Raw genomic sequence first — 55,122 nt, 5'->3', positions numbered from 1 at the left:
TGGGGGAGAACACCGCCCCCTACGGCAAAGGCAGTGACGAGTTGATCCCGGAGATCCTCGACGCGCTCGGCGCACGCGTCTGCGCCGCGGGCGTGCACGTCGTGGGCCTGAGCTTCGCAGGGCACCTGGCGCTGTCGTCGGCCCGCCACGACCCTCGCATCTCCAGCATTCACACCGTGGGCGCGCCCGTGTCCGGCGTGTTCGGTGACCCGGCGGCCCTGCCGGCCACCACCACGTCGACGCTGGCACACCTGAGCGGCGGGGCGGACCTGTCCGGAATGGCGCTCACTCGCGACGACCTGGCCAGGGTGCGTGTGCCCGTGCGATACGTGGCGAGCAGACGCGACGAGATCATCCCGCGTCGCGAGTGGGAGCTGCTCGCCGAGCACGTCGCCGACTTCGAGTGGGTCGAGTTCGATGACGTCCACGGCTCACCCGGCCACCTCGCCGACACCCGCCTGTGGTTGCTGCGCAACGTGCTGGCCCGGCTCGGTGACCGCAGGGCCACGGTGCTCGGGCTGTTGCTGGCGCTGCGCGGACGCACCGGCCGCGGCGGTCTGACCCGGGTGGCGCCATGACCGTCAACCTGTTCTGCTTCCACCACGCCGGTGGCACAGCGTCGGTGTTTCGCGCCTGGGAGCACGGCCTGCCCGACGGCTTCACCCTGCGTCCCGTTCAGCTACCCGGCAGGGACAACCCGGCGACCGTCGTCCGGTACCACGACCTGCGCCCGCTGGTCGAGGATCTCGACGAGCTGCTCGACGCCGACCTGGCGGAGCCGTACGCGACTTTCGGCCACAGCATGGGCGCGCTGATCGCGTACTGGCTGGTGCAGCGCCGCATGGCCAGGGGCGCGACCCTGCCGCTGGCCTACCTCGTCGCCGCGTACGCCGCACCGCATCTGACCAGACCTCGGCTGGTCGGCGAGAACGTTCAGGACCTGGACGACGTCACGCTCGCCCACCGGCTGCGCGCCGTCGGCGGGATGCCGGAGGAGCTGCTGAGCCGGCCGGAATGGCTCAGGCTGTTGCTCGGCACCGTGCGCGACGACCTCATCCTGTGCGCCAGCCACCGCTACATCGCCGCCCCCAAGCTGCCGATGCCCGTATACGTGTTCGGAGGCAGGCGAGATCCGCTCGTCGACATCGGTCAGCTGGGCGGCTGGCGCGATCACGCCGCGGACGTCTTCGGCATCGACCTGCTCGACGGCGGCCACTTCCTGGTACAGGACCGCAACAGCGGGCTGTTGCCCGCCGTCCGCGCGCGCCTGGTCGAGGCCGTGCCCACCGTCCCTTCCCATCCGCTGTCGCAGTAGGAGCACAACAATGAACAGCCACACGACCGACGTCTGCGTCGCCGGGGCAGGCCCCGCCGGGCTGTGCCTCGCGCTGTGCCTGGCACGCGCGGGCCACCAGGTCACCGTGCTGGAACAGAGCCCGCGCTTCGACCGCACGTTCCGCGGCGAGTCGATGTCGCCGGACGGCGTCTGGCTGCTCGACCAGCTCGGCGTGCTCGACACCATCGTCGAGCGTGGCGCCCTGAAGATCGAGCGGCTGGAGATCGCCGAGGGCGGCAAGGTCGTCATGCACTCCGAGTTCTCCGAATGGGACTACGCCCAGCGCTACCCGATGGAGATCCCGCAGCCCACCCTGCTGTCCGTGCTGGCCGAGTCCTCCGCCGAGCACAGCGGATTCGACCTGCGCACCGGGGCGAAAGTGACCGAGTTGATCGACGAGGATGGCACGGTCGCCGGCGTGCGCTACCGCGGAGCCGACGGCGAAACACACGAGGTCCGAGCCGCACTCGTCGTCGGCTCGGACGGCCGGTACAGCAAGATCCGTGACCTGTCCGGCCTCGAGTTCGAGAAGACCATGCTCGACCGCGACGTCGTGTGGCTGCGCGTGCCCCGGCCCGAGGGCTGGGAGCGGGGCATCTACCGCATCCGCCTGTCCGGCTCCCGGCACGGGCTGTTCATCCCGACCTACCCCGACGACATCCGCGTCGGTTTCAACATCCCCAAGGGCGGTCTCAAAGAGCTTCGCGCGGGCGGCATCGAGGCGCTGCACGCCCGGATGGACGAGATCGCGCCGGAGCTGACGCCGACGCTGCGGCAACACGTGACGAGCTGGTCGGGCACCACCGTGCTGGACATCTTCACCGTGCTGACCCCGCGGTGGTCCCGCCCCGGCCTGGTGCTGATCGGCGACGCCGCGCACACCCTGACCCCGATACTGGGCCAGGGAGTCAACCACGCCCTGATCGACGGCCACACCCTCGCCGGCCTGCTCGATCCCGCGCTCGACGCGACCGGCGCTCGCCGGGCCGAACTGGTCCAGACGGCGGTGCTGCGATTCCAGGCCGAGCGGGAGAGCCGGATCCGGATCTCCCGCCAGCTCCAGCTGCGGCAGGAGCGCGCGTTCACGTTCGAGCACACGTTGGCCGTGGCCGCCCGGTCCACCCTCTATCGTGTGCTGGGCAGCAGTCGTTTCCTGCAGAAGAAGATGCTCGCCACCGCCTACTTCCAACTACAGCCGGAGCTCGCCACGTGAGTAAGTCCCCTCAGCGATGGAATCCCGGCTGGCTCGTGCTTGCCGGTGCGTGCGCCGCCTTCGCGGCGTTCGAGATCGTCAAGCATCAGGGCTGGACCATTCCGGCGGGCATCGTGGGGGCGGCCCTGCCGTTGGCCGGGCGCCTCGGCAAGCCGGTGCGGGTCGTCGCCGGGCACTGGGCGCCGCCGGTGGTGGTGCTGGCCGCGTTCACGTTCCTGCCCGACACCAACGAGCAGGCCGCACCAGGCTTCACCCTGGGCCTGACCTGGCTGGCGCACGTCGCCATCGCCCGCGCCGCAAGGAAAAGTGCCGCCTAAGCCGGGGCTCAGGCCGCCCCGCGACCGTGGGAGCCGACAGGGACTCGTGCCTGTCGTGCCAACCACTGCGATTGGGGAACCAGCATGGACGCCGAGACCGCGGCCGGCCCTTCGACGAGCGGCTGCCCGAGGCACTATCCGTTCCACCGGCCGTCGGCGATCGAACTGCCGCCGGTCTACGCCGAACTGCGCGAGGACGAGCCGGTCGCGCAGGTAACCCTTCCCAGCGGGGACACCGGTTACATCGTCAGCCGCTACGACGACGCGAAGCTCGTGCTGTCGGATCCGAGGTTCAGCCGGGCGGCGATGATAGCCGAGGGCGCCCCGAAGCTGACGGCGGCGCCGATGCCACCGAACAGCCTGTTCTCCACCGACCCGCCGCAACACAGCCGGCTGCGCAAGCTGGTCACCGCGGAGTTCACCGCCAGGCGCGTCCGCAACCTGGAGCCCCGGATCCAGGAGCTGACCGACGCCCTGCTCGACGAGATGGAAGGCCACCGGGGCGGTCCGGTGGACCTCAACCAGGTGCTGGCGTTCCCGCTGCCCGTGCAGGTGATCTGCGAGCTGCTCGGCGTCCCGTTCGAGGACCGGGAGAAGTTCCGCGACTGGTCCAACGCGATCGTGTCGCTGACCACGCACACGGCCGAGGAGATGATGCAGCAGCGCCTGGAGATGGCGGGCTACATCTACGAGCTGGTCGGCCGTCGCCGCGACAACCCCGGCGACGACCTGCTCAGCGCACTCATCAAGGCCCACGACGAGAAGGACGCGCTGGACCAGGCCGAGCTGGTCGTCATGGCGATGACCATCCTGGTGGCCGGGCACGAGACCACGGTGTCCATGATCGGCGCCTGCGTCCTCACCCTGCTGCGCCATCCCGAGTACCTGTCTCGCGTGGTCGCCGACCCCGACGCGGTCGGCGCCATGGTGCCCGAGCTGCTCCGCGTCAACCCCATCGGCGACGGCGGCCCGATGCGCATCACCACCGAGGACGTCGAGATCGCGGGCACCGTCATTCCCGCGGGCAGCGCCGTCCTGGCCGCGGTGTGCTCGGCGAACCGCGATCCCCGCGTGTTCGAAGGCGGCGACGAGTTCGATCCCGACCGCGAGACCAATCCCCATCTGGCCTTCGGCCACGGCATTCACTACTGCCTGGGCGCGCCCCTCGCGGTCGCCGAGCTGCGGATCACCATCTCCAGCCTGTTCCGCCGGTTCCCGACGCTCCGCCTGGCCACCGATGTCGGCAACCTGGCCATGAAGCAGGGCATGCTCGTCCACGGCCTCAAGGAGCTGCCTGTCGCCTGGTGACGTGCGCACGCTTTCGCGGAAGCCGGGTTGCCGGCTCCCGCGAAAGCGGTTGTGCGTGTCCGGCCTAGCTCACGCTGCGGACCCGCATGACCGCGGCGCCGCCGAGGATCGTGACCGCACCCGTCAGCACGTACAGGCCCGGGTAGCCGGCGACGGCGATGACCGGCACGGCCAGCGCCGGGGCAAGGATCTGCGGTGCTGCCGCCGCCACGGCGAAGAAGCCCAGGTCGCGGCCCGTGTCGGCGGCCGAGGGCAGGACCGACGCGATCACCGCGAGGTCGACGGCGAGGAACGTGCCGAAGCCCAGGCCGACGAGCGCGGCCGCGCCCAGCGCCACCGGCCACATGGGTGCGCTGGCCATCGCCAGCGCACCCATGCCCATCAGCAGGGCTCCGGCCGCGACGAACACGCGGCGGCGCCCGGCGCGATCGGACCAGCGGCCGGTGACCAGGGCGGCGAGCATCGAGCACACGACGGTCATCGCGGTCACCGTCAGCACCGACTCCTGGACGTCTTCCACCCGGAGTTCGTCCTGCAGGTAGTAGAGGAGGTATTGCGTGATCAGCGCGAATCCGAGCATGACGAGGAAACGGCTGAGCCACGCCCACGCCAGGTCCGGCGAGAACGCGACCCGCTGCCGCCTGGCCGCCACCACGGCGACGGTTCCGGTTTCCTTGTGCGCAAACAGGAAGGGCACCATCGAGGCAACTGCGAGTGCCGCACACGCCACGTACCCGGCGGCCAGGTCGACGACGATCCGGTTCACCAGCACGGTACCGAGGAGTGCCCCGAGCATCTGTGTCATGCCCGCCCACCCGGTGACCGCACCCAGCCGAGGGCGCGGCACCCGGTCCGGGATCGTCGACACCAGCGCGGCCTGCACACCCGCCAGGCCCAGCTGAGCCACCAGCCAACCGGCCACCATCGCCGGTGCGGTGGACGCCGTCGCCAGCCACAACAGGCCCGCGGCGGCCACCAGCGCGCCACCGAGCACCCACGGCCTGCGCCTGCCGTAACGCGAGCGGGTGCGGTCGCTGAGCGCGCCGAGCACCGGCACCGCCACGGCCGTCACCGCCGCGCCAAGGCCGGTCGCGAGGCCGAGCAGCGCTGTCTTGCCGCCAGGCGCCAGCACCTCGGACTGGCGGGCCAGCTGCACCTGCGCGGGGGTGAGAACCGCCAGCCACATGCCCGTGCTGGCCACGGCGTACCCTGCGATCCAGCCTCGGCCGAGCGGGGGCCGGACGTCCGGTTCCTGAGTCGTCGTCTGCACCCGACCAGACTTGCGCGTCCCGATGGACATGCCCTTGCGCGCGGCATAGGCGGCGCTGAAGGGTGCCCGGCGATCCTCAGTTTTCTCAGCAAACGTCGGCCATGATTGCCCCGCCGCGCCGTCCCGGCGCGGTCACACCGGATGTCCACCATGACCTGGTTCGGGGGAATAGAAGCCGTGGAACAGATCACGCAAGCCGACAGGACGTTCTCCACCATCAACACCACGATGGCGCTGGCCGTCGCGGGATTGCTGTTCGCGGTCTATCCCGCGCTGCGGCCCTACTCCGACGAGACCACGCTCGAGGGAGCCACCGCGATGGCCTCCTCGGCGTGGACCGCCGCGCACGTCGCCGCCATGATCGGGTTCGTTCTGTTGCCACCCGCGATGCTCGGCCTCCGTGCCGCGGTCTCGGGGACGGCGGGCAGGGGCCCGGCCTCCGCCGCCGTCGTCACCGCGTACCTCGGTGCCGGCCTGACCCTGCCCTACTACGGCGGCGAGACGTTCGGTATCAACGCGCTCAGCGTCGAAGCCCTCGAGCGCCGGGACGCGAGCTTGCTGACCGGGGCCGAGACCATCAGGCTCGATCTGGTCCCCGCGACGTTCTTCGGGGCCGGCATGCTGCTGCTCGCCGCGACCGGTGTGCTGACCGCCATCGCCGTGCGCCGCTCCGGCCGGTTCGCCGCCTGGGCCGGTGTGCCGTTCGCCGTGGCCATGGTGCTGTTCCTGCCGCAGTTCTTCGGCCCGTCGGCCGGACGTATCGGGCACGGCCTGCTGATGGCCGCCGGGTTCGGCGTGCTGGCTTGGGCGCTGCGGCCCAGGCCCGCCACGGCCTGACCGCGGTGCAGGATCGGCGGGTTGCCAAACCCGGTCGACCGCGGCGAACCCGGCCGACTGGAAACGGTGCGCGCGCGGGCCCGGTCAGTTCGGGGCGACGTGCTCCGCGAGCGCGTCGTGAACCAGCCGGGCCGCCTCGGCGGCGAGCGTGTCGCCGTCGTCGAACACGTCGCGCCAGATCGCCAGTGAGGTGGCGACCTGGGTGGTCATCAGTCGCCGGGTGAAGGCCTCGACGCCGATCATGCCCCGGTAGCCCGCGGCCAGGGCGGTGGCGAGCACCTCACGGACCGGAATGTGGCCCCGTGTGAGGTCACCGCGGTGGTTCTGGCCCAGTTCCAGGTAGGCGAGATGGGGGAGTGCCAGCCGCACTGCTGCGCCGAGGTCGGGTTCCTCGATGTTCATGTGGTAGGTGTCCAGGTGCAGGAACAGGTTGTCCGAACCCGCCTCCTCGACGAAGGACACCCCGGCGGCCGCGTGCGTGAGCAGGTTGGTCTCGTAGCGGTTGACGATCTCCAGCACCAGCCGTACGCCCAAGGTCTTCGCCTCCTCGGCGACGATCGCGAGGGACTCGGCCGCGATCCGGCGCGTCTCGCCGGACGGCTGCACCGGTGCGTGGCGTAGCGGTCCGTACAGCACGCCTCCCACATGGTCGGAACCCATGTCGCGGGCCAGTCGCACGGCGAGGCGCAACCGGTTCCGGCCGCGCTCCCGGACTTCCTCGTCCACGCTGGACAGATCCGCATCCGGCAGCTGGCCCGCTGTGTTGACCGGCCGGATTCCGGTGTCGCGCAACGCCTTCTCGAACGCGCCCGCGTCGATGGTCTCCGGTGTGCGTAGCGGGACGATCATGCGGTGGAAGCCGTGCCCGGCCGCGCGCCGCGCGATCGCCGTCGCGTTGTCCGGCGTCAGCTCGGCCGCCCACGCCGCCGGGTGGATGGCGATCTGGTTGTTCATCCCACTTCCTGTCTGTCGTGGACCGGTCCGATGTCCTCGTCGGCGTCGCCGCGCACGCAGTAGCCGCCGTCCACCGGGAACACGCCACCGGTGAGGAAACCCGACGCGGGGAGCGCGAGGAAGGTGATCATGCGGGCGACGTCGGCCGGGTCGCCCCACCGGCCGACGGGTGTTCGTTCCGCGTACCGGTCGTGGTCGAGTGTGCCCGCGGCGAGCCGCGCCCGCAGGCGGCCGGTGAGGATCCAGCCCGGCAGCACGGCGTTCGCGGTGATCCCGTACCGGCCGCCCTCGACGGCGAGCGAGCGCGTGAGCCCGATGACGCCGGTCTTCGCGACCGCGTAGGCTGACCGGCCGGGCAGCCCGAGCGTGCCGAGTACCGATGTCAGGTTCACGATCCGGCCGAAAGCGCCGCGGCGCATCAGCGGCACCGCGAGCCGCGCGCACACGAACGCGCCGCGCAGGTGGACTCGCAGCATCGCGTCGAAGTCGGGCAGCGCGACCTCGTGCACCGGCACCAGGTGCGGCGTCATGATCCCCGCGTTGTTGACCAGCACGTCGACCCGGCCGAACTCGGCGTCCACACGCGCGAACCCGTCCGCCATCGCGGTGTCGTCGGCGACGTCCGCGGTGATCGGTAGCACCGCCCGCGCGTGCCGGTCCGCGAGCGTGGTCGCGATGTCGGGCAGTGCCGGGTCGACGTCGACGAGGACGAGCGTGGCGCCTGCGGCGGCCAGTCGCTCCGCGGTGGCGAGGCCGATGCCGTCGGCTCCGCCGGTCACCACGGCCACCCGCCCTGCCAGAGGTTCGGGAGCGTCGATCACGACCGGTCTCCGTTCGGATCGACCAGTACCTTCAGCAGTTTCCCTGCCGCGAGGTCGGCGAACACGCCGCCCGCCTCGTCGATGCCGACCACGGTCGCGAGGTCCGCCGTCTCGACCGCGCCGGACGCGATCAGCCGCAACGCCACCCGCACGTCGGCGGGCCGGTACACGCAGGTGCCGACGATCCGCAGTTCGCGCCGCATCAGCTCCGGCAGGTCCACCTGGGCGGGCGCGGCGTACATGCCGACGTCGACCAGCGTGCCGCCGGTTTCCACGAGATCGAGGACCTTCGGTGCCACCGACGGGTGCCCGGTGCAGTCGTAGACCACCTCGTACCGTTCTGCCCCGTCGCCGGGCACGACGTCGAACCCCGCCTCCCGCGCCCACTCCGCGCGCACCTGCGCCGGTTCGCTGATCGTCACCGACGCGGCCCCGCAGGCGCGGGCGCAGCGAGCGACCAGCACCCCGATCGGTCCGGCCCCCACCACGTGTACCCGCGCGCCGAGCCGCTGCCCGCTCCGGCGGACCGCCCGCACGCACACCGACATCGGCTCGATGAGCGCGGCTGCCTTCAGGTCCATCCCGCCGGGCAGGGGCACGATCGCGCGTTCCGGCACCGCGACCTGCTCGGCCGCGCCGCCAGGCCGGTCGATGCCCACGAGGCGCAGCACGTCGCACACCCGATCCTCGCCGTCGGTGCACGCGGGGCACCGGCCGCACGGCAGCAGCGGGTTGACGAACACCGGCGAGCCTGCGGCGAGGCCGCCGGCCGGGTCGGCGAGGGTGCCGACGAACTCGTGCCCGATCACCAGGCCGGTCTTCGCGCGGGCGTGGTGCCCGGACCAGATGTGCAGGTCCGTGCCGCAGATGCCGGTGTAGGCGACGTCGACGACCACGTCGCCCTGCGCGGCGGTCGGCGCGGGCACGTCCACGACCCGGATGTCCCGCGGTCCTTCGTAACGCAGCGCCCGCATCAGCGGCTCTCCCGGTGCGCGTCCCGCCAGCGGTCCAGCACGGCCCGGTAGTTGGCCGCGATCCCGGCGACAAGGTCGTCGTCGGAGACCTCACCGGCGAGCCAGCGCACCGAAAGGTCGTGGAAGATCGGGCGGCCGACCGCGAAACCGATCACCAGCGGTTCGGCGGCCGCGGCGGCGAAGCCCGCCTCGATCAGATCCGGCGACGTGGATCCGCCGAGCACGAGAATGCCCCGGCAGTGCGGGTCCTCGTGACGAATCACGTCGGCGACCGCGTGCCACGCGGCGGCGTCCGGCTGGGGCGGCAGCTTCCACCACGCGGGCACGATGTCCTCCGCGTAGAGGTCGCGCACGAGCGTGGGCACCTCACCGGGCGCGTACTGCCTGCCTGGCGACGGCAGGATCTCGACCAGCAGGTCCCGTTGCAGTGACCGGCAGATCCGCGACAGGCCGCGCAGCCGGTCCCGCTGCACCGACGCGACCGCCTCCTCGTCGTCGGCCGAAATGCGCACGAGGACCTTCACGACGGTGTCGACCGGCCAGGTGCGGATCAGCGCGGCCGGGTCGCCGTCGCCGAGGAAGTCCAGCGGTATCCGGCCGTTGATCTCCACGGCCCGCGCGAGCCAGTAGCCGCCGTCGGTGAGCCGCTCCAGCTGGGTCTGGCCGACGAACCTGTCATCGACAAGGACGCCGGTGCCGGGTCGCTCGGCGCTGACGGTGGTGAACGCGCTCAGCAGCAGGTTCTTCAGGGTGCTGATCGACTCCGGTGCGCGGCCCGCGTCGGCGGCGAGCTTCGCGAAGTAGCCGCGGTGGTCCATCGCGAACACCCCGACGCCCGTTCGGGCGCGGTATCGGGTCACCGTGGCCACCTGTTCGCGATCGAGCAGCGGGGACACCTCCCGGACGCCCTCGGTGCGATCGGCCGCCGCGAGGAACGTCTCCAGCTCCGCCATGCTCGGGGTGGCGTCGGAGCAGGCGAGCCGGCTCACCACGATCGCCCCGCACGCGCATCCCCATCGCAGGCAGGTCTCGACCGGTTCGCCACGCAGGTAGCCGCGCAGGAACCCGGCCATGAACGCGTCGCCGGCGCCCACGGAGTTGAGCACCCGCACCGGGAAACCAGGCATGACGACTGGCGCGTCGAGGTCGCCGGGGTAGGCCCGGCAGCCCTCGGCGCCGTCCTTCACCACGAGCAGCGCGCCGGTGCGCCCGCGCACGTCACGCACCGCCTCGTCGAGGTCCCGGGATCCGCCGAGCGCGCGGAATTCCGCGACGGTGCCGACGACCACGTCGCTGTCGGCGAGCACGGCCCGCAGCCCCTCGGTCACCTCGGGCCGGACGCTGTCCTCGTCCTCACCCTTGCTGCGGGACACCACGCCCCAGAACGCGGGCCGATAGTCGATGTCGAACACGACCTTCGTGCCCGCCTCGCGGGCGGCGGCGACCGCGGCGACCGTCGTCTCGCGCAGGTGTGGCCTGCTCAGGTACGTGCCGCCGACGAGCAGGCCGGTCGCCCCGCGCACCAGATCGACGTCCAGCCGCGCGGGCGTCATGGCGAACTCGGCCGGGTCTTCCACCAGGAAGATGCGGGGGAAGCCGCGCCCGGTGTGCGGGGCGAGCGCGATCGTGCCGGTGCCGCGTTCGGGGTCGCGGCGCAGCGCCGAGGTCACCACACCCTCCCGGATCAGCTGCGACTCGACGTAGTCACCGAACGCGTCAGAGCCGACCTGGCTCGCGAGCGCCGCCCGCAGCCCCAGCCGGGCCGCGCCGACGACCGTGTTGCCCGCACTGCCCCCGATGTAGCGGCGGAAGGACTGCGCGGCGGCGAGGTCGGCGCCGACCTGTTCGGAGTACAGGTCGACGCTGACCCGACCAAGGCACACCAGCTCGACCGGATCCTGCTCGCTTCCCGTTGGCATGCCGCTACCCCTCGTCTGCTGTGGTTGGAAATCCGTTGTGGTGAAGGAAAGGCCGTCAGCTTGCGGACTCGCCCACGGCCTGTTCGAGAATCTCGCGGCCGGTGTCGACGGCCTTCGTCACATCCGGCTCGGTGTCGAACGCGCCGAGATCGACGAACACCTTCGTCAGGTCCTCGAGGTCGCTGGACAGCTCACCCTTGGACAGGGCCAGCGCCTCGGCCGCGGATGGCCAGGTGCGGCCGGTCAGCTCCCGCTGCGCCGCCTCCTTGGTGGCGGTGACGCCGTTCTCCTTGTAGTACTGGACGAGCAGATCGGCGGCCTCGTCCGGGTTCGCGGTGATGAACTCGTTGGCCTGGTAGGCGGACTTCACGTACGCGACGGCCTGCTCGGTGCGGTTGTTGGCGAAGGCGGGCGTCAGCGCCAGCATGTTGAAGATCTTCTTCCCGGCCTGCTTGCCGTCGCAGACGTGGACGTACTCGGGGTTGTCGACGAACTCGGCGTCGAACGGCGGCCACGTCATCGCGCCGACGCCCTGGCCTCCGGTGAACGCACCCGCGACCGCGTTCGCCTCGACCGGCAGTGGCTTGGTCTCACCCGCCACGCCGTACTTCTGCATACAGCCGAGGAACGCGTAGTGCTGGGTGGAGTTGACCTTCACCAGCACCTCGCCGCCGCCGAGGACGGTCGCGGGATCCTTGCCCTTGAAGTCGTTCGTCCGGCCCCACAGGATCTGGATCGCGCCCTCCTCCGAGTTCGGCCCGGGCACGACCATGTCCCACTTCTGCGAGCTGGTGAGAGCGGGGGGCGAGCCCATGTTGCCGCCGTCCCAGGCGCCGGTGAGCCCGGCCTCGGACATCGCGGCGCCGCTCGGGTAGTACTTGAGCTCGACCTCGATCCCGTTCTCCTGGAAGTATCCCTTCTGCTCGGCGAGCCAGATGGGGAAGCTCGTCGCGGTGGGCTGCAGGCCGATGGTGACCTTGCTACCCGTGTTCCCGGTCTCTCCCACCTCCTGAGCGCCCGCGCAGGCCGTGACCAGTAGCAGTGCGGAGAGCACGGCCACCGTCATGCGAAAACGAGACTTCATCGGCTTCATTTCGACAACGCCTTTCACAGCAAGGAAGAAGGAGGGTTACTGGACGGAGGTGATCTCCTCGCGCACCGCGTTCCACACGGTGCGCTGGAGGCTGCCGAAGCCTGGTTGGGCCATGGCCTCGTCGACACTGTGGTGAGACCAGTCGTCGTCGACGGTGAACTCGTGCTTGATCGCGCCCGGTCGGGCGGTCAGCACGATGATGCGGTTGCAGAGGTAGACGGCCTCCTCGACGCTGTGGGTCACCAGCAGCACCGTGAGTCCGAGGTCGCGGGCGATGCGCGCGATCTCCTCCTGCATGATGATCCGGGTCTGGGCGTCCAGCGCCCCGAACGGCTCGTCCATGAGCAGCACGTCAGGGCGCATGACGATCGAGCGGGCGAGCGCGGCGCGCTGTTGCATGCCTCCGGACAGCTCGTGCGGGTAGGCGTCGGCGAACGCGCTGAGCCCGACCATGCCGAGGGTCTCGCGCACCCGTTCCCTGCGTTCGGCCTTCGGCACGCCGGTCATGCGCAGGCCGTACTCGACGTTGCCGGTGACGGTTTTCGTCGGGAACAGCGCGAACCGCTGGAAGACCACGCAGCGGTCCGGTCCCGGCTCTCGCATCGGGGCGCCGTCGGCGAGCACCGTCCCTCCGCTGGCCGCTTCGAGGCCCGCGGCGATCATCAACAGCGTCGACTTGCCGCAGCCGGACGGGCCGACCAGCGCGATGAAGTCGCCCTGGTACACCGTGAGGTCGATGGGGGACAAGGCGGTCACCTCGCCGCGGCGGGTGTGGAAGCTCTTGTGCACACCCTCGAACCGCAACTTGGCCTGCCGGTCAGTCATGCCAGTACCTTCGTCGTGTGCGGTCGGGACGGCGGTCTTCTCGTCAAGCGGCACCGGTCTCGACCCCCTTTCGCCATCGGATGAACGGGTTGGCCATGAAGCGGACGCCGCGGTCCATCAGCGCGCCGAGCACGCCGATGGCGACCATGCCGGCGAGGACGGTTGCCGGATCGTTGCTCTGCTGGCCCGAGAGGATCACGTAGCCGAGGCCGGAGCGGCCGACGATGAGCTCCGCGCCCATCAGGGCCATCCAGCCGTTGCCAACGCCGATGCGCAGTCCGGTGAGCGCGGTCGGCAGGCTTGCGGGCACGACCGTGGTGACCAATGTGGACATCCGGCTGGCGCCGAGCACCCTGCTGGCCTTGACCACGTAGTCGTCGACCGAGCGCACACCGAGTTCGGCGTTGAGCACGCACGGCGGCAGCACCGCGATGAACACCACGAACGCCTGTGCGGTGAACCCGGGCCCGAACCAGAGGATGGCGAGCGGGATCCAGGCGAACGGCGGGATGTAGCGGAGCACCTCGAACGCGGGCAACAGCGCGGACCGGAAGCCCGGCCACCACGCGAACGCGAATCCGAGTAGCAGCCCGAGCGCCGCGGCGACGGCGAACCCCGCGCCCCAGCGTTCGAAGGAGGCGAGCGCGTGGCCCGGCAGGGTGAGCCCGGCGAGCGGGTCGTAGGTGAGGGTGACGAGCCGTTCGAGGACCGCGAGAGGTGAGGCGAGGACGCCTTTCTCGGAGAGGTCGAACACGTCGGCCGCGATCCACCAGGCCGCGACGAGGGTGACGATGCCGCTGGACGCGAGCCCGAGCGTGCCGAGAGCGGGCCAGGTCCGGCGCCGTGCCGTGGCTGGCACGGGGCGCCGCGTGGTCGTGGTCATGCCGCGCTCTCCTTCCAGCCGGAGAGCCGCTTTTCGACCAGCCGCAGGCCCTCGGAGAACACGACGCCGAGCAGCCCGATCAACAGCATCGCGACGAGCATGATGTCCGGATCCAATGTGGACCGTGCGTTGAGCGCGACGAATCCGAGCCCGGCGGTGGCACCGAGGAGTTCGGCGGCGACCACGGTCATCCACGCGTTGCCGAGCGCGATGCGCGCGCCCCCGACCAGCGTGGGCACCGCGGCAGGCAGTACCACCTCGACCAGGGTGCGCCTGCTCGGCGCGCCCAGCGAGCGGCTCGCCTTGGCCAGTAGTTTGTCCACCCCGGCGACGGCCTCGTAGGAGTTCAGCACCCAGGGCACGACCGCCGAGATCGTGACCACGAACACGCGCGCCTCGGTGCCCAGCCCGAACCAGAGGATGGCCAGCGGGATCCACGCGATCGGCGGGATGGGCCGGATCAGTTCGAAGACCGGGGAGACGACCGTGCGCACCCGCCGCGACCACCCCATGGCCACGCCGAGCGGCAATCCGATCACTCCGGCTACGAACCACCCGATGGCGACGATCCGCAGGCTCGCGAACAGGTGGCCGATGAGCGTCGCACCTTGATAGTCACGCTGGGTGAACTCGATGAGTCGTTCGAAGACGGCCACGGGGGAGGGGAGAAACAGCGGGGAGACGAGCCCGAGTCCGTCCGTGCTGAGGTACCAGAGCCCGGCCAGCGCGACCGTGCTGGCCGCTCCGACCGAGGTGGCACGTACCCGGCGCCTCCGGCGAGCTCGGCGCCACTCGACGTTGGTCATGCCGCTCCTTCCACTACATCGTGGGTTCCCTGCGCATGGCCGTTCTGCGGTAGCGGTTTCGCAGCGTAACCGCGGGGGTGGTGGAAGCCTCACCTTTGTGCTGACAATAGTCAAGCCTTTATGCTTACAAAGCCAGCTCGACGCGGAACGATGCGCGGGCGGCGTAGTCACTGGAGAGGCGTGTGGCCGAACCGACGGAACTCCTGGTCGCCCTGGACCGCGACGCCAGGGAGCCGCTGTATGCCCAGATCGCGAACCAGATCGAGGTCCGCATCCGCAACGGTGAGCTCCGGGCGGGCGAGCAGCTGGAGAACGAGCTCGACCTGAGCCGGCGGCTAGGGGTCTCCCGCCCGACGCTGCGCCGCGCGTTCGCCGAACTGGTGTCGCGCGGACTCGTGACCCGCAGGCCGAGTATCGGCACGGTGATCCTGCCGACCCCGATCGACCGCCCGCTCACGATCGAAAGCCTCTACGACGACCTGTCGCGGGAGGGTCGGGACCCGACCACCCGCGTGCTGACGCTCGAGCGGGGCCCGTGCCCACCGGAACTGGCAGCCCGGCTCGGCCGCGACCTCGGCACAATGGTGCGGATCGAGCGAGTGCGCAGTGCCGACGGACGCCCGCTCGCCGTGCTGCGCAACTGGTTGCCCCTCGGCGGCCCTCAGCTGACGGCGGAGCGGCTCCAGCGCGAGGGGCTCTATCGGATCCTGCGCGGCCAGGGCGTGCACCCACACCTGGTGGACCAGGTGATCACCTGCCGGTCAGCGGAGCCCCTCGAGGCCGAGCTGCTGGAGGTGGCCCGCCGCAGTCCCGTGCCGATGGTGCGACGCACCGTGTTCGACCGGTCGGGCAACTTCGTCGAGTACGGCGCGCACGTCTACCGGGCCGACCGCTACTCGTTCCACGTCATGCTCGTGGAACGCCCGACCTCGGCGCGCGGTCGTCCGGACCTGGCGGTGCGCCGGGGCTGACCTGCCACCCTGCGAAACCGAGAGTGGTGCACGGCGCCTCCGGGGTCTGTCGGGCGCTGATCTTGTGGAGTGCTGCCTGGTTTCCGGCCAGAGGCACAATGATGCGGTGACTGTTCAGTGTGGACAGTCAGAACTCGTGGTCGGCGTGACACAACTGCTCAAGGAAAGCAAAGCCCTGGCACAACGACCCCGACCGCCAGCAGATCTTGCGTGGGCTGCGCTGTCCTGGCCACGGCCAGTGCGGGCTCGACGATGGCCAGGTGCACTGGATGCCGGTATCGGCGGCTCGCTGGTTGGCCGGGGCGCAGTGCGGGAACCAGGTTCGACCGCCCTTGTCCAGTCAGGTGCGGTGGGCTCCCGCCTTGCCGCTGTCGACTGCGAACGATGCGAGGGTGTGGATCGGTGATGTCGGGGCTTCGACGGTGTCGACGACGCGGTAGTCGGCCACCCACTGGTCGTGCTTGAGTGTGCAGCGGACGTAGCCGTGGTGGTTGTCGCGGAAGAGCAGGTGTGGGTTGTTCGGGTCGATGTCGTAGCGGGTGTTGAGGGTGCGGTCTCCGCCGGAGGTGACCGAGGTGCCGATGAATTCGGTGGCCACCGGTGCGGCGTCGAAGTCGGTGAAGTTCGGGGGGACGTTGCAGACCCGGTTGACATGCACGTCGCCGGTGATCACCACGGGGTTGTCGACCTGGCGCTGGGCGATGAGGTCGAGGATGCGCTGCCGGTCCGCCACATAGCCGTCCCATTTGTCGCCGCCGAACGAGCGCTCGGCGAGGTCGGCGTCCTGGTCCATGGGCGCGAACGGCACTTGCTGGGCCAGTACCTTCCACCGGGCCGGCGAGTTCGCCAGCCCGTCGAGCAGCCACTGCCGCTGCCGGGCACCCAACATGGTGCGGCCCTCGTCGAGGGCCTCGGCGCAGTACCCGCTGGGGTCCCGGGTTTCCGGTGCGCACGCGCGCGGCTGGTCGGAGCGGTACTGGCGGGTGTCGAGCACGTTGAAGTCGACCAGCTCGCCGTAGGAGATGCGCCGGTACAAGGTCATGTCCGGTCCGGTGGGCATCGAGCTGCGCCGCAGCGGCATGTGCTCGTAGTAGGCCTGATAGGCGACCGCGCGGCGAGCGAGGAACTGCGCCGGGGGAGTGTCCGGATCGGATTCCTCGTCGGCGTAGTTGTTCTCGACCTCGTGGTCGTCCCACGTGACCAGCCAGGGGAATGCGGCGTGGGCGGCCTGCAGGTCGGCGTCTGTCTTGTACTGCGCGTGGCGGATGCGATAGTCGGCCAGGCTCCGCACTTCGACCTCCGGCAGGTGTCCCCGGCCGAGGGTGCCCTGCGACGGGCCTTCGTAGATGTAGTCTCCGAGGTGGATCACGAGGTCGAGGTCCTCGTCAACCATGTTGCGGTATGCGGTGTAGTAGCCGGCCGGGAAGTTCTGACAGGACAGGAAACTGAAGGTCACCGCGTCGATCGGCGCGCCCAACGCGGGCGCCGTTTTCGTCCGCCCCACCGGGCTCAGTTCCGATTCGGCGCGGAACCGGTAGAAGTACTCGCGCCGTGGCTGCAGGCCACTCACCTCGACGTGCACCGAGTGTGCGCTCTCCGGGTGCGCGAGAACCGTGCCTTCGCGCACGATCGTGGCGAACCGCTCGTCGGTGGCGACCTGCCACTGCACCGGCACCGGCCGCGTCGGCATGCCGCCGCCGTTGAGTGGGTCGGGCGCCAGCCTGGTCCACAGCACCACGCCGTCGGGCAGCGGATCGCCGGAGGCCACTCCCAGCGTGAATGGGTCGACGACCTTCGGCGGCGAAGAACTCGCCCGCGCCGCGGCGAGTCCGGAGCCACCCAGCGCGGTGACGCCCAGCGCCGCGGCACCGGTCACCCCGCCCAGCAACGTACGGCGCGAGAAATGCGGAGACGAACGATCGGACACGACGGAACCTCCATGCGAACCGGACGGAAGCCCGCCAACTTTGACCGATCAAACCCTCGATCAGGTGAACGCCCATAGCCTGTCCCGCGAACTCAGTGCGTCCGTTCGACGGCTCTCCGGGTAGCTCGGCGCCGCCACGCCAGCGTGCGCGTCGCGCCGCGACACGGGGAACCGCGCCTCGCTTCGGGCGTGAGGCTGAGGACACGCGAACCGTTCGCAAACCGGCCAGCACCGCGTCATGGAGGCAGAACGTTCATTTCACCGAGCCCGCACATCGTGTGAGCGCCGGTATCTTCTGCCTGAAGGGTTCACAAAGTGGTGCTCTCGCCGAGAAATTCGCTGAGTGGCTTGCTCACCGTCGCTGTCGCGGTGCTGTTGTTCGCTGCCGGATCGATCGTTTGTGTCCCGTCCGCTGTGGCGCTACCGCCGGGGACGCCGTCCAAGGCGACCGCACAGTCGCAGCTGAACTCGCTGTCCGTCCGGTCACAGGAGTCGATGACGGGCTACTCTCGTGACAGATTCCCGCATTGGATCACCATCTCCGGAACCTGCAACACCCGCGAAACCGTGCTCAAGCGCGACGCCGATTCGGTCACGGTCGGGTCCGACTGCTATCCCACGTCCGGCCGTTGGTACAGCTATTACGATGGGGCCGTCTGGTACCAGGCGTCCGATTTGGACATCGACCACATCGTGCCGCTGGCCGAGGCGTGGCGGTCCGGGGCTAGTCACTGGACGACGTCCAAGCGCCAGTCGTTCGCCAACGACCTCAATGGCCCGCAGCTGATCGCGGTGACCGACAATGTGAACCAGGCCAAGGGTGACCAGGACCCGTCCACGTGGCAGCCGCCGCGTTCCGGTGCCCGCTGCGCGTATGCGAAGTGGTGGATTCACACCAAGTACCGTTGGGGGCTGCACCTGCAGTCGTCGGAGAAGTCCGCCTTGCAGAGCATGCTCAACAGCTGCTCGTACTGAGTCCTCTCGCCGCGGCGTCGTGGGCGCGCGCGCATGACGCCGCGACGTTGCGGCATAGGGAGTCCTGGGATGACAGAAGGACAGTCCTCGGTCTTCACGGCAAGCCACGGCGTGATGACCGCCGAGGTGGGCGTAATCAGCGGCGAGCTCGAGCTGCGCACCACCTGTGACGACGACGGTGTGCTCGCGCTGGCGATCACCTACCAGGGGGCCGACGAGTGGTATACCTTGCCCGGCGAGGATTACCGCTTGCACGATCCGCGCGATCATGAAGTCGTGCACCGCATTCTCGTCACCGTGCTAGCGCGCCCCTGACCCGTCGGACAGCCGCAGGTCGGCGTGTGGCCGGAATCGCCCTGTGGTGCCTCGAGCCCGGCCACTGGTTGTGCCGCCCGGCTCAGCGGGTGGTGCATGAACGGCCGGGCTCCCGCGTCGGGCGGCTCTGCCGTGACGCAGCCGCGAACCGTCCTGGGACAGGTCGAGCGGAGCCCGAGAAGCCGCCACGCAACGCGCGAGGCGTTCGCGGGCCGTTGGTGTGTCGGGGCGGCGCGGCCTCGCCGATGGGCACATTGCAATCAGGGGTGCCCGTAGCTGGTGCGTTCAGTGGTGAACACAGACGGGATGAACACAGCAAGGCAAGATCAACGCCTCCCATTTCGCCTCCCAGCAACGACGAAACCCCCACCGGTGATGATCACCGTTGGGGGTCTGACCTGGGAAAACAGGTGGTGCGCGATACTGGGATCGAACCAGTGACCTCTACCGTGTCAAGGTAGCGCTCTCCCGCTGAGCTAATCGCGCGAGGTGGAGACGGGATTCGAACCCGTGTACACGGCTTTGCAGGCCGTTGCCTCGCCTCTCGGCCACTCCACCGTACGGGCCCGAGTGGGCACTTCCGAGCGGACGACGGGACTCGAACCCGCGACCCTCACCTTGGCAAGGTGATGCGCTACCAGCTGCGCTACGTCCGCATTCCGTGACTCCGGGGCTCGCACCCCGTCGTCGTGGTGTGTGGAGAACTGTATCGGACCGCCGAAACGCCGTGTGCACTGGGGGTGTCCATAACGTTTCGCGAGGCCCTCATCAGCTCAGATCGTTCGGAATGAGGTGGGTCAGTGCGTCGTCGACGTCGACCCACAGGTGCTCATTGCCGGGCAGCACGACGTCGTAGGTGCGGTCGAGGAAGTCGGCGAGCTCCTGGGCCGACGCCTCGAACATGGCGTGCCCCGACGGCGAGTTCAGCTCGATGAGAACGGACTCCGGGTCCTCGACCGACGGGCGGATGCGCACATCGCCGTCGCCCGCGTCGGCCAGCAGGCCGTCGGCGAGGAGGTCGCGTGCGTAGACCCACTCGACCCAGCCGGCCCGGCCGGTGCGGAAGGCCGCGACGACGGCGTACGGGTCCCGCGTGTCGTAGCGCAGCTCCACCTTCACCGGAACGGGAGGCGTTCGCGGTGCCAGCAGGTCGAAGACCGCTGTGGACCGGAGCGTCACGTGATCGTTTCGCATGGTCTTACCCTTCTGCTCCCTTCCCGGCCGGTTGGCCGAGTCTGATGGTGAGACGCAGCCGCGCCCCGGCTCGCTCGCCGTTTCGGCCGATATCACACTTCCGTGTCCCAATCGGCTCCGTCTCGTCATCACTCTCGGCTCATCGGCCTCCGTGCGTGGCCCCGTGATCGCTCACGCGTACATACTGCTCGGTTTGCCTCGCGGACGATAGAACCGTGTCGCGAATGTTGTGGGTGACCTCCGTCCCGTTCGTACCGTCACCCCTCTGGCGGTATGCCCGCTAGCTGGCACTTCTACGCTGCGTGCCGACCTTTGTGCGGACGGTGCGGGGTTAGGGACCACCCGTTTGCCGGGCGCCGAACGGCGTCCGGTAGAGTTCCTTTCACACCGCGAGGGGGCGATTAGCTCAGCGGGAGAGCGCTTCGTTCACACCGAAGAGGTCACTGGTTCGATCCCAGTATCGCCCACCGGAAGTTCCCCTCTGGTCAGGCCCGGCAGCCATGTCGGGCCTTTTCCATGTCCGCGGCATGGTCGGGATTCCCGGCCCCGCTCTTCTTCAACCGCCGGCCGCCCGCCGTCATTCCAAGGGTGACATGGACCTCTGCTGTGACCTGGTCCACAAAGGACAAGGAGTGACGGGAGCGGGGTCCTGTCATTGATCAACTGACTACGTTAGGTAGTTGGTTGGGGCGTACCCATGATCACTGATTGTCACTAATCCGTAAGGATGCCCCATGCTCGGGTGTCGCTGAAACGGACGTTATTCCGGGATCTCTCCTTGTAACACCATGCCGAGCGTGACCGATACCACTGCAGGTATTCCCCGTTTGGTTACTGAGTGTGTGTCAACGCTGGTTACTCTGTGGAGTCGATTTCGGCGCTGGACGCGTGTCGTGAGGCCCCACAACTGAATGACGCGGGAGGCTCCATGGAAGAGTCGGTGTGGCCGTCGGCCGGGCCCGAGCGCGGCCTGCCTCCTCTCGGCTCCCGACCGGCTTCCCGCTCCCTGCGCGTCGTCGACGGCAGGTCGGGTCGTGCGACGCCCAGCCCCGTCATGGCGTGGGAGCGACGCTACCGGTCGTGGGTCATCCTGTCCGACATGCTCGCCACGATGCTCGTGGTCGTGGTCGGCGCCCTGCTGATCGGTGGCTTCGAGCGGTTCGACGAGCCGCACGCACTCGGTACCGTCGCCGCGATCCTGTGCTCGCTGCCCGCGTGCCGGGCGTGGAACCGGGCTGTTCTCGGCGAAGGCGCCGACGAGTTCCGCGCGGTCGGCAGAGGGCTCGTGATCGCGGGTGTGCTCGTGGCACTCGGCGGTCTGCTCGCGGGCGCGCTCGAGGTCAAGCCGTGGGTCTTCTACGTGGTGCCCACCGTCGCGCTGGTGATCCTGCCCATGCGCTATCTGTTGCGCAGGCTGCTGCACCGCTTCCGCAGGCATGGTCAGTACCTCCTGCCCGTGATGGCGGCGGGCGGCGCCGACACGGTCAACGACCTCATCGAGCGCACCCGGGCGATGTCGCACGTCGGCTGGAAAGTCGAGGCCGTCTGCACCCCAGCAGGCTCCGGCGACCGCGGCGAGGTGCAGGGCGTGCCCGTGATCGGCACCCTCGACGAGTTGTCCGAGCATGTGCGCCGGGGCGGTTACCGTGTGGTGGCCGTCACCCCCGACCAGTACTGGACGCCGAAACGGCTGCAGCAGCTCGCGTGGGACCTCGAGGGCACGTCGGCCGAGCTCGTCGTGGCCCCCGTGCTGATGGAGATCGCCGGCCCCCGCCTCAACGTCTCCGGGGTCTTCGGGATGCCGCTGCTGCGCGTCGCGGCGCCCACGTTCACGGGGGGCCGCCGCGTGGTCAAGGAGATCGTGGACCGCTGCGGGGCGGCACTGCTCCTCGCGTTCGGCGCGCCGCTCATGTTCGGCATCGCGCTCGCGATCAAGCTCGGTGACCGTGGCCCCGTGATCTACCGGCAGCAGCGGGTCGGCCGCGACGGCAACGCGTTCACGATGTTCAAGTTCCGCACGATGGTCACCGACGCCGACCGCGTGCGGCAGAAGCTCCTCGGCGACAACGAGGGCGCGGGCCCCCTGTTCAAGATCCGCAACGACCCCCGGGTGACGCGGGTGGGCGCCCTGCTGCGCCGGTACTCGCTCGACGAGCTGCCCCAGCTGTTCAACGTGCTGGGCGGTCAGATGTCGCTCGTGGGGCCGAGGCCGCCGCTGCCGGAGGAGACCCTGCAGTACGCGCCCGAGGTGCGCCGCAGGCTGCTCGTGAAGCCGGGCCTCACCGGGCTGTGGCAGGTCAGCGGACGAAGCGAGCTGTCGTGGGAGGAGAGCGTGCGGCTCGATCTCCGCTACGTGGAGGACTGGTCGCTCGCACTCGACATGGTGATCCTCTGGAAGACGCTGCGCGCCGTCACCTACGGTCGTGGTGCCTACTGACCGGCTGCGGACGGAGCTCGTGATCTAGTCCACAGACCATCGCGAAATAGTCAAGCGCTCAACAAGGTTGACGCAGGCAGGCAAGACCCCGCGATGGAAAGGGATCGATCGATGACGTCTGTGTCTGTCCAGGACGCGCTGCAGCTGCCCGCCGACGTGCAGGACCTGCTGTTCCGCGAGGCCCGCACCGCCAACTCCTTCAGCTCCGAACCGGTCACCGAGGAGCAGTTCCAGGCGATCTACGACCTCGTGAAGTGGGCGCCCACCTCGATGAACATCCAGCCGCTGCGCGCGCTGGTGGTGCGCACGGACGAGGGCAAGCAGCGCCTGCTGCCGCACCTTGCCGAGGGCAACCGGGCCAAGACCGAGAGCGCGCCCGCGACCGTGGTGCTGGCCGCCGACACCGAGTTCCACGAGACCCTGCCGAAGGTGTTCCCGCCGAAGCCCGACGCGAAGGACCTCTTCAGCGACGCCGCCCAGCGCGAGCGGACCGCGGAGTTCAACGCGCTGCTGCAGGTCGGCTACTTCATCCTGGGCGTGCGCGCGGCCGGGCTCGCCGCGGGCCCGATGACCGGCTTCGACGCCCAGGGCGTCGACCGCGAGTTCTTCGCCGACAAGCCGTGGAAGTCCCTCGTCGTGGTGAACGTCGGCAGGCCCGGCGAGAACCCGTGGTTCGACCGGCTGCCCCGCCTCGACTACGACGAGGTCGTCACGGCCGCCTGACCTGAAGGGGGCGCAGACGCGGCGGATAGCATCAACGGGTAAACACACCTGTTCATGCGTTCTAGGGAGTCCACCGTGTCCCAGTCGTCGTCGGCCCAGCTCGTACCCGCCGCACGCGTGGTGGTACCGGCAGGCACTACGGCGGGTACCGCGGTGCGGGAGGCCGGGCTCCCCGGCAAGGGCGCCGACGCCGTCGTGGTCGTGCGCGACCCCGACGGCGCCCTGCGCGACCTCGCCTGGATCCCGGCCACCGACGTCGAGGTGGAGCCCGTCGCGGCCAACACCGAGGACGGCCGCAGCGTCATCCGGCACTCCGCCGCCCACGTGCTCGCCCAGGCCGTGCAGCAGCAGTTCCCTGAGGCCAAGCTCGGCATCGGCCCGCCGGTGAGGGACGGCTTCTACTACGACTTCGCCGTCGACAAGCCGTTCACCCCGGAGGATCTGCAGGCGCTCGAGAAGCGCATGAAGCAGATCATCAAGGGCTCCCAGCAGTTCTCGCGCCGCGTCGTCGAGTCGGTCGAGGCTGCGAAGGAGGAGCTCGCCGGCGAGCCGTTCAAGCTCGAGCTGGTCGACCTCAAGTCCGAAGTGGACACCGACGAGGTGATGGAGGTCGGCGGCGGCGACCTGACCATCTACGACAATCTCGACCCGCGCACGAAGGAGCGCGTGTGGAGCGACCTCTGCCGTGGCCCGCACGTGCCGACCACCAAGCACATCCCGGCGTTCAAGCTCACGCGCGTCGCCGCCGCCTACTGGCGCGGGGACGAGAAGAACCCGCAGCTGCAACGGGTCTACGGCACCGCATGGGAGTCGGCCGAGGCCCAGGACGCCTACCTGGAGATGCTCGCCGAGGCCGAGCGGCGCGACCACCGCAAGCTCGGCGCCGAACTCGACCTGTTCTCCTTCCCCGAGGAGATCGGCTCGGGGCTGCCCGTCTTCCACCCGAAGGGGGGCATCATCCGGCGCGAGCTGGAGAACTACTCGCGGCGGAGGCACGAGGAGTCCGGCTACGAGTTCGTGAACACGCCGCACATCACCAAGAGCGGGCTGTTCCACACCTCCGGGCACCTGCCGTACTACGCCGACACCATGTTCCCGCCGATCCCGTTCGAGGGTGAGGACTACTACCTCAAGGCGATGAACTGCCCGATGCACCACCTGATCTTCCGCTCGCGCGGACGGTCCTACCGCGAGCTGCCACTGCGGCTGTTCGAGTTCGGGACGGTGTACCGGTACGAGAAGTCCGGTGTGGTGCACGGCCTCACGCGCGTGCGCGGGCTCACGATGGACGACTCGCACATCTACTGCACCAAGGAGCAGATGCCGGGCGAGCTGCGCTCGCTGCTGCGCTTCGTGCTCGACCTGCTGGCCGACTACGGCCTCTCCGACTTCTACCTCGAGCTGTCGACCCGCGGTGAGGGCGGCAAGTTCATCGGCGAGGACCGGGAGTGGGAGGAGGCGACCCAGACCCTGCGCGAGGCCGCGGAGGAGTCCGGGCTCGAGCTCGTCCCCGACCCGGGCGGCGCCGCCTACTACGGCCCGAAGATCTCCGTGCAGGCGCGCGACGCGATCGGGCGCACGTGGCAGATGTCGACGATCCAGCTCGACTTCAACCACCCCAAGCGGTTCGAGCTCCAGTACACGGCCGCGGACGGCTCCCGGCAGATGCCGGTGGTGATCCACCGCGCGCTGTTCGGCTCGATCGAGCGGTTCTTCGGCGTGCTCACCGAGCACTACGCCGGCGCGTTCCCGGCGTGGCTCGCACCGGTGCAGGTGGTGGGCATCCCGATCGCCGACGAGCACGCCGAGCACCTCTACGGCGTCGAGAAGGCCTTGCGGGCCAAGGGCATCCGCGCCGAGGTGGACACCGGCGACGACCGGATGCAGAAGAAGATCCGCAACCACACCACGCAGAAGGTGCCGTTCCTGCTCCTGGCGGGCGGCAAGGACGTGGAGGCGGGCGCGGTGTCGTTCCGGTTCCGCGACGGCAGCCAGGTCAACGGCGTGCCGGTGGCGACGGCGGTCGAGGCGATCGCGGACTGGATCGGGCGCAGGGAGAACGCCTCGCCGACCGCCGAAGCGCTGGAGGCTCTCGTTGGGAAGTGAGGACGGCGCGCCCGAGGTCGTCGCACAGGACGGGGTGGGGGTCGAGGACCAGCTGCAGCGGCTGTGGACCCCGCACCGGCTCGCCTACATCAAGGGCGAGAACAAACCGGAGGGTGACGAGCCGCAGGGCTGCCCGTTCTGCCGCCTCGTGGACATGGACGACGAGGCGGCGCTGATCCTGGCGCGGGGCAAGAGCGTCTACGCGGTGCTCAACCTGTACCCGTACAACCCGGGGCACCTGATGGTCGTGCCGTACCGGCACGTCGCCGACTACACCGAGCTGACGGTGGAGGAGACCGTGGAGGTCGCCGAGTTCACCCAGCACGCCATGTCGGTGGTGCGGTCGGTGTCCGGCGCACACGGCTTCAACATCGGCATGAACCAGGGCGTGATCGCGGGCGCCGGCATCGCCGCCCACCTGCATCAGCACGTGGTGCCGAGGTGGGGCGGCGACGCCAACTTCATGCCGGTGGTCGGTCACACCAAGGTGCTGCCGCAGCTCTTGGGCGAGACCCGCGAGCTGCTGGCGAGCGCCTGGTAGCCGGGCTCAGGCCTGCAGTCCGGCCTCGATGTTCAGCTCGATCTTGATCTTGTCGCTGACGACGGCGGTCGGGATGGTGGCGCCGACGCCGAAGTCGGCGCGGCTGATCTCGGTGGTGGCGGAGACGCCCAGCACCTTGCTGCCCTCGGTCATGCCGTCGCCGAAGCCGCCGAGCTCGGCGTTCAGGGTGACCGGCTTGGTGACGCCGTGCAGGGTCAGCTCGCCGTCGATGAGGAAGTCCTCGCCGTCGGCGCGGATGCCCTTGGTGTGGAAGGTCAGCGTCGGGAACTGCTCGATGTCGAGGAAGTCGCCACCCTTGACGTGGGCGTCGCGCTGCTCGTTGTTGGTGTCCACGCTGTGAGCCTGGATGGTGGCCGTCACCGACGAGTCGGCGATGTTCTCGGCGGTGACGATCTCGCCGCCGAACTCGCCGAACCGGCCGCGCACCTTCGAGACGCCGAGGTGGCGAACGGTGAAGGTGACGTCGGAGTGGACGGCGTCGATGGTCCAGGTTCCGACGATGTAGCCGGGGATCTCGGTCGTGGGGGCGCTCATGGTGCTCCTTCTCGAAATGGGGTCCTTGTTCGTGGGGAGCTCGTTGGTTGAGCCCTCAAGCAACAATGTAGCGGAGTTTAGTTGAGTGCTCAACTAGGGGTAGTATGGGTCTCATGTCCGAACCGCGATGGCTCACCGACGAGGAGCAGCGCACCTGGCGCGACTTCTCGGCCGCCGTCGGCATGCTCAGAGCACATCTGGAGACCCAGCTGCAGCAGGACGCAGGCATGCCGCACACGTACTACGAGTTGCTGGTCGTGCTGTCCGAGGCGCCCGGCCAGGTGATGCGCATGAGCGACCTCGCCATCGCCACCCGGTCCTCCCGCAGCAGGCTCTCCCACGCGATCGCGCGCATGGAGGCCAACGGCTGGGTTCGCAGGGAAGCGTGCGAGACCGACAAACGGGGTGCCTTCGCCCACCTCACACAGGCCGGGCTGGAGGCACTCGAGGCCGCGGCGCCCGGCCACGTCGAGGCCGTCCGGAGCAGCCTGTTCGACCCGCTCACGCCCGAGCAGATCCGGCAGCTCGGGGAGATCAGCGCCACGATCATCGACCAGCTAACGCCCCGCTGCGCGGCCGCGGCGGCCGAGGAGCTGGAGCGCCTCGAGCGCGACACCGCCGGAACCTGAGGCGACCGGCGCGAGGATCACACCCGACATCAGGGCATCCGTGCAGGTCGGTTCGGTGCGGCTCGATAGGGTTTGCCTCGGCAACCAGACCACGCGCAACCTGCACCCGTAGGACCGATGCTCAACATCTTCGCTCGCGCTTCCGTTTCCCGCGTCACCGATCCGATCGGTGCTGCGCTGGTCAGGGCCGGCCTCACCCCGAACGCCATGACGCTGATCGGCACGGCGGGCGCCTTCGTCTGCGCCCTCGTCTTCTTCCCGCAGGGGATGCTACTGGCCGGCACGTTCACGGTCTGGGGCTTCGTGATGCTCGACCTGCTCGACGGCGCCATGGCCAGGGCCAAGGGCAGCACCCCGTTCGGCGCGGTGCTCGACGCCACGTGCGACCGGCTCGTCGACGGCGCGCTGTTCGCCGCCATCGCGTGGTGGGCCTTCGTCGTCGAGGGCAACCTGCGCGTCGCGGCCGCCGCGCTGATCTGCCTCGTGCTCGCGCAGGTGATCTCCTACGTCAAGGCGCGCGCGGAGGCGACGGGCCTCAAGGCCGACGGCGGGCTGGTGGAGCGTGCGGAACGGCTGATCATCGCGCTCGTGGGCACCGGCCTCCAAGGCCTCGGCCTGCCGTACTCGGTCGAGGTCTCGCAGTGGCTGCTCGCCGCGCTCTCGCTCGTCACGCTCCTGCAGCGGATCGCGGCGGTGTCGAAGAGCGCGAGGGAGGCCCGCTCGTGAGCGGCCTCGCGGGCAGGCTCGCCGACCTCGGCTACGCCGCGGGCTGGCGGTTCGTGCCGAAGCTTCCGGCCAAGCGGACGGCTTCGGTGTTCTCCTTCGCCGCCGACCTCGCCGCCCGCCGGGGCGGCAAGGGTGTACGGCAGCTGCGCAGCAACCTCGCCCGCGTGGTGCCGCAGGCCGACCAGGACGAGCTCGACGACCTCACGCGACGCGCGATGCGGTCCTACGCCCGGTACTGGCACGAGGCGTTCCGGCTGCCCTCGCTGGCTCCGAAGACCGTGCTCGAACACCTGGACATCTCGGGCACCGAGTACCTCGACGCGGCGCTCGCGGAGGGCAACGGCGCCGTGCTCGCGCTGCCGCACTGCGGCAACTGGGACGTGGCCGGGTTGTGGCTGGTGAACCACTTCGGCTCGTTCATCACCGTGGTGGAACGGCTCGAACCCGAGTCGCTCTACGACCGGTTCGTCGCCTTCCGCGAGTCGCTCGGGTTCGAGGTCGTGCCCTCCGACGGCAGCGTGTCGTTCCGGGCGCTGCTGCGCGGGCTGCGGGACAACAAGGTGGTGTGTCTCGTCGGGGACCGCGACCTGAGCAACTCGGGCCTGCCCGTGACGTTCTTCGGGGAGGAGGCCCGGTTCCCCGCCGGGCCCGCGCGCCTGGCGGCGAGCACGGGTGCGGCGCTGCTGCCGGTGGGTATCTGGTTCACCGACGGGGGCTGGTCGGTGCGCATCCACCCCCGGATCCGCGTGAACGCCCGCGACGAGATCCATCCCGCCACCCAGGCGCTCGCGGAGGTCTTCGCCGGGGACATCGCGGCGCATCCCACCGACTGGCACATGCTGCAGAAGTTCTGGGTGAGCGACCTGACCGAGCACGCACGCGTCGCGGGGTGAGCCCATGAAGGTCGGCATCGTCTGTCCGTACTCGTTCGACGTTCCCGGCGGCGTCCAGGGACACGTCGTGGACCTCGCCAAGGCGCTGATCGCGCGCGGGCACACGGTCTCGGTGCTCGCCCCCGCCGACGAGGACTCCGAAGTGCCACCGTTCGTGCACCCGGCGGGTCGTGCGCTCGGCATTCCGTACAACGGCTCGGTGGCACGGCTGCAGTTCGGGCCGGTGTCGTACGCGCGGGTACGGCGGTGGATCCGCGAGAACGACTTCGACGTGCTGCACCTGCACGAGCCCGCGGCGCCGAGCCTGTCGCTGCTGGCGCTCAAGGTCGCCGACGGGCCGATCGTGGCGACGTTCCACACGTCGACCCCGCGCTCGCGCACCCTTTCGGCGTTCCAGCCGGTGCTGCGCCCGCTGCTGGAGAAGGTCACGGCGCGCATCGCGGTCTCCGCGCTCGCCCGGCGGGTCCAGGTCGAGCACTCCGGCGGCGACGCCGTGGAGATCCCCAACGGTGTCGACGTGGGGTTCTTCGCCGACGCCGAGCCGCTGGAGGGCTACCCGCGCGCGGGCGGCACCATCGGATTCGTCGGCCGCTACACCGAACCGCGCAAGGGCATGGCGGTGTTGCTCGGCGCGCTCCGGCTGCTCGTGCCCGAGCTGCCGGGGCTGCGCCTGCTCGTGGTCGGCAGGGGCGACGCCGACACGCTGCGCCGCGAGGCGGGCCCCGAGCTCGCCCGGCGGATCGACGTGCTGGGACAGGTCGACGACGCCACCAAGGCGCGGGCTCTGCGAAGCGTCGACGTCTACTGCGCGCCCAACACCGGCGGCGAGAGCTTCGGCATGATCCTCACCGAGGCGATGGCAGCGGGAACCCCCGTGGTGGCCAGCGATCTCGACTCGTTCCGCCGGGTCCTCGACGACGGCCGCGCCGGGCTGCTCACGCCCACCGGTGATCCGGCCGGGCTCGCCGCCGCGTTGCGCGAGGTGCTCGCCGACGCCCAGCGGCGGGCCCGGCTCTCGGCGGCGGCCACCGAGCGCGTCGCGATGTTCGACTGGCAGACGGTGGTGAAGCAGGTGCTGCGGGTCTACGAGGCCGCGATCGCCGCCGACCCGCGCAAGGTCAGCACCGATCAGGAAGTGACCAGGTGAACACCCTCGTCGTGCTGCTCGCCGTGCTGGCCGTGCTCGTCGTGGCCGGTGGCCTGTTCCTCGTGGCGACCGCGAACCGGCTCGACCGGCTGCACGTGCGCATGGACGCGGGCTGGGCGGCGCTGGACGCCGCGCTCGCCCGCAGGGCCGTGGTCGCGAGGACCGTCGCGGCGAGCGTGCTGCCCGCCGGGCAGGCCGGGGTGCTGCGCGCGACCGCGGAGGGCGCCGAGTCGGCCCCGCGCCCGGAACGGGAGCTGGCCGAGAACGAGCTGACCCGGCAGCTGGCCGAGGTGGACCGTGGCCTGCTGCCCGCGCCGCTGGCCGACGAGCTGAGCGACGCCGAGCACCGCGTCGTGATCGCGCGCCGGGTCTACAACGACGCCGTGCGCGACACGCTCGCCCTGCGGCGGCGGCGGAAGGTGCGCTACTTCAAGCTCGCGGGGAAGGCGAAGCAGCCGGAGTACTTCGAGATCGCCGAGCCGGAACTGGACACGGCCGCGGCGCCGTCGACGCCCCGCACGTCGGCCAGGGTCGTGCTCGTCGACGGCCGGCGCCGCGTGCTGCTGTTCAACGGCCGCGATCCCGGAGAGGAGGGCTCGTCGTTCTGGTTCACCGTCGGCGGCGGGATCGAGGACGGCGAGGACCTGCGATCCGCGGCGGTCCGCGAGCTGAAGGAGGAGACCGGGCTCGACACGCCCGCCGAGCGGCTCGTGGGGCCCGTGTGGCGGCGGCGCGTCGAGTTCAGCTTCGCCGGGCGCCGCTACGACGGCACGGAGTGGTTCTTCCTCGCGAAGCTGGACGGCGACGTCGCCGTGGACACCTCCGGGTTCAACGAGGTCGAGGTGGCCACCATCGACGAGCACCGGTGGTGGAGCGCCGAGGAGCTGCGGGAGACCGCTGAGGTCGTCTACCCGGAGCAGCTCGGTGAGCTGCTGCCGTCGCTGCTGGACGCGGGCTGGGACGGGCGGCTGCGCTCGGTTCGCTGAGCGCGCGGGTGTGCCAGACTGGCCGGTATGGCGCAGACTCCGGAGTCCGATCCCGCCTGCGACGTCGCGCACGGCACGGCTGAGGGCGGTGCGGCCGAGCGGACGCTGGTGGCGGTGTTCGCCTCGCCCGTCGCCGCTTACCTGCTGCGCTACGGGCACGACCTCGGCTTCTCCACGGTGCTCGTGGAGCCGGACCCGGAGCGGGCGCGGACGGCCGGAGCCGTCACGTCGGTGCCGGAGCTCGACGAGACCGCCGACATCGTCGTCACCGACCACCACCGCGAGGAGCTCGGCGAGGTGCTGCGCGACGCGCTGGCGCAGCCGGCCAGGTGGATCGGCGTGCTCGGCAACCCTCGGCACGAGGGCCCGCACGTGGCCGCGCTCGAAGCGCTCGGCGTCCCGGCGGCCGACATCGCGCGCGTGCACCGCCCGGTCGGCCTCAACATCGGCTCCCGCACACCGGCGGAGATCGCGATCGCGACCCTGGCCGGCCTGCTCGCCGATCGCAACGGCCGCCCCGGCGGCTTCGAGTTCTGAGCGCCCTGGGCCCCAAGGGCACTGTGGTTCGCGCACACCAACTGCCCCCAAGGCCACCTTTGGTGCGTTCAACGCACCAAAGGTGGCCTTGGGGACCGGTGGGTCAGCGGGTGGCGAGGCTTTCGGGCATGGGGTCGTAGCGGACGTGGCGGCGGGTGAAGCTCGCCGTTCCCGAGGTCATCGACCGCAGGTCGATGGCGTAGCGCAGCAGCTCCGTCGCCGGCACCTCGGCGCGGATCACGCTCCGGCCGTCGCCGGCCGACTCGGTGCCGAGCACCCGGCCCCGCCGCGACGACAGGTCGCCGAGAACGGTTCCCAGGTGGTCGTCGGGGAGCTGGACGAGCACCTCGTCGAGCGGTTCGAGCAGCACCACGCTCGTCTTCGCCGCCGCGTCCTTCAGCGCGAGCGCGCCCGCCGTCTGGAACGCCGCGTCGGAGGAGTCCACGCTGTGCGCCTTGCCGTCGAAGAGCGTCACCCGCACGTCCACGACGGGGTGGTCGTCGACGAGCCCCTTGCGCAGCTGCGCCCGCACGCCCTTCTCCACGCTCGGGATGAACTGGTGCGGCACGGCCCCGCCGACCACCTTGTCGACGAACTCGAATCCCGCCCCGCGCGGCAGCGGCTCGACCTCGATGTCGCACACCGCGTACTGGCCGTGCCCTCCGGACTGCTTGACGTGCCTGCCGTGGCCGCTCGCCTTGCCGGCGAACGTGGAGCGCAGGCTGATCCGCACCGGCTCGGTCTCCACCTCGGCGCCGCCCGCGCGCAGGCGCGACAGCACCACGTCGGCGTGCGCCTCGCCCATGCACCACAGCACCAGCTGGTTGGTCTCCGGGTTGCGTTCCATGCGCAGGGTCGGGTCACCGGCCACGAGCCGCGACAGGTTGCGGGCCAGCGCGTCCTCGTCGCTGCGGGTCTTGGCCACGACGGCGACCGGCAGCAGCGGCTCCGGCATCGTCCACGGCCGCATCAGCAGGGGGTCGTCCGGATAGGACACCGTATCGCCGGTCTCCGCCGAGCCGATCTTGGTGAGGGCGCACAGATCGCCCGCCACGCAGTAGGGAACCTCCCGCAGGTGAGCGCCCAGTGGCGAGTAGAGGTGCGCCACACGCTCGTCGGCGTCGTGGTCGGCGTGCCCACGCTCGGCGAGGCCGTGGCCGGACACGTGCACCGGCCGTTCCGGCCGCAGCGTCCCGGAGAACACGCGCACGAGCGAGACCCTGCCGACGTAGGAGTCCACCGCCGTCCGCACGACCTCGGCGGCGAGCGGGCCGCTCGGGTCGGGGGAGAGGCGGGGGTGCGGCACCCCGTCGGGAGAGGTCACGTCGGGCAGGTCGTGCTCGAGCGGTGACGGGAACGCGCGGGCGATGCCGTCGAGCACCTCGGCCAGGCCGACGCCGGTCTCGGAGCACACGGGGATGACCGGGTGGAACGAGCCGCGCGCGACCGCGGTCTCGAGATCGGCGACAAGCGTGTCCTCGGCGATCGGCTCACCCGCGAGGTAGCGGTCCATGAGGGTCTCGTCCTCGCTCTCGGCGATGATCCCCTCGATCAGCTCGTTGCGGGCGTCGGTGAGCCGCTCCAGGTCGGCGGGGTCCGGCTCGCCGATGGCGGGCGGGTAGCCGTTCGAGTAGTCGAAGAACCGCTGGGTGATGAGGCCGATCAAGCCCTGCTTGCCGCCGCCCGCGGGCAGGTACAGCGGAAGGACGCCGGAGCCGAAGGCGTCCTGGCACGCCGCGATCTCGGCCTCGACGTCGGCTCGCGCGTGGTCGAGCCGGGAGACGATCACGGCACGCGGCATGCCCACCTGGGCGCATTCCTCCCAGAGCGCCACGGTCGCCGGGTCGACACCCTCGCCCGCGCTCACGACGAAAAGGGCCGCGTCGGCGGCGCGCAGCCCCGCGCGCAGTTCGCCGACGAAGTCCGCGTAGCCGGGGGTGTCGATGAGGTTGATCTTGATGTCGCCGTAGACCACCGGGGCGACCGAGAGGCCCACCGAGCGCTGCTGTCGCACGGCGGCGGGGTCGTGGTCGCAGACCGTGGTGCCCTCCACGACGGATCCGGCGCGGTTCACCGTCCCGGATGCGACGAGCAGGGCCTCGGTGAGGGTGGTCTTGCCGGAGCCGGAGGGTCCGACCAGCACCACGTTGCGTACCTTGCCGGGATCGTCCACAGCGACCGCGGCCCCAGCGTCACCGTTCTTCGTTTGCTTCTCGGCCATCGCGGGTCTCCTTGCGCCGACGTCGGTGTCGAGGTGTGCCCTCGATCACACACCCGTTGCGGACGCCCGGCAAGGCCATGCGGCGACCGGGGGAAAGTGGCCTGCCGAGATAGCCGCCTACTGGCACCTTTCAGCGGTCCACGTCGAACGTACGCTGGAGCCGTAACCCCCTTTGTGTCCTGAAAGGCTCCCTCAGTGTCTGACGCCCAGTCCACCAGCTCCGCCCTGCCCGAGACCGGCACCGCGCGCGTGAAGCGCGGCATGGCCGAGATGCTCAAGGGCGGTGTGATCATGGATGTCGTCACCCCCGAGCAGGCGAAGATCGCCGAGGACGCCGGCGCCGTCGCGGTGATGGCGCTGGAGCGCGTGCCCGCCGACATCCGCGCCCAGGGCGGCGTCGCCAGGATGAGCGACCCCGACCTGATCGACGGCATCATCTCCGCCGTCTCCATTCCCGTGATGGCCAAGGCGCGCATCGGCCACTTCGTCGAGGCGCAGGTGCTGCAATCCCTCGGCGTCGACTACGTCGACGAGTCCGAGGTGCTGACCCCCGCGGACTACGCCAACCACATCGACAAGTGGGCGTTCACGGTGCCGTTCGTCTGCGGCGCGACCAACCTCGGCGAGGCCCTGCGCCGGATCAACGAGGGCGCGGCGATGATCCGGTCCAAGGGCGAGGCGGGCACGGGCGACGTCTCCAACGCCACCACGCACATGCGCAAGATCCGCGCGGAGCTGCGCAAGCTCACCGCGCTGCCGGAGGACGAGCTCTACGTCGCGGCCAAGGAGCTGCAGGCGCCGTACGAGCTGGTCAAGGAGGTCGCGGCCACCGGCAAGCTGCCGGTCGTGCTGTTCACCGCCGGTGGCATCGCCACGCCGGCCGACGCCGCGATGATGATGCAGTTGGGCGCCGAGGGCGTCTTCGTCGGCTCCGGCATCTTCAAGTCCGGCGACCCGGCCAAGCGGGCCGAGGCGATCGTGAAGGCGACGACGTTCCACGACGACCCGGACGTGCTCGCGAAGGTCTCGCGCGGCCTCGGTGAGGCCATGGTCGGCATCAACGTCGACGACGTGCCCGAGCCGCACCGGCTCGCCGAGCGCGGCTGGTAACCCCTTCGCTCCCGGGCGCGACTGCAGTGAAGGCCACCTTGCCTGCGTTCAACGCAGGCAAGGTGGCCTTCACTGCTAGGCGGGGTAGGTGGGTCACTACGGGTGGAGCTGGTGTATCTCCGGCTCGCCCTGCAGCTGCCTGCTGTGCTCGACCAGGCGGGGGTAGTCGGTCGCGATGCCCTGCAGCAGGGTCTCCACCGCTCGCTCGATCTCGGCGTCGCTCGTGGCGGCGTGCCCGAACAGGGCGCGGTAGTGCACGAGTGAGCCGAGCAGGTCGAGGGTCAGGCCGAGGTCGAGGTCGGCGCGCAGGTCGCCACGGGCGATCGCGCGGGTGAGCGTCTGCTCCACCGCCGCACGGGGCGGGGCGAACAGCATGGTCATGAAGTCGCCCCGCAGGCCAGGGTCCGCCGTGCAGTCGGCCAGCAGCGGGCCGAGCACGCCGGGTGGCATGCGGTCGAAGGCGGCGACGAACACGCTGATGCACTCCGCGAGGTCGCACAGGGTGCAATCGCTGTCCGGGACCGCGACCTCGCCGAGCCGCCGCGCGAGCGCCGCCAGGACGAGGTGCTGGCGGGTCGGCCAGCGCCGGTAGATCGCGGGCTTCGTGGTGCCGGCCCTGCGTGCGACCTCCTCCAGCGTGAAGCGCGTGTAGCCGGAGGCGTCGAGGACGGCGAGGGTCGTGTCGAGCACGGCGGCGTCGATCTGCGAGTTCCGCGGCCGCCCCGCCCGCGCCGGTTCGCGAGGGGATTGCATGGCAGACATCCTACCCGATACATTACGAGCCGTATCGTAATGAAAAGGGGGTCACAGTCATGACCACGGACATCACGGCGCCGCGAAGAGCGGGCCGTCGCGAATGGGCAGGTCTCGCCGTGCTCGGCCTGCCCACGCTGTTGCTCTCGATCGACAACTCGGTGCTGTTCCTCGCGCTGCCGCAGCTGAGCGCCCACCTCGGGCCGTCGCCGAACCAGGAGCTGTGGATCATGGACAGCTACGGGTTCCTCATCGCCGGGCTCCTGGTCACCATGGGCGGGCTCGGGGACCGCATCGGCAGGCGCAGGCTGCTGCTCATCGGCGCCGCCGCGTTCGGGGCCGCGTCGGTGGTGGCCGCCTACTCGGTCAGTGCGGAGATGCTCATCGCGGCCAGGGTGTTGCTCGGCATCGCGGCGGCCACGCTCATGCCGACGTCGCTCGGACTGATCACCATGATGTTCCCGGCCGGAAAACAGCGCGGGCTCGCGATCGGCGTGTTCATCAGCTGTTTCATGGGCGGCGCCGCGCTCGGTCCCGTGGTCGGCGGCGTCCTGCTGGAGGCGTTCTGGTGGGGCTCGGTGTTCCTCATCGGCGTGCCGGTGATGCTCCTGCTGCTGGTGGCGGGACCGCTGGTGCTGCCGGCTCACCGCGGCAGCGGGTCGGGCGGGCTCGACCTGCCGAGCGTGGCCCTGTCGCTGGCCGCCGTGCTGCCCGTCGTCTACGGGCTCAAGGAGCTCGCCGGCGACGGTCCGTCGTGGCGCGCGCTGCTCGCCGTTCTCGTCGGCGTCACGGCCGGGGTCGCGTTCGTCCGCAGGCAGCGCGGGCTCGCCGACCCGCTGCTGGACCTCCGGCTGTTCGGGAACAGGGCGTTCAGCATCGCGCTGGGGATCCTGCTCTGCGGGATGATCATGCAGGGCGGTGTGTACCTGGTCGTCGGCCAGTACCTGCAGCTGGTCGAGGGGCTCTCGCCGCTGGAGGCCGGGCTGTGGTTGGTCACGCCCGCCGTCGCGATCGTCGCGGGTTCACTGCTGGCTCCGGTGCTGGCCCGCCGGTTCAGCCCGTCGGCCGTGATCGGTACCGGGATGGTGATCTCGGCGGCGGGCTGGCTCGTGCTGGCCACGGCGGGCTCCGGAACGGGGCTGACGCTGCTCGTCGTCGGCCTGGTCGTCGGGTTCCTCGGTTGCTCGCCCATCGGCGCGCTCGGCACGGAGCTGGTCGTCGGCTCTGCCCCGCCGGAGCGGGCGGGCTCGGCGTCGTCGGTGTCGGAGACCAGCGGGGAGCTGGGCATCGCCCTGGGGATCGCGACGCTGGGCAGCCTGCTGGGGATCGTCTACCGGGGGCAGGTCGCCGGGGCGCTCCCGGCCGGGCTGCCCTCGGAGGCCGTCGAGGCCGCCGAGGGAACACTGGCCGGGGCCGTTACCGCGGCGCGGGAGCTGCCGCCAGGGCAAGCCGCCGACGTGCTCGACGTGGCGCGGACGGCGTTCACCTCGGGTCTCGGCGCCGTGGCCGTGGCCGCAGCGGTGCTCTCGGCCTGCCTCGCCGTGCTCGCGGTGACGATGCTGCGCGGCCTGAGGCAGGCGTGACTCAGATGTGTTCGGAGACGAGCACGGCGGCCGTGTCGGGTTCGAGCGCCTCGAACACGTGCGGCAGGTCGCCGGGGTAGCTGATGTAGTCGCCGGGGCCGAGCTCGACGGGTTCCTCCAGCAGCCCGACGAGCGCGCGGCCCCGGCTCAGGACCACGTGCTCGACCACGCCGGGCATGTGCGGGTCGGACTCCCGCGGTTTGCCCGGCTGGGCGACGATCTGGAACACGTCGCGGCGGGCGTTGGGCGGGCACGCGCTGAGCATCGTCGCCACGTAGTCGGCGCGCTCGGCCTGGAACGTCGGGCCCTCGCCCGCCCGGATCAGCTGCACCTTCGGCCGGGTCGGTTCCACCAGCTGCGCGAACGGCACGTCGAGCGCCACGCTCAGCGCCCACAGTGTCTCGACGCTCGGGTTGCCGGTGCCCGCCTCGAGCTGGGAGAGCGTCGACTTGGCGATGCCCGCCCTGCGCGCGACCTCGGCCAACGACAGCCCGGTGCGGCGGCGCTCGCGTTGCAGTGACGCCGCGATCACCGCGAGTGGTGCTCCGTTCTCCCTGCTCTCCGGCATGTCGTTCGCTCCATGAGTCGAGTCGTTCGCCTTGACGAACGGCAGTGGTCTCGTTCAGTATAGAAGGCGATGCGTTCGATATGGCGAACCCTGGACCGCGGACTCGCGCGCGACATCGCGCTGGTCTGCCTCGCCGACGCGGTCGTCGGTGTCTCCTTCGGTGCGATCACGGTGAGCTCCGGCCTGCCGCTGTGGCTGCCGATGCTGCTGTCGCTCGTCGTCTTCGCGGGCGCGGCGCAGTTCATGTTCGTCGGGCTCGTCGCCTCAGGCGGCAACCCGATCGCGGCCGTGGTCGCCGGGCTGCTGGTCAACGCCAGGCACCTGCCGTTCGGCTTCGCGGTCGGCGACGTGCTCGGCGACCGCTGGGCCAGGCGGATCGTCGGCAGCCACCTGATGATCGACGAGACCGTGGCCTTCGCGCTGGCGCAGCGCGACGCCGAGCGCCGCAGGGCGGCGTACTGGGCGTGCGGTGTCGGGCTGTTCGTCTGCTGGAACGTCGGTGTGGTGCTCGGCGCGTTCGGCGGCACGGTGGTGACCGACACCGACGCCTTCGGTCTCGACGCCGCGTTCCCCGCCGTACTGCTCGCGCTCGTGCTGCCCTCCCTCAAGGACCCGGCGACCCGCAGGGCCGCGCTGGCCGGAGTGGTGATCGCGCTGGCGACGGCGCCGTTCCTGCCCGGGGGTGTGCCGGTGCTGCTCGCGCTCGCCGGGGTGCTCGTGAGCTTCGTCGGCAAGCAGGCCGAGCCCGCCGAGAAGGCGAAGGAGGCGGCGTCGTGATCTCCGCGGCCACGCTCATCGTCGCCGCCGTCGTGCTGGGGGCGGGGACCTTCGCGTTCCGCTTCGCCGGGCCGGTGCTCAGGGCCAGGGTCGAGCTGTCCCCTCGCGTCGAGAAGCTCATGGCCGTCGCCGCGGTGACCCTCCTCGCCGCGCTGGTCGCGACGGCGGCGCTGCTCGACGGCCACGAGTTCGTCGGCTTCGCCCGGCCTGCCGGGGTCGCGGTCGGCGGGCTGCTGGCGTGGCGCAAAGCGCCGTTCGTGGTGGTGGTGCTCGCCGCGGCCGCCACGGCCGCGATCCTACGGCTGCTCGGGGTGCCCTGACGGGAAGCCAGCCTCCGCACAGTAGGCTTGACCAGGGAGTTCCTGGAAAGGTGCTGTTGCGTGACGACGAAGCGACCGGTGATCGGAGTGCTCGCCCTGCAGGGCGACGTGCGCGAGCACGCCGCGATGCTGGAACGGGCGGGAGCGACCGCGCTGCCCGTGCGCAGGCCGCGCGAGCTCGCCGAGGTCGACGGCCTGGTGCTGCCCGGCGGCGAGTCCACCACCATGTCGCGCCTGCTGGACACGTTCGAGCTGCTGGAGCCGCTGCGCGGCAGGCTGGCCGACGGCATGCCCGCGTTCGGTTCGTGCGCCGGCATGATCCTGCTGGCGAGGCAGGCACTCGACGGCCGCGAGGACCAGCACCAGCTCGACGCGCTCGACATCGTCGTACGGCGCAACGCGTTCGGCCGCCAGGTGGACTCGTTCGAGGGCGACCTCGACTTCACCGGTGTCGAGGGCGGCTCGCTGCACGCCGTCTTCATCCGCGCCCCGTGGGTCGAGAAGACCGGCGACGGGGTCGAGGTGCTCGCCAGGATCCCGCACACCAGGGACGCCGGGGCGGCTGCGGATAGGATCGTCGCGGTCCGCCAGGGGACGGTGCTCGCCACCGCGTTCCACCCGGAGCTGACGGGGGACGAGCGCGTGCACCGGCTGTTCGTGGGCATCGTGCAGGAGAAGTGATTTTGGAGGAGAGATGAGCGGCCACTCCAAGTGGGCCACCACCAAGCACAAGAAGGCCGCCCTCGACGCCAAGCGTGGCAAGCTGTTCGCGAGACTGATCAAGAACATCGAGGTCGCCGCGCGGACCGGCGGGGGCGACCCGGACGGCAACCCGACGCTGTACGACGCCATCCAGAAGGCGAAGAAGAACTCCGTCCCCCAGGACAACATCGAGCGCGCGCGCAAGCGCGGCGCCGGTGAGGAGGCCGGTGGCGCCGACTGGCAGAACATCACGTACGAGGGCTACGGCCCCAACGGCGTCGCGGTGCTGATCGAGTGCCTCACCGACAACAAGAACCGCGCAGCCTCCGAGGTGCGCACCGCGCTGACCCGCAACGGCGGCTCGCTCGCCGACCCGGGTTCGGTCGCGTACCTGTTCAACCGCAAGGGCGTCGTGCTCATGCCGAAGGGCGAGCTCTCCGAGGACGACGTGCTCATGGCCGTGCTCGACGCGGGCGCGGAGGAGGTCAACGACCTCGGCGAGAGCTTCGAGATCGTCTCCGAGGCGAGTGACCTCGTCGGCGTGCGGTCCGCGCTGCAGGAGGCCGGGTACGACTACGAGTCGGCGGAGGCCAACTTCCTGCCATCGGTCAACGTGCCGCTGGACGCCGAGGGCGCCAAGAAGGTCTTCCGGCTCATCGACGCGCTCGAGGACTGCGACGACGTGCAGAACGTCTACGCGAACTTCGACGTTTCCGACGAGGTGATGGCCGAGGTCGGCTGACGCCCGTCAGCGCGGGCAAGAGGAGCAGCCGCCGGAGAACACCGTGTAGGCGAGCAGGCGCTGCTCCGTCGAGGTGAGCCGCTCTCCGGTCATGAGCTTGAGCTCGGCGGCAAGGATCTGGTCCTGCAGGTCCTCGTCGCCGCCCTGTGGCGGCGGGGACTTCAGCGTGGGGTCGGTCATGGGGACTTCCGGGTTTCGGGTGCGGATCGGCCGATGGTAGGCGCCGTCGGCCGCCGGAGCCTAGGAATTGTGTCACGTCCGGCGGTCCGGGATTCCCGCCCGGGTCTCCGTTGACCCCTTGGGGGTTTCGCGAGGACGTGGGGCACAATGGCCGCCGTGACGCCCGAAACCGTTGCCGACGACAACGCCCAGGAACTGCGTGAGTGGATCGTCGCGCAAGCGGAGAAACGCGGCAACGCCGTGATCACCGTGGCCGCGGACGGAAATGGGGCGGGCTACGCCTTCACCGTGTGCGCGTGGGCGATGCACGAGGTGCCGGAGGCGGTGGTCGTCGGGTTGCCCGCGGAGTTCGCGTCCGTGCTTCTCGACGCCTACGTCGACCGCGCGGCCGCGGGTGAGAAGTTCGAGTTCGGCAAGCTGTACAACGATTTCTTCGAGGGCGTGCCGGTGACCTTCGAGCAGGTCGCGCCGGGGCACTACCCCGAGTTCTTCGGCAGCGCGTTCCTCGTCTACCCCGACGGCGACTTCCCCGCCGTGCAGATCATCGTGCCGACGCCCGCGGGTCACTGGCCGTGGCAGGAAAGCGCGCCGGAGGGGTTCGCCGCGTGGCAGCCCGTGCTGACGATGACCGGCAGGCCGGAGAGCTGGACGCCGGGCGTCGACGGACCGTGACCGTCCACATCGGATAGTCAAGGGCTGGAGTTCGGCCCCCGTTCTCCTCGTGCTCGCCTGCGCGCCGGGTGCCGCTCATGATCAGCCACGAAAGTCCTCCCGGGCACCGTGCCCGCAGGTGAGGAGGATGTCGTGGAACAGAGCGGAATGTCGAGACGTGGTGCGCTCGGGCTGGCCGGCGTGGTGGGCGCGGCGGGCCTCGTTTTCGCCTCGGGGACGGCGAACGCGGCCGGCCAGGGCAAGGCCGTGATCGGGGAGGCCAAGGGCGCGGACCTGCACGTGATGTCGTTCAACATCCGGCTGGACACCAACGCCGCGCCCGGCACGCCGGACTCGTGGACCGACCGGCGCCCGGTGCTGGCGCGCTTCCTCGACGTGGAACGACCGACCGTGCTCGGCGTCCAGGAGGCGCTGTACCACCAGGTGAAGCAGGTGAGTGCCGATCTTCCCGGGCACTACGACTGGATCGGGCTCGGCCGCGAGGGCGGCGGCCGCGGCGAGTTCATGGCGATCTACTACGACGCCCGCAGGCTCGAACCGCTCGACCTGGACCACTTCTGGCTCTCCGACACGCCGAACGTGATCGGCTCGAAGTCGTGGGGCAACAACGTGATCAGGATGGTCACGTGGGTGCGCTTCGCCGATCGCCGAACCGGCACCGAGTTCGTCCACGTCAACACACACTTCGACCACCAGTCCGAGCCCTCGCGCCAGCGCAGCGCCGCCCTCGTGCGCGACCGGATCGCCGGTTTCGACCCCGCGCTGCCCGTGGTGCTCACCGGTGACTTCAACACCCCGGCGCCCGGCTCCGAGTCGTACCGTCTCCTCGTCACCGACGGCGGGCTCACCGACACGTGGCTGGCGGGCAGGCAGCTGACGCCGGAGTGGGGCACGTTCCCGAACTACCGGGACCCGGTGCTCGGTGCGAACCGCATCGACTGGGTGCTCGCCAACTCCCGCGTCGACGTGCTCGCCGCCGCGATCAACACGTTCCGCCTTCGGGGCCGGTACCCGTCCGACCACACGCCCGTGCAGGCGCTCGTGCGCTGCTCCTGACCCGGCGCGCCTCGTCCTCCCCTCGCCGCGCAGCGGGTAGCCTTCGTGCTCGAACTGGTGTTCGTGGCGAGAGGGAGGCCCGTTGCGCGTGCTCGGTGTCGACCCCGGGCTGACCCGATGCGGGCTCGGTGTCGTGGACGGCGGCCTCGGCCGCACGGTCACCTGTGTGGCCGTCGATGTCGTGCGCACGCCGCCCGACGCCGACCTCGCGGGCAGGCTGCTCCAGGTCTCCGACGCCGTCGAGGAGTGGCTCGACACCTACCGGCCCGAGGCCGTCGCCGTCGAGCGGGTGTTCAGCCAGCACAACGTGCGGACGGTGATGGGCACCGCGCAGGCGGGCGGGGTCGTTGCGCTCAGCGCGGCGCGCAGGGGCCTTCCGGTCGTCTTCCACACGCCCAGTGAGGTCAAGGCGGCCGTCACCGGCTCGGGCCGGGCGGACAAGGCGCAGGTCACCGGCATGGTGACCCGGCTGCTCAAGCTCGCGCAGGCGCCGAGCCCCGCCGACGCCGCCGACGCGCTCGCGCTCGCCATCTGCCACCTGTGGCGGGAGCCGATGCGGGCGCGGCTGGCCGAGGCGGAGGCGCGGGCGGCGCAGCTCGCCAGGACCCATCGCGCGCGGCTGGCCGCCGCGGCGAAGCAGAAGCCCGGTCAGGGCGGGAACACGCTGGGAGCGAAGCGATGATCTCCTCGGTGCGCGGCGAGGTGCTCTCCGTCGGGCTCGACCACGTGGTGGTGGAGGTGGGCGGGGTCGGCCTCGCCGTGCAGGCCACGCCCTCCACGCTCGCGACCCTGCGCAGGGGCGAGGAGACGCGGCTGTTCACCTCGCTCGTGGTGCGGGAGGACTCGCTGACCCTCTTCGGGTTCGCCGACGCCGAGGCGCGCGAGCTGTTCGGCCTGCTCCAGACCGTCTCGGGCATCGGCCCCCGGCTCGCGCTCGCCGCGCTGGCGGTGCTCGACCCCGACAAGCTCCGCAGCGCGCTGGCCGAGGGCAACATCACCGTGCTCACGCAGGTTCCGGGCATCGGACGCAAGGGCGCCGAACGGCTCACCCTGGAGCTGCGGGACAAGGTGCTCGCCGCGGAGCCCTCCGGTGCGGCCGCGGGCGGCGGCACGGCGGCGAGCGCCGTGCGCACCGAGGTCGTGGAGGCGCTCGTGGGGCTGGGCTTTGCCGCCAAGCAGGCCGAGCAGGCGGTGGACAAGGTCGTCGCGGCCGACGCGGGGGCCGACACCTCCAGCGTGCTGCGGGCCGCGCTCACCACCCTCGGCCGGAAGCGCTGACCCGGCACCATGGACGATGGCCACATGACCGACTTCGAGCCCGACGAAGCGGCGCTGTCGGCGTTGCCCCAGACCGGCGAGCGCGAGGTCGAGACGGCGCTGCGGCCCCGCAAGCTCGCCGACTTCGTGGGCCAGCCGCGCGTGCGCGAGCAGCTCAGCCTGGTGCTGGAAAGCGCACGCAGGCGGGGCGTCCCGCCCGACCACGTGCTGCTCTCGGGCCCGCCGGGGCTCGGCAAGACGAGCATGGCGATGATCATCGCGGCCGAGCTCGACGCGTCGATCCGCATCACGTCGGGCCCGGCGCTGGAGCGCGCGGGCGACCTCGCGGCGATGCTCTCCAACCTCGCCGAGGGCGACGTGCTGTTCATCGACGAGATCCACCGCATCGCGCGGCCCGCCGAGGAGATGCTCTACCTCGCGATGGAGGACTTCCGCGTGGACGTGGTGGTCGGCAAGGGGCCGGGCGCCACGAGCATCCCGCTGGAGATCGCGCCGTTCACGCTGGTCGGCGCCACGACGCGATCCGGGGCGCTGACGGGTCCGCTGCGCGACCGGTTCGGGTTCACCGGCCAGATGGAGTTCTACTCGCCGGAGGAGCTGGAGCAGGTGGTGCAGCGCTCGGCCGACCTGCTCGGCATCTCCGTCGACCCACACGGCCGTGCCGAGATCGCCCGGCGGTCGCGCGGCACCCCGCGGATCGCCAACCGGCTGCTGCGCCGGGTCCGGGACTACGCGGAGGTGCGGGCCGACGGCACCGGCACGCTCGAGGTGGTCAGGGCGGCGCTGGAGGTCTACGACGTCGACGAGCTCGGGCTCGACCGGCTCGACCGTGCCGTGCTCGCCGCCCTCGTGCGGTCCTTCGGCGGCGGCCCGGTCGGGGTGTCGACCCTCGCGGTGGCCGTGGGGGAGGAGCCGTCGACGGTCGAAGAGGTGTGTGAGCCCTATCTCGTGCGCGCGGGTATGCTCGCGCGCACCCCGCGTGGTCGCGTCGCTACCGCGGCGGCGTGGGAGCACCTCGGGCTGCAGGCTCCGGCCGAGGTCGCCGGGGTTGACGCGGCAGCGCCGACCCTGTTCGACTGAGAATGCACGAGGTGTGCGTGCTGGGCGGTGCTGGCATTCCCGGCGGTACCTGGCACACTCGACAGGGCACATTCAGACAAACTCGGACGTTTCGCTTCCGGCGGCGTCCTCCGAATGGAGAACCATGGAAGGCCTTTTCCTGCCGCTGCTGCTGATGCTCGTCGTCGCGATTCCCCTGATCATGGGTACGCGCAAGCAGAAGCGGATGATGGCGCAGCAGCAGGAGCTGCAGAACAGCCTGGCCCCCGGTGACCGCGTGATGACCACCTCCGGTCTGTACGCGACCGTGGCCGACACCAGCGACGAGACCACGATCGACCTCGAGATCGCCGACGGCGTGGTGACCACCTGGTTGCGGCAGGCAGTGCGGGAGAAGATCAACCCGGTCGTCGACGACGAGTCGGCCTCCGACGAGGAGGGCGACACGTCGGTCGCTGAGGAATCCACGGTCGCCGAGGCCGACGAGAAGGAGACCGAGGCCGCCAAGGGCCCGCAGGTCGCCCCGCCGCTCGAGCACGGCAAGAAGTAGCGGTCCACCCCGTCCGCGCCGGCGCGCCACGCTCCGGCGTGGGGCGAACACGGCGTTCACGCAGCACCGAGTACTGTCTCGGTGCTGCGTGTGTTCGCTGTCTCACGAAGGCGGCGGGCGTGTGCGGTGCGACCCGTTAGCCGCTGTACCCAGTTCGAGGAGACCGACCGACCGTGGCACCACCGGCCGGGCAGATCCGCCCGGGACGCTACCTGAGCTTTTTCGTCCTGATCGTCGTCGCGCTGTACGCGCTGGTGTTCCTCACCGGTGACCGGCAGCCGACGCCGAAGCTGGGCATCGACCTGCAGGGCGGAACACGGGTCACCCTGACCGCGCGCACCCCGGACGGCTCCGAGCCGTCGCGGGAGCAGCTGGAGCAGGCGCGGCAGATCATCGAGACCCGCGTGAACGGGATCGGTGTGAGCGGTGCCGAGGTGCTCCTCGACGGCAACAACGTCGTCATCACCGTGCCCGGCGACGAGGGCGAGCAGGCCAAGACCCTCGGCCGGACGGCGAAGCTGGGCTTCCGCCAGGTCATCTACGCGGAGCCGGCCGGCGCCGCCCCGCAGCAGCAGCCCGGCACCGGGCAGGCTCCCGAGTCCTCGGCGCCGCCGACGGGCGAGCCGTCCCAGCCGCCCGCCGACGGCGGCGGCAGCGCGCCGCAGGCGGCGCAGCAGCAGGACGACGACCAGACTCCGGAGGAGAAGGCCGCCGCCGAGATCCAGGAGGCGAGGCAGGCCAGGCAGAACCAGGCGCTGCTGCCCGCCAACCCGAACGACCAGGCCGCCGTCGCCGCCGCGCAACAGCTCCAGGCGCAGACACTCGCGCAGCTGCAGTGCAGGCCCGGTTCGGCCGACCCCCTCGTCGGCAACGACGACCCGAGGCTGCCGCTCGCCACGTGCAACGAGGACGGCACCGAGAAGTACGTGCTGGGTCCGGTGTTCCTGGAGGGCACCGAGATCGAGGACGCCACGTCCGGCTACAACCAGCAGCGCGGTGGCTGGGTCGTGAACCTGACCTTCAAGAGCGGTGGCGCCGACACCTGGGCCGACTTCACCTCCGCCAACGTCAACCAGCGCGCCGCGTTCGTGCTCGACACCAAGGTCGTGTCGGCGCCGAACATCACCGAGGCGATTCCCAACGGCCAGACGGAGATCAACGGCCAGTTCACGCAGCAGGAGGCCAAGAACCTGGCCGACGTGCTGAAGTACGGCTCGCTGCCGCTGTCGTTCTCGTCCTCGGACGCGACGACCGTGTCGGCGACGCTGGGCCTCGCCTCGCTGGAGGCAGGGTTGATCGCGGGAGCGATCGGTATCGCGCTGGTGTTCATCTACTGCCTGCTCTACTACCGCATACTCGGTGTGCTGACCGTGCTGTCGCTGGTGCTGTCGGCCGCGATCGTCTACGCGGTGCTGGTGCTGCTCGGCCGCTGGGTCGGGTTCACCCTGGACCTCGCGGGCGTCGCCGGGTTCATCATCGCGATCGGTGTCACGGCCGACTCCTTCGTCGTCTACTTCGAACGGCTCAAGGACGAGATGCGGGAGGGCAGGACGTTCCGCTCCGCGGTGCCGAGAGGGTGGCTGCGGGCGAGGCGCACGATCCTCGCCTCCGACGCGATCATGTTCCTGGCCGCGGGCGTGCTCTACGCGCTGGCGGTCGGCGAGGTGAAGGGCTTCGCCTTCACCCTGGGCATGTCGACGGTGCTGGACCTGATCGTCGTCTTCCTCGTGACCCATCCGCTCGTGGCGCTCATCGCCAAGTCGAAGACGCTGTCGAGCCCGAAGCTCTCGGGACTGGGCGCCGTGCAGAAACTCGGGGCCAAACGCAGGTCCACCAGCCATGTCGGCGCGACCGCGAAGGAGGCGTGACGTGGCCGAGAAGGACCGCAAGGAGTCCGTGTTCACCCGCCTCTACACGGGGACCGGCGCGTTCGACATCGTCGGGCACCGCAAGCGGTGGTTCGTCGCCTTCGGGATCCTGGTGCTGGTGTGCATCGGCTCGATGGGCATCAAGGGCTTCAACCTCGGCATCGAGTTCGAGGGTGGCACGCAGATCCAGCTGCCGGCCCAGGGCGCGCAGGGCCCCATCGACCCCGACGAGGCGAAACAGGTCTTCTCGGGCGCGATCGGCGAGAACGCCTCCGAGGCCCAGCAGGTCGGCGTCGGCGAGGCGGCCACCATCCAGCTGCGGTCCAGCACGCTCGACGCCAACGAGGTCGCCCAGGTCAAGCAGGCGCTCTTCAACGAGCTGCAGCCGCTGGACTCCAGCGGGCAGCCGAGCCAGACCGTCATCAGCGACAGCGCGGTCAGCGCGTCGTGGGGCGGGGAGATCTCACGGCAGGCGCTGATCGCGCTCGGCGTGTTCATCGTGCTGGTGACGATCTTCCTGATCCTCTACTTCGAGAAGTGGATGGCGGCGGCGGCGCTCGTCGCGCTCATCCACGACATCGTGGTCACCGCGGGCGTCTACTCGCTGGTGGGCTTCGAGGTGACGCCCGCGACCGTGATCGGTCTGCTGACGATCCTCGGCTTCTCGCTGTACGACACGGTGGTGGTGTTCGACAAGGTCAAGGAGAACACGCGCGGCCTGCTGAACCTCACCAGGCGCACGTACCCCGAGGCCGCCAACCTCGCGCTGAACCAGACGCTGATGCGCTCGATCAACACGTCGGTCATCGCGCTGCTGCCGGTGCTCGGCCTGCTGATCGTCGGCTACGTCCTGCTGGGCGCCGGCACGCTGCAGGACCTCGCGCTCGTGCAGCTGACCGGCATGCTCGCCGGCGTGCTGTCGTCCGTGCTGCTGGCGACACCGCTGCTGGTTTTCCTCAAGATGCGGGACCCGAAGTACCAGCAGCAGGCCGAGCGCGTCCACGCCCGCAGGGCGAACCAGGCCCGCAAGGCGACCGAGCGCGAGCCGGACGAGGACTTCGACCCCGCCGACGACGAGGCACTGGCCACCGAGCTGCGCCGCGAGGAGGCGTACGCGGCGGCGGCCAGCGTCCCGGCGAGGCATCCCAAGGCGGCGCAGAAGCGCCAGCAGCAGCGTTCGGGCAGGCCCACCGGTAAGCCGACGGGCAAGCGCAGGCGATGAAGCTCGACGAGGCACTGGATCTCGTCGCGGAGGTGCCTGACTTCCCCGAGCCGGGGGTGCTTTTCCGTGACCTGACCCCGCTGTTCGGCAGCGCGGCCGGTTTCGCCGCGGTGGTCGACGCGCTCGGCGAGGTCATCGGCGACCGAGTGGACCGGCTGGCCGCGGTGGAGGCACGGGGCTTCGTGCTGGCCGCCGCGGTCGGCTACGCGCGCGGGCTCGGCGTGGCGCTGGTGCGCAAGCCGGGCAAGCTGCCGTCCGTGGCGGGCCGGGTCGACTACGCGCTGGAGTACGGCACGGCCACCCTGGAGCTGCCCGCCGGGTCCGTGGCCGGGGACGAGCGGGTGGCCGTCGTCGACGACGTGCTCGCCACCGGCGGCACAGCCGCCGCCACGGCCGAGCTGATCAGGGGCGCGGGGGCCGAGCCGACCGGCGTCGCCGTGGTGCTGGAGCTGGCGGCCCTCGGCGGCAGGGCGAGGCTGGCGGGCCTGCCGGTGCACGCGCTGCGGACGCTCTAGGAGTGTGCTGAACAACCCCGCCCGTAGCGAGCGGCGATCCAGACGGCGGCCTCGCAGGGCGGAGGGAAGCCCTCGTACCGGGTCGTACTCGGGCTTTCCGGCAACGCGGCGAGGCGCCGTCTGGGCGTCGCGCAGTAGGGCAGCGGTGGTTCAGCGCGCTCCTAGCCCGGGGAGGACACGGACCGGCGTCGCCGCGGGTTACGCTAGGTGTCTAACAACCGCGCGATGAGCTGGAGGTGCGGGTGGGCCAAGAGCTCGATTCCGTCGTGGCAGCCCATTCGGACGGTGACGCGCGCGAGTCGCAACCGGCACAGGCGGCACCGTCCGCACAGCCCGCGCGTCCTGTCCCGAACGGCGGCGCCACCAGGGCGCCCTCGGCGACCAGGCGGGTGAGGGCCAGGCTTGCGCGGCGCATCACCGCCCAGCGTGCCGCGTCCGTGAAGCAGGTGCTCGAGCCGCTCGCCGCGATCCACCGCGAGCTTCACCCGAACGCCGACCTGACCCTGCTCCAGCGCGCCTACGACGTGGCCGAGGAGTTGCACCGCGAGCAGCGCCGCAAGTCCGGCGACCCCTACATCACCCACCCGCTCGCGGTGGCCACGATCCTCGCCGAGCTGGGCATGGACACGACGACGCTGGTGGCGGCCCTGCTGCACGACACCGTCGAGGACACCGGCTACTCCCTGGACCAGCTGGGTGCCGACTTCGGCGAGAAGGTCGCCCAGCTCGTCGACGGCGTCACCAAGCTCGACAAGGTCAAGCTCGGCCACGCCGCCGAGGCCGAGACCATCCGCAAGATGGTGATCGCCATGGCGCGCGACCCGCGCGTGCTGGTGATCAAGCTGGCCGACCGGCTGCACAACATGCGCACGATGCGCTTCCTCCCGCCGGAGAAGCAGGCCCGCAAGGCCAAGGAGACCCTGGAGGTCCTGGCCCCGCTGGCCCACCGGCTCGGTATGGCAACGGTGAAGTGGGAACTGGAGGACCTCGCGTTCGCGATCCTGCAGCCCAAGAAGTACGACGAGATCGTCCGCCTGGTCGCCGACCGCGCGCCGTCCCGCGACACATACCTGCGCTGGGTGATCGGGGAGCTGACCAAGCAGCTGGACTCCTCACGCATCACAGCCAAGGTCGAGGGCAGGCCGAAGCACTACTACTCGATCCACCAGAAGATGATCGTCCGCGGCCGCGACCTCGACGACATCCACGACCTGGTGGGCGTGCGCATCCTCGTCGAGGACGTGCGTGACTGCTACGCCGCGATGGGCGTGGTGCACGCTCTGTGGCAGCCGATGCCGGGCCGGTTCAAGGACTACATCGCCCAGCCCCGGTTCGGTGTCTACCAGTCGCTGCACACCACGGTGATCGGGCCGGACGGCAAGCCGCTGGAAGTGCAGATCCGCACGCACGAGATGCACCGCACCGCCGAGTACGGCATCGCCGCGCACTGGCGGTACAAGGAGACCAGGGGCACACACAGTGGCAACGCCGTCGACATCGACGAGATGGCGTGGATGCGGCAGCTCCTCGACTGGCAGCGGGAGGCGGCCGACCCCGGCGAGTTCCTCGAGTCGCTGCGCTACGACCTCGCGACGCGCGAGATCTTCGTGTTCACGCCCAAGGGCGACGTGATCACCCTGCCCGTCGGGTCGACACCGGTGGACTTCGCCTACGCCGTGCACACCGAGGTCGGGCACCGCTGCATCGGCGCCCGAGTCAACGGCAGACTCGTCGCGCTCGAGCGCAAGCTGGAGAACGGCGAGGTCGTCGAGATCTTCACGTCCAAGGCCGAGGGCGCGGGCCCGAGCCGGGACTGGCTGTCGTTCGCCGGGTCGCCGAAGGCGCGGGCGAAGATCCGCCAGTGGTTCGCCAAGGAGCGCCGCGACGAGGCGATCGAGGCCGGCAAGGACGCCATCACCAAGGAGGTCCGCAAGGTCGGGCTGCCGATCCAGCGCCTGGTGTCGGCCGACTCGATGGGCGCGGTCGCCAAGGAGCTGCGGCACGGCGACATCAGCTCGCTCTACGCCGCGGTCGGCGAGGGGCACACGAGCGCCAAGCACGTGGTGCAGCGGCTCGTCGCGCTGATCGGCGGCGTGGAGGAGGCCGAGGAGGAGCTCGCCGAGCGGGCCACTCCGTCCACGGTCACCCGCAGGCGCGGGGCCGGCGACGTCGGCGTGATCGTCAAGGGCGAGAGCGACATCTGGGCCAAGCTCGCGCGCTGCTGCACCCCGGTACCCGGCGACGAGATCCTCGGCTTCGTCACGCGTGGCGGCGGGGTCAGCGTGCACCGCACCGACTGCACCAACGCCGACGACCTGCGCCAGCAGCCGGAGCGCCTGGTCGAGGTCGAGTGGGCGCCGTCGGAGTCCTCGGTGTTCCTCGTGGCGATCCAGGTGGAGGCGCTCGACCGGCACCGCCTGCTCTCCGACGTCACCAAGGTGCTCGCCGACGAGCGCGTGAACATCCTTTCGGCGTCGGTCACCACCTCGCGCGACCGCGTGGCCGTCAGCCGGTTCACCTTCGAGATGGGCGACCCGAAGCACCTCGGTCATGTGCTCAAGGTCGTGCGCAACGTCGAGGGTGTGTACGACGTGTACCGGGTCACGTCCGCCTCCTGACCCGCGCGCGGGCTCCTAGGGTGTGGATCCATGACCGACGGGATCGAGCTCGAGCATGACGGTGAGGTTGCGCGGCTGACGCTGCGCAGGCCGGAGAAGATGAACGCCATCAGCTTCGGCATGTGGTCGGCGATTCCCGGCATCGTGGCCGGGGTCGAACGCGATCCGTCGGTGACGGTCCTCGTGCTGACCGGTGCGGGAGAGGACTTCTCCGCGGGCGCCGACATCGGTGAGTTCCGCGACCTGCGCTCGTCGGCGGAGGGCGCCGCCACCTACGACAAGGCCGTCGAGGCGGCGGTCGCGGCGCTGGCGTCCATGCGCAAACCGAGCGTGGCGATGATCAGGGGCAACTGCATCGGGGGCGGCTGCCAGCTCGCGGTGGCCAGCGACTTCCGGTTCGCCGCGGAGGGTTCCCGCTTCGGCATCACGCCGTCCAAGCTCGGCATCGTCTACCACTTCGACTCCACCCGCCAGCTCGTGTCGCTCGTCGGGCCTGCGAACGCGCGGTACTTCCTCCTGTCGGGCCTGCTCGTGGACGCGGTGCGGGCGCGTGAAATGGGCCTGGTCAACGAGGTGTTCCCAGCCGGTGCGCTTGAGGAGTCCACAATGGACTTCGTGCGGACGCTGGGCTCGCGCTCGCAGGCCTCGATCCGGGGGATGAACCGGATCATCGAGAAGATCGTGGCGGGACAGGCGGAACCCGACTCCGAAGTGGACGAGATCCGCGCCGCCGCCGTGCACGGCGAGGACTACGCCGAGGGTGTCGCCGCCTTCCTCGAACGCCGCCCGCCGAACTTCACCTTCCGCTGACCGAGCCAGCCCGCCCGCCCGCCCGACTGCCCGCCCGACCGCAGTGAAGGCCACCTTCACTGCGTGGAATCGAGCACAGCGGCGCGTCAGCGTCTCGGTTTGGGTGGTGGGGGGGAGACGGGCGGGCGCAGGCATGGTGGCCTTCACTGCGGTCGGGTTCCGGCGGCTTGACGAGTCATGAGTAATGCATGTAGTAATGAGTGATGCATGACTCCCGGCGGACCGCGAACCTGCTCGGCGCGACCGCGCTCGCCCTGACCGATCTGGCCCTCGGCGGCGCGACCGAGGCCGCGAAGGTCAGCGCGAGCGGTGCCGCGGCGCTGGTGTCGCTGACGGCCCATCCCGGCCTGAGCGTGACGGAGCTTGGGCGGCGCGTCGGGCTGACCCAGTCGGCGGCGGCTCGCATGGTCGACTCGCTGGTGGCGGACGGCCTCGTGGAGCGGCGGGCCAGTCCGTGGCACAGCCGGATGACGATGCTGCACCCCACGAGAGCGGGCAGCCAGGCGGCACGGAAGGTGCTCGCGGCGCGGGCGAGCCCCCTGACCGACCTCGTCGCCGTACTGGACGAGGACGACCAGCGGACGCTCGACCGGCTGCTCTCCACGCTGCTCACCCGGCTCTATGACGAGGTGGGCAACGCCCAGTACCTGTGCAGGCTGTGCGACCGGAAGTGCTGCGTCACCGACGCGACGTGCCCGGTGGGACAAGCGGAACGGGAGCGGGATGAACGCGTGGCACCTGCGTGAGTCCTGGCGCAGCCGGCTCGGCACCGTGCGCTGGGACCGTTTCGGCGATCCGGGCGGCGAGCCCGTGGTACTCCTGCACGGCACGCCGTTCTCGTCCTACGTCTGGCGTGGCTTCGCCCGCGCGTTGACGGGCCGCCGCGTCCACGTCTGGGACATGCCGGGGTACGGCTCCTCGGAGAAGTTCGACGGCCAGGACCTCTCGCTCGCCGCGCTGGGCGAGGTGTTCCGGGACCTGCTGGAGCACTGGGGCCTCGCCGAGCCCGACGTCGTCGCCCACGACTCGGGCGGGGCCGTGGCGCTGGGCGCGCACCTGCTGCACGGTGCGCCCTATCGCAGCCTCGCGCTCGTCGACGCGGTCGCGCTGGGGCCGTGGGGGAGCCCGTTCTCCCGCCTGGCGGGCGAGCACGCGGGCGTGTTCGAGCGGCTGCCCCCGGCGTTGCACCGCGCGCTCGTGCGGGAGTACGTCCGCTCGGCCGCCGCGCGGGAGCTGCGGCCGGACGTGCTGGATGCTCTCGTCGCACCGTGGCTCGGCGACGAAGGGCAGCGCGCGTTCTACCGGCAGCTCGCCCAGCGCACGGCCGACGCGGAGTACACCACCGCGATGCGGGACCGCTACGCCACGATCGACCTGCCCGTACTGGTGTGCTGGGGTGCCGACGACGCGTGGGTCCCCGCCGCGAGAGGGCGGGAGCTCGCCGCCCTGGTCCCCGGTGCCCGGCTGGAGGTCCTGCCCGGGGCGGGACACCTCGTCCACGAGGACAGTCCGGTCGAGCTGACCGTGGCCCTGACCGGGTTCCTGGGCCGCTAGGGCTCTCCGCCGGAGGGCACTAGATCCGCTCCAGCGGGTTGCCCTCGTAGGCGCGCCGCAGCAGCGCGGTGAGCTCGGGGTCCACCGACAGCTCCGCGTCGTCGATGGCCGACACGGGCTGGCCGGGGTTGCCGGAGTTGCACAGGAATGCGCTGCGCTGGGCGCGCGCCCGCTCCAGCGGCAGCGGGCGGGTGACGCTCGCGACGCCCAGTGCCGCGAGACCCCGTTCGAGCAGCAGCCGCATCGTGCCGCTCAGTTGTCGAGCCTGCGGCCACACCACGGTGTCGCCGTCGAAGAACCCGGCGTTCCAGATCGAGGCCTCGGACACGTTGCCCCCGGCGTCGACGAACAGCGCGTCGTCATAGCCCGCGAGCCTCGCCTCCCGGGTGTGGTGCAGCAGTCCGAACGTGCCGACGTGCTTCACCTCCGGCAGCGGGCGCTGGTAGCGCACCGAGCGCAACCGCACCGGCGCGGTGGACGCGACGCTCGGCGCCCGCAGGGTCACCAGCACGTCCGGGTCCACCGGCTCGATCCGCCCGCCGGGGGCCGCGAGGGAGAAGAGCGTGACCCTGGCGGTGACGGCGCCCGCGCCGTCGACCGCGCGGCGCAGGTACTCCCGCACCAGCGCGATGTCGAGTTCGCTGCCGAACAGCACCCTGGTGCCTTCGGAGAGCCGGCGCAGGTGCAACGCGAGGCCACGGGTGTGCCCGTCGCGCACCTGCAGCGAGGTGAAGTGGCCGTAGTTGACCACCGCGGGGACGGCGAGCTGCTCCGCCGTCGCCGGGGCTCCGTTGACGTGCGCGAGCAGCATCAACCGACGGTGACGCCGGTGAACTTCACCTCGGTGTTGGGCTTGCCGCCGCCGGGGCTCGGCTCGAACGCGCCGTCGTGTCCTCCACGAGCGACCTCGTCGATGACCTCGAGTCCTTCGTCGGAGATCGTCCCGAACACGGTGTAGTCGGGGGAGAGCGGCGCCTCGCCGAAGACCATGAAGAACTGGCTGCCGTTGGTGTCCGGGCCGGAGTTGGCCATCGCGAGGATGCCGCGGCCGTACTTCAGCTGCTGGAACGTCTCGTCGGCGAAGCCGTAGCCGGGGCCACCGCTGCCGCTGCCCGTCGGGTCGCCGCACTGCAGCATCTGCAGGCCGGTGGTACCGATGCGGTGACACGAGGTGTCGGTGTAGAAGCCCTGCTCGGCCAGACTGACGAAACTGTTCACCGTGCACGGCGCGAGCGCGCGGTCGAGCGTCAGCGGGATGTCGCCGACCGTGCTCTGCAGTGTCACGTTCACCGTGCCCTGCGAGGAGACGTTCTGGCCGTTCGGCGGGTTCACCGGCTTCGCGGGCTCCCCGGAGGCCGGGTACTCGCAGTTGGTCGGGTTGGGCAGCGGCTCCGGCCTGGCGGCGGGCTGCACGCGCTGGGTGGGGATGTCGATCTGCTCGGACGACGGCGCCGGTGACGGCGACTCGTTCGGCTGCTCACCGGCGGCGTTGTCACCACCCTGGGTGGAGAGCACCACGATGAGGCCCGCCACGACCACCACCACGCCGACGGTCACGCCGACGCCGATGATCTTGCGTCGCTTCGCCCGCTCGGCCCTGCGGACGAGCTGCCGCTCGAGCTTGCGCTTCGCGGCCTCGCGGCGCTGCTGGTTGGTCGCCACCTGCCCTCCCAGATCTTCTCGATGTCACCCGCCTGGCAGTAGGCGGCAGTCTATGGGCACTGTCTGTGAGGACCCTGTACAGGG

General features: G+C 70.6%; 56 protein-coding genes and 4 tRNA genes (1 of these 60 only partly in view). 39 read left to right on the top strand and 21 right to left on the bottom strand.

Features of this window, described 5'->3' with window-relative positions:
* The 5 genes from DI005_RS24615 to DI005_RS24595 all read left to right on the top strand — a co-directional run.
* On the top strand, positions 1-578 hold the 3' portion of the coding sequence (locus DI005_RS24615) for an alpha/beta fold hydrolase (protein WP_113643681.1). 484 nt of this gene lie to the left of the window's left edge; only the last 578 of its 1,062 coding nucleotides appear in the window; the start codon falls outside the window, past its left edge; its stop codon occupies positions 576-578.
* The gene (locus DI005_RS24610; protein ID WP_113643680.1) at positions 575-1,315 is read left to right on the top strand and encodes a thioesterase II family protein; all 741 of its coding nucleotides are present in this window, start codon (positions 575-577) and stop codon (positions 1,313-1,315) included. The genes DI005_RS24615 and DI005_RS24610 overlap by 4 nt, the downstream gene beginning before the upstream one ends.
* A gap of 10 nt (positions 1,316-1,325) precedes the next feature.
* A complete protein-coding gene (locus DI005_RS24605) occupies positions 1,326-2,549 on the top strand; it encodes an FAD-dependent oxidoreductase (protein ID WP_113643679.1) in 1,224 nt (407 codons plus the stop codon).
* On the top strand, positions 2,546-2,866 hold the full coding sequence (locus DI005_RS24600; RefSeq protein ID WP_233520300.1) for a hypothetical protein: 321 nt from the start codon (positions 2,546-2,548) through the stop codon (positions 2,864-2,866). The genes DI005_RS24605 and DI005_RS24600 overlap by 4 nt, the downstream gene beginning before the upstream one ends.
* An 84-nt stretch (positions 2,867-2,950) precedes the next feature.
* A complete protein-coding gene (locus DI005_RS24595) occupies positions 2,951-4,174 on the top strand; it encodes a cytochrome P450 (protein WP_113643677.1) in 1,224 nt (407 codons plus the stop codon).
* 64 nt (positions 4,175-4,238) lie between these two features.
* Here DI005_RS24595 and DI005_RS24590 read toward each other — a convergent pair whose 3' ends face one another.
* Positions 4,239-5,444 (bottom strand): MFS transporter, encoded by a 1,206-nt coding sequence (locus DI005_RS24590; protein ID WP_158559896.1) that lies wholly within the window; start codon positions 5,442-5,444, stop codon positions 4,239-4,241.
* A 141-nt stretch (positions 5,445-5,585) separates the two neighbouring features.
* On the opposite strand from DI005_RS24590, the gene DI005_RS24585 reads away from it, so the two are divergent.
* A complete protein-coding gene (locus DI005_RS24585) occupies positions 5,586-6,281 on the top strand; it encodes a hypothetical protein (protein WP_147263909.1) in 696 nt (231 codons plus the stop codon).
* An 84-nt stretch (positions 6,282-6,365) separates the two neighbouring features.
* Here the strand turns inward: DI005_RS24585 and DI005_RS24580 are convergent, their stop codons facing one another.
* The 8 genes from DI005_RS24580 to DI005_RS24545 all read right to left on the bottom strand — a co-directional run bounded on the left by DI005_RS24580 (position 6,366) and on the right by DI005_RS24545 (position 14,556).
* Positions 6,366-7,235 carry a sugar phosphate isomerase/epimerase gene (locus tag DI005_RS24580; protein ID WP_113643674.1) on the bottom strand — a complete coding sequence of 290 codons (870 nt, stop codon included), beginning with the start codon at positions 7,233-7,235 and terminating at the stop codon, positions 6,366-6,368.
* A complete protein-coding gene (locus tag DI005_RS24575) occupies positions 7,232-8,056 on the bottom strand; it encodes an SDR family NAD(P)-dependent oxidoreductase (protein WP_158303248.1) in 825 nt (274 codons plus the stop codon). Before DI005_RS24575 ends, DI005_RS24580 begins: the two co-directional genes overlap by 4 nt.
* Positions 8,053-9,030, bottom strand: a complete 978-nt coding sequence (locus DI005_RS24570; protein ID WP_113643673.1) for a zinc-binding dehydrogenase — start codon at positions 9,028-9,030, stop codon at positions 8,053-8,055. Before DI005_RS24570 ends, DI005_RS24575 begins: the two co-directional genes overlap by 4 nt.
* Positions 9,030-10,949 carry a 5-dehydro-2-deoxygluconokinase gene (gene iolC / locus DI005_RS24565; protein WP_113643672.1) on the bottom strand — a complete coding sequence of 640 codons (1,920 nt, stop codon included), beginning with the start codon at positions 10,947-10,949 and terminating at the stop codon, positions 9,030-9,032. Before iolC ends, DI005_RS24570 begins: the two co-directional genes overlap by 1 nt.
* Positions 10,950-11,004: 55 nt before the next feature.
* Positions 11,005-12,015 (bottom strand): ABC transporter substrate-binding protein, encoded by a 1,011-nt coding sequence (locus DI005_RS24560; protein WP_158303247.1) that lies wholly within the window; start codon positions 12,013-12,015, stop codon positions 11,005-11,007.
* Between the two features lie 63 nt (positions 12,016-12,078).
* Positions 12,079-12,867 (bottom strand): ABC transporter ATP-binding protein, encoded by a 789-nt coding sequence (locus tag DI005_RS24555; protein ID WP_112274900.1) that lies wholly within the window; start codon positions 12,865-12,867, stop codon positions 12,079-12,081.
* 43 nt (positions 12,868-12,910) lie between these two features.
* The gene (locus DI005_RS24550) at positions 12,911-13,750 is read right to left on the bottom strand and encodes an ABC transporter permease (RefSeq protein ID WP_113643670.1); all 840 of its coding nucleotides are present in this window, start codon (positions 13,748-13,750) and stop codon (positions 12,911-12,913) included.
* The gene (locus tag DI005_RS24545; protein WP_113643669.1) at positions 13,747-14,556 is read right to left on the bottom strand and encodes an ABC transporter permease; all 810 of its coding nucleotides are present in this window, start codon (positions 14,554-14,556) and stop codon (positions 13,747-13,749) included. Before DI005_RS24545 ends, DI005_RS24550 begins: the two co-directional genes overlap by 4 nt.
* 182 nt (positions 14,557-14,738) lie before the next feature.
* Between DI005_RS24545 and DI005_RS24540 the strand changes: the two genes are divergently transcribed.
* Positions 14,739-15,527 (top strand): GntR family transcriptional regulator, encoded by a 789-nt coding sequence (locus tag DI005_RS24540; RefSeq protein ID WP_112274660.1) that lies wholly within the window; start codon positions 14,739-14,741, stop codon positions 15,525-15,527.
* A 340-nt stretch (positions 15,528-15,867) separates the two neighbouring features.
* Here the strand turns inward: DI005_RS24540 and DI005_RS24535 are convergent, their stop codons facing one another.
* The gene (locus DI005_RS24535; protein WP_113643668.1) at positions 15,868-17,454 is read right to left on the bottom strand and encodes an alkaline phosphatase; all 1,587 of its coding nucleotides are present in this window, start codon (positions 17,452-17,454) and stop codon (positions 15,868-15,870) included.
* Positions 17,455-17,802: 348 nt separating this feature from the next.
* Between DI005_RS24535 and DI005_RS24530 the strand changes: the two genes are divergently transcribed.
* Together DI005_RS24530 and DI005_RS24525 are read left to right on the top strand one after the other, a co-directional pair.
* Entirely contained in the window at positions 17,803-18,429 is a 627-nt protein-coding gene (locus tag DI005_RS24530) for an HNH endonuclease family protein (protein ID WP_233520299.1), read from the top strand.
* Between the two features lie 69 nt (positions 18,430-18,498).
* On the top strand, positions 18,499-18,744 hold the full coding sequence (locus tag DI005_RS24525) for a hypothetical protein (protein ID WP_113643666.1): 246 nt from the start codon (positions 18,499-18,501) through the stop codon (positions 18,742-18,744).
* Positions 18,745-19,155: 411 nt separating this feature from the next.
* Here the strand turns inward: DI005_RS24525 and DI005_RS24520 are convergent.
* The 4 genes from DI005_RS24520 to DI005_RS24505 all read right to left on the bottom strand — a co-directional run bounded on the left by DI005_RS24520 (position 19,156) and on the right by DI005_RS24505 (position 19,938).
* Positions 19,156-19,230 (bottom strand) — tRNA-Val (locus tag DI005_RS24520).
* 1 nt (position 19,231) lies between these two features.
* Positions 19,232-19,302, bottom strand: a tRNA-Cys gene (locus DI005_RS24515).
* A gap of 25 nt (positions 19,303-19,327) precedes the next feature.
* A tRNA-Gly gene (locus DI005_RS24510) sits at positions 19,328-19,400 on the bottom strand.
* A 112-nt stretch (positions 19,401-19,512) separates the two neighbouring features.
* Positions 19,513-19,938 carry an SsgA family sporulation/cell division regulator gene (locus DI005_RS24505; protein ID WP_110339145.1) on the bottom strand — a complete coding sequence of 142 codons (426 nt, stop codon included), beginning with the start codon at positions 19,936-19,938 and terminating at the stop codon, positions 19,513-19,515.
* 395 nt (positions 19,939-20,333) lie between these two features.
* Between DI005_RS24505 and DI005_RS24500 the strand changes: the two genes are divergently transcribed.
* From DI005_RS24500 to DI005_RS24480, 5 genes are all read left to right on the top strand, one after another.
* Positions 20,334-20,405: transfer RNA gene (locus DI005_RS24500), tRNA-Val, on the top strand.
* Positions 20,406-20,866: 461 nt separating this feature from the next.
* On the top strand, positions 20,867-22,375 hold the full coding sequence (locus tag DI005_RS24495) for a sugar transferase (protein ID WP_113643665.1): 1,509 nt from the start codon (positions 20,867-20,869) through the stop codon (positions 22,373-22,375).
* Between the two features lie 111 nt (positions 22,376-22,486).
* A complete protein-coding gene (locus DI005_RS24490) occupies positions 22,487-23,098 on the top strand; it encodes a malonic semialdehyde reductase (RefSeq protein ID WP_112274623.1) in 612 nt (203 codons plus the stop codon).
* A gap of 75 nt (positions 23,099-23,173) precedes the next feature.
* Positions 23,174-25,204, top strand: coding sequence for a threonine--tRNA ligase (gene thrS, locus DI005_RS24485; protein WP_199543187.1), 2,031 nt, complete (start codon positions 23,174-23,176; stop codon positions 25,202-25,204).
* Positions 25,194-25,745, top strand: coding sequence for an HIT domain-containing protein (locus DI005_RS24480; RefSeq protein ID WP_113643663.1), 552 nt, complete (start codon positions 25,194-25,196; stop codon positions 25,743-25,745). Before thrS ends, DI005_RS24480 begins: the two co-directional genes overlap by 11 nt.
* 6 nt (positions 25,746-25,751) lie before the next feature.
* Here the strand turns inward: DI005_RS24480 and DI005_RS24475 are convergent, their stop codons facing one another.
* A complete protein-coding gene (locus DI005_RS24475) occupies positions 25,752-26,300 on the bottom strand; it encodes a YceI family protein (RefSeq protein WP_112274617.1) in 549 nt (182 codons plus the stop codon).
* A gap of 113 nt (positions 26,301-26,413) precedes the next feature.
* On the opposite strand from DI005_RS24475, the gene DI005_RS24470 reads away from it, so the two are divergent.
* The 6 genes from DI005_RS24470 to DI005_RS24445 all read left to right on the top strand — a co-directional run bounded on the left by DI005_RS24470 (position 26,414) and on the right by DI005_RS24445 (position 31,218).
* Positions 26,414-26,929 carry a MarR family winged helix-turn-helix transcriptional regulator gene (locus tag DI005_RS24470; protein ID WP_113643731.1) on the top strand — a complete coding sequence of 172 codons (516 nt, stop codon included), beginning with the start codon at positions 26,414-26,416 and terminating at the stop codon, positions 26,927-26,929.
* 117 nt (positions 26,930-27,046) lie between these two features.
* Positions 27,047-27,655 carry a phosphatidylinositol phosphate synthase gene (gene pgsA, locus DI005_RS24465; RefSeq protein ID WP_112274615.1) on the top strand — a complete coding sequence of 203 codons (609 nt, stop codon included), beginning with the start codon at positions 27,047-27,049 and terminating at the stop codon, positions 27,653-27,655.
* Positions 27,652-28,548 (top strand): phosphatidylinositol mannoside acyltransferase, encoded by an 897-nt coding sequence (locus tag DI005_RS24460; RefSeq protein WP_112274613.1) that lies wholly within the window; start codon positions 27,652-27,654, stop codon positions 28,546-28,548. Before pgsA ends, DI005_RS24460 begins: the two co-directional genes overlap by 4 nt.
* Positions 28,549-28,552: 4 nt before the next feature.
* Positions 28,553-29,695, top strand: a complete 1,143-nt coding sequence (locus DI005_RS24455; protein ID WP_112274611.1) for a glycosyltransferase family 4 protein — start codon at positions 28,553-28,555, stop codon at positions 29,693-29,695.
* Positions 29,692-30,681, top strand: coding sequence for an NUDIX domain-containing protein (locus tag DI005_RS24450; RefSeq protein WP_113643662.1), 990 nt, complete (start codon positions 29,692-29,694; stop codon positions 30,679-30,681). Before DI005_RS24455 ends, DI005_RS24450 begins: the two co-directional genes overlap by 4 nt.
* A 27-nt stretch (positions 30,682-30,708) precedes the next feature.
* Positions 30,709-31,218: an XdhC family protein gene (locus tag DI005_RS24445; RefSeq protein WP_112274608.1), complete on the top strand. Its 510-nt coding sequence runs from the start codon at positions 30,709-30,711 to the stop codon at positions 31,216-31,218.
* A gap of 103 nt (positions 31,219-31,321) precedes the next feature.
* Here DI005_RS24445 and DI005_RS24440 read toward each other — a convergent pair whose 3' ends face one another.
* Positions 31,322-33,439, bottom strand: a complete 2,118-nt coding sequence (locus DI005_RS24440) for an elongation factor G-like protein EF-G2 (RefSeq protein ID WP_112274606.1) — start codon at positions 33,437-33,439, stop codon at positions 31,322-31,324.
* Between the two features lie 195 nt (positions 33,440-33,634).
* On the opposite strand from DI005_RS24440, the gene pdxS reads away from it, so the two are divergent.
* Positions 33,635-34,549, top strand: coding sequence for a pyridoxal 5'-phosphate synthase lyase subunit PdxS (gene pdxS, locus DI005_RS24435; RefSeq protein WP_112274604.1), 915 nt, complete (start codon positions 33,635-33,637; stop codon positions 34,547-34,549).
* A 96-nt stretch (positions 34,550-34,645) separates the two neighbouring features.
* Here pdxS and DI005_RS24430 read toward each other — a convergent pair whose 3' ends face one another.
* Entirely contained in the window at positions 34,646-35,302 is a 657-nt protein-coding gene (locus tag DI005_RS24430; RefSeq protein WP_112274602.1) for a TetR/AcrR family transcriptional regulator, read from the bottom strand.
* 59 nt (positions 35,303-35,361) lie between these two features.
* On the opposite strand from DI005_RS24430, the gene DI005_RS24425 reads away from it, so the two are divergent.
* Positions 35,362-36,885, top strand: a complete 1,524-nt coding sequence (locus tag DI005_RS24425; protein WP_112274600.1) for an MFS transporter — start codon at positions 35,362-35,364, stop codon at positions 36,883-36,885.
* 1 nt (position 36,886) lies between these two features.
* Here DI005_RS24425 and DI005_RS24420 read toward each other — a convergent pair whose 3' ends face one another.
* Positions 36,887-37,453: a helix-turn-helix domain-containing protein gene (locus DI005_RS24420; protein ID WP_113643661.1), complete on the bottom strand. Its 567-nt coding sequence runs from the start codon at positions 37,451-37,453 to the stop codon at positions 36,887-36,889.
* 69 nt (positions 37,454-37,522) lie between these two features.
* Here DI005_RS24420 and DI005_RS24415 point away from each other — a divergent pair, with 69 nt between their 5' ends.
* From DI005_RS24415 to DI005_RS24405, 4 genes are read left to right on the top strand one after another with little or no spacing between them, the layout of a single operon-like run.
* Positions 37,523-38,230 (top strand): AzlC family ABC transporter permease, encoded by a 708-nt coding sequence (locus tag DI005_RS24415; RefSeq protein ID WP_199543185.1) that lies wholly within the window; start codon positions 37,523-37,525, stop codon positions 38,228-38,230.
* Positions 38,230-38,550, top strand: a complete 321-nt coding sequence (locus DI005_RS38725) for an AzlD domain-containing protein (RefSeq protein ID WP_369973618.1) — start codon at positions 38,230-38,232, stop codon at positions 38,548-38,550. Before DI005_RS24415 ends, DI005_RS38725 begins: the two co-directional genes overlap by 1 nt.
* 60 nt (positions 38,551-38,610) lie before the next feature.
* Positions 38,611-39,231 carry a pyridoxal 5'-phosphate synthase glutaminase subunit PdxT gene (gene pdxT, locus DI005_RS24410; protein WP_112274596.1) on the top strand — a complete coding sequence of 207 codons (621 nt, stop codon included), beginning with the start codon at positions 38,611-38,613 and terminating at the stop codon, positions 39,229-39,231.
* Between the two features lie 13 nt (positions 39,232-39,244).
* Positions 39,245-39,994 (top strand): YebC/PmpR family DNA-binding transcriptional regulator, encoded by a 750-nt coding sequence (locus DI005_RS24405; RefSeq protein ID WP_112274594.1) that lies wholly within the window; start codon positions 39,245-39,247, stop codon positions 39,992-39,994.
* A gap of 6 nt (positions 39,995-40,000) precedes the next feature.
* Here DI005_RS24405 and DI005_RS38315 read toward each other — a convergent pair whose 3' ends face one another.
* Positions 40,001-40,174 (bottom strand): hypothetical protein, encoded by a 174-nt coding sequence (locus tag DI005_RS38315; protein ID WP_158303188.1) that lies wholly within the window; start codon positions 40,172-40,174, stop codon positions 40,001-40,003.
* Positions 40,175-40,321: 147 nt separating this feature from the next.
* On the opposite strand from DI005_RS38315, the gene DI005_RS24400 reads away from it, so the two are divergent.
* From DI005_RS24400 to DI005_RS24340, 13 genes are all read left to right on the top strand, one after another.
* Positions 40,322-40,846 carry a DUF4262 domain-containing protein gene (locus DI005_RS24400; protein WP_112274592.1) on the top strand — a complete coding sequence of 175 codons (525 nt, stop codon included), beginning with the start codon at positions 40,322-40,324 and terminating at the stop codon, positions 40,844-40,846.
* 147 nt (positions 40,847-40,993) lie between these two features.
* Positions 40,994-41,902: an endonuclease/exonuclease/phosphatase family protein gene (locus DI005_RS24395; protein ID WP_113643660.1), complete on the top strand. Its 909-nt coding sequence runs from the start codon at positions 40,994-40,996 to the stop codon at positions 41,900-41,902.
* An 82-nt stretch (positions 41,903-41,984) separates the two neighbouring features.
* A complete protein-coding gene (gene ruvC / locus DI005_RS24390; protein WP_113643659.1) occupies positions 41,985-42,584 on the top strand; it encodes a crossover junction endodeoxyribonuclease RuvC in 600 nt (199 codons plus the stop codon).
* Positions 42,581-43,180 carry a Holliday junction branch migration protein RuvA gene (gene ruvA / locus DI005_RS24385; protein WP_113643658.1) on the top strand — a complete coding sequence of 200 codons (600 nt, stop codon included), beginning with the start codon at positions 42,581-42,583 and terminating at the stop codon, positions 43,178-43,180. The genes ruvC and ruvA overlap by 4 nt, the downstream gene beginning before the upstream one ends.
* A gap of 24 nt (positions 43,181-43,204) precedes the next feature.
* Positions 43,205-44,260 (top strand): Holliday junction branch migration DNA helicase RuvB, encoded by a 1,056-nt coding sequence (gene ruvB / locus DI005_RS24380; protein ID WP_228714161.1) that lies wholly within the window; start codon positions 43,205-43,207, stop codon positions 44,258-44,260.
* 124 nt (positions 44,261-44,384) lie between these two features.
* Positions 44,385-44,789, top strand: coding sequence for a preprotein translocase subunit YajC (yajC, locus tag DI005_RS24375; protein WP_113643657.1), 405 nt, complete (start codon positions 44,385-44,387; stop codon positions 44,787-44,789).
* A gap of 173 nt (positions 44,790-44,962) precedes the next feature.
* Positions 44,963-46,657 carry a protein translocase subunit SecD gene (gene secD, locus DI005_RS24370; RefSeq protein WP_113643656.1) on the top strand — a complete coding sequence of 565 codons (1,695 nt, stop codon included), beginning with the start codon at positions 44,963-44,965 and terminating at the stop codon, positions 46,655-46,657.
* Positions 46,629-47,879, top strand: coding sequence for a protein translocase subunit SecF (gene secF / locus DI005_RS24365; protein WP_113643655.1), 1,251 nt, complete (start codon positions 46,629-46,631; stop codon positions 47,877-47,879). The genes secD and secF overlap by 29 nt, the downstream gene beginning before the upstream one ends.
* A complete protein-coding gene (locus tag DI005_RS24360) occupies positions 47,876-48,394 on the top strand; it encodes an adenine phosphoribosyltransferase (protein WP_112274580.1) in 519 nt (172 codons plus the stop codon). Before secF ends, DI005_RS24360 begins: the two co-directional genes overlap by 4 nt.
* Positions 48,395-48,636: 242 nt before the next feature.
* Positions 48,637-51,012 carry a bifunctional (p)ppGpp synthetase/guanosine-3',5'-bis(diphosphate) 3'-pyrophosphohydrolase gene (locus DI005_RS24355; protein WP_113643696.1) on the top strand — a complete coding sequence of 792 codons (2,376 nt, stop codon included), beginning with the start codon at positions 48,637-48,639 and terminating at the stop codon, positions 51,010-51,012.
* 30 nt (positions 51,013-51,042) lie between these two features.
* Positions 51,043-51,822, top strand: coding sequence for an enoyl-CoA hydratase-related protein (locus DI005_RS24350; protein WP_112274578.1), 780 nt, complete (start codon positions 51,043-51,045; stop codon positions 51,820-51,822).
* Positions 51,823-52,025: 203 nt separating this feature from the next.
* Positions 52,026-52,568 (top strand): MarR family winged helix-turn-helix transcriptional regulator, encoded by a 543-nt coding sequence (locus DI005_RS24345; RefSeq protein WP_113643654.1) that lies wholly within the window; start codon positions 52,026-52,028, stop codon positions 52,566-52,568.
* Positions 52,546-53,376, top strand: coding sequence for an alpha/beta fold hydrolase (locus DI005_RS24340; protein WP_113643653.1), 831 nt, complete (start codon positions 52,546-52,548; stop codon positions 53,374-53,376). The genes DI005_RS24345 and DI005_RS24340 overlap by 23 nt, the downstream gene beginning before the upstream one ends.
* Before the next feature lie 19 nt (positions 53,377-53,395).
* Here the strand turns inward: DI005_RS24340 and DI005_RS24335 are convergent, their stop codons facing one another.
* A complete protein-coding gene (locus DI005_RS24335; protein WP_233520298.1) occupies positions 53,396-54,187 on the bottom strand; it encodes an aminotransferase class IV family protein in 792 nt (263 codons plus the stop codon).
* Positions 54,187-55,038 (bottom strand): peptidylprolyl isomerase, encoded by an 852-nt coding sequence (locus DI005_RS24330; RefSeq protein WP_112274574.1) that lies wholly within the window; start codon positions 55,036-55,038, stop codon positions 54,187-54,189. Before DI005_RS24330 ends, DI005_RS24335 begins: the two co-directional genes overlap by 1 nt.
* Positions 55,039-55,122 lie beyond the last annotated feature (84 nt).

The sequence above is a fragment of the Prauserella sp. PE36 genome (genome assembly GCF_003311655.1).
Taxonomy (GTDB): Bacteria; Actinomycetota; Actinomycetes; order Mycobacteriales; family Pseudonocardiaceae; genus Prauserella_A; species Prauserella_A endophytica.
The sequence above is the reverse complement of the archived record's forward strand: the minus strand, read 5'-3'. Positions and strand labels throughout refer to the sequence as shown.

Coding starts and splice junctions, on each gene's coding strand:
- DI005_RS24610 (WP_113643680.1), top strand. CDS start 575: ATGACCGTCAACCTGTTCTGCTTCCACCACGCCGGTGGCACAGCGTCG.
- DI005_RS24605 (WP_113643679.1), top strand. CDS start 1,326: ATGAACAGCCACACGACCGACGTCTGCGTCGCCGGGGCAGGCCCCGCC.
- DI005_RS24595 (WP_113643677.1), top strand. CDS start 2,951: ATGGACGCCGAGACCGCGGCCGGCCCTTCGACGAGCGGCTGCCCGAGG.
- DI005_RS24585 (WP_147263909.1), top strand. CDS start 5,586: ATGTCCACCATGACCTGGTTCGGGGGAATAGAAGCCGTGGAACAGATC.
- DI005_RS24580 (WP_113643674.1), bottom strand. CDS start 7,235: ATGAACAACCAGATCGCCATCCACCCGGCGGCGTGGGCGGCCGAGCTG.
- DI005_RS24570 (WP_113643673.1), bottom strand. CDS start 9,030: ATGCGGGCGCTGCGTTACGAAGGACCGCGGGACATCCGGGTCGTGGAC.
- iolC (WP_113643672.1), bottom strand. CDS start 10,949: ATGCCAACGGGAAGCGAGCAGGATCCGGTCGAGCTGGTGTGCCTTGGT.
- DI005_RS24560 (WP_158303247.1), bottom strand. CDS start 12,015: ATGACGGTGGCCGTGCTCTCCGCACTGCTACTGGTCACGGCCTGCGCG.
- DI005_RS24555 (WP_112274900.1), bottom strand. CDS start 12,867: ATGACTGACCGGCAGGCCAAGTTGCGGTTCGAGGGTGTGCACAAGAGC.
- DI005_RS24550 (WP_113643670.1), bottom strand. CDS start 13,750: ATGACCACGACCACGCGGCGCCCCGTGCCAGCCACGGCACGGCGCCGG.
- DI005_RS24545 (WP_113643669.1), bottom strand. CDS start 14,556: ATGACCAACGTCGAGTGGCGCCGAGCTCGCCGGAGGCGCCGGGTACGT.
- DI005_RS24525 (WP_113643666.1), top strand. CDS start 18,499: ATGACAGAAGGACAGTCCTCGGTCTTCACGGCAAGCCACGGCGTGATG.
- DI005_RS24505 (WP_110339145.1), bottom strand. CDS start 19,938: ATGCGAAACGATCACGTGACGCTCCGGTCCACAGCGGTCTTCGACCTG.
- DI005_RS24495 (WP_113643665.1), top strand. CDS start 20,867: ATGGAAGAGTCGGTGTGGCCGTCGGCCGGGCCCGAGCGCGGCCTGCCT.
- DI005_RS24490 (WP_112274623.1), top strand. CDS start 22,487: ATGACGTCTGTGTCTGTCCAGGACGCGCTGCAGCTGCCCGCCGACGTG.
- DI005_RS24475 (WP_112274617.1), bottom strand. CDS start 26,300: ATGAGCGCCCCCACGACCGAGATCCCCGGCTACATCGTCGGAACCTGG.
- DI005_RS24470 (WP_113643731.1), top strand. CDS start 26,414: ATGTCCGAACCGCGATGGCTCACCGACGAGGAGCAGCGCACCTGGCGC.
- pgsA (WP_112274615.1), top strand. CDS start 27,047: ATGCTCAACATCTTCGCTCGCGCTTCCGTTTCCCGCGTCACCGATCCG.
- DI005_RS24455 (WP_112274611.1), top strand. CDS start 28,553: ATGAAGGTCGGCATCGTCTGTCCGTACTCGTTCGACGTTCCCGGCGGC.
- DI005_RS24445 (WP_112274608.1), top strand. CDS start 30,709: ATGGCGCAGACTCCGGAGTCCGATCCCGCCTGCGACGTCGCGCACGGC.
- DI005_RS24440 (WP_112274606.1), bottom strand. CDS start 33,439: ATGGCCGAGAAGCAAACGAAGAACGGTGACGCTGGGGCCGCGGTCGCT.
- DI005_RS24430 (WP_112274602.1), bottom strand. CDS start 35,302: ATGCAATCCCCTCGCGAACCGGCGCGGGCGGGGCGGCCGCGGAACTCG.
- DI005_RS24425 (WP_112274600.1), top strand. CDS start 35,362: ATGACCACGGACATCACGGCGCCGCGAAGAGCGGGCCGTCGCGAATGG.
- DI005_RS24420 (WP_113643661.1), bottom strand. CDS start 37,453: ATGCCGGAGAGCAGGGAGAACGGAGCACCACTCGCGGTGATCGCGGCG.
- DI005_RS24415 (WP_199543185.1), top strand. CDS start 37,523: ATGCGTTCGATATGGCGAACCCTGGACCGCGGACTCGCGCGCGACATC.
- DI005_RS24405 (WP_112274594.1), top strand. CDS start 39,245: ATGAGCGGCCACTCCAAGTGGGCCACCACCAAGCACAAGAAGGCCGCC.
- DI005_RS38315 (WP_158303188.1), bottom strand. CDS start 40,174: ATGACCGACCCCACGCTGAAGTCCCCGCCGCCACAGGGCGGCGACGAG.
- DI005_RS24400 (WP_112274592.1), top strand. CDS start 40,322: ATGGCCGCCGTGACGCCCGAAACCGTTGCCGACGACAACGCCCAGGAA.
- DI005_RS24395 (WP_113643660.1), top strand. CDS start 40,994: ATGTCGAGACGTGGTGCGCTCGGGCTGGCCGGCGTGGTGGGCGCGGCG.
- ruvA (WP_113643658.1), top strand. CDS start 42,581: ATGATCTCCTCGGTGCGCGGCGAGGTGCTCTCCGTCGGGCTCGACCAC.
- ruvB (WP_228714161.1), top strand. CDS start 43,205: ATGACCGACTTCGAGCCCGACGAAGCGGCGCTGTCGGCGTTGCCCCAG.
- yajC (WP_113643657.1), top strand. CDS start 44,385: ATGGAAGGCCTTTTCCTGCCGCTGCTGCTGATGCTCGTCGTCGCGATT.
- secF (WP_113643655.1), top strand. CDS start 46,629: ATGTCGGCGCGACCGCGAAGGAGGCGTGACGTGGCCGAGAAGGACCGC.
- DI005_RS24360 (WP_112274580.1), top strand. CDS start 47,876: ATGAAGCTCGACGAGGCACTGGATCTCGTCGCGGAGGTGCCTGACTTC.
- DI005_RS24350 (WP_112274578.1), top strand. CDS start 51,043: ATGACCGACGGGATCGAGCTCGAGCATGACGGTGAGGTTGCGCGGCTG.
- DI005_RS24345 (WP_113643654.1), top strand. CDS start 52,026: ATGCATGACTCCCGGCGGACCGCGAACCTGCTCGGCGCGACCGCGCTC.
- DI005_RS24340 (WP_113643653.1), top strand. CDS start 52,546: ATGAACGCGTGGCACCTGCGTGAGTCCTGGCGCAGCCGGCTCGGCACC.
- DI005_RS24335 (WP_233520298.1), bottom strand. CDS start 54,187: ATGCTGCTCGCGCACGTCAACGGAGCCCCGGCGACGGCGGAGCAGCTC.